Origin of the sequence: Streptomyces sp. NBC_00237 (genome assembly GCF_026342435.1) — a bacterium.
GTDB lineage: Bacteria > Actinomycetota > Actinomycetes > Streptomycetales > Streptomycetaceae > Streptomyces.
This window is the reverse complement of the sequence record NZ_JAPEMT010000001.1, coordinates 515038-570116: the sequence shown is the minus strand read 5'-3', so window position 1 is coordinate 570116 and position 55079 is coordinate 515038. Positions and strand designations below refer to the sequence as shown.

Below are 55079 nucleotides of genomic sequence, written 5' to 3'. Positions count from 1 at the left end.
TTCGCCAGCAGGGAGCCGACGCCCATCGCGAAGACCATCGTGGAGAGGACCACGGACGCCTGGGTGACCGAGTCACCGATCAAGTACGAGGCGAGCGCGACCAGTTCGAGTTCGTACACCAGACCGCAGGCGGCGCACAGAAACACCACACCCAGCACCAGGAAGCGGGCCGCCCGAGGGCTCACCGGCAGCGAGCGCCCCGTGCCCCGCCCACGCACCCGCCCACGCGTACGTGTTCGGCTGCGCGCGCGCAGCCGAACGCCCCGCCCCGAGCCGCGCGGCGACGGCAGCGAGAGACCGTCACCAGGCCCGGCGGGGTCCGGCCCGACAGCAGCACGGACAGCGGATTCACGCCCGACGGAGCCCGACCCGGCCGGGTCGGGTCCGGCGGATTCTGGTCCGGCTGAGGCGGAGGCCGGTTGGATCATGTTGGGCAACGCTACGTCACCACTCGCTCGCGAACCGTCACCCACAAGGGTGTATCTGGGGCGCGCCAGGCATACAACCCGGCACAGCGCCCCACCCCCTCAGACCGCTGCGGGCACCCGCATCCCCACCCGCGTCCGTGTCACCACCAACTGCCCTTCCTGCGGGTACGCGTGCCAGGTCCGCCAGCTCACCTGGCCGTTGCCCTCGCGCTGCGCGAGCAGTGCGGTGAACGCGTACGGACTGCCGGGGAACGTTCCGGCGAGCCCGTTCGGATGGTCGGCGACCAGCGCGAGCAGTTCCTGCGCGCGACCGGCGAACGCGGCTTCGGACAGCCTCTCCACCCGGGCCGCGAACTCGTAGTCCCAGTTGCCGACCTGCTTGGAGACGCCCAGCGGGAGCGGGGTCCTGCTGCCGGGGATGCAGGCGACGGTTTCCGAGCAGTAGCCGTCACTTTCGGAGAGAAGTACCTGGTGGGAGGCGCCGAGGAGACGCAGCTGAAGGGTGGCGCCGTCCAGTTCGAGATCGAGTACGGCGAGGGCGGGCAGCGGCTCCCGGCCGAGCGCCCACGCCAGATCGGAGGCACACGTGTCGGTGTAGTCGGTCGTGAGGGTCGTCAGCATGTGGTGGCTCCGCAAACACACAGTGGGGGGTGGGCCAGGGGCACGCCGGAGATGTACGGGGTGGAGCTGGAGAACCGCCCGCTCGGGGAATTTCCATCAGCGAGGGAATCATGAAGTGTGCGGCGCACCTAGCGTTTTTACCCAATCTGGCGGGGTTTCCATCCCCTCGGGGGCCACACGGTTCAACTGTTCAACAAATGGGCGCCCGGCAGGAGTTGAGAGGAGGACACATGTACGAGTCCTCCCCGGCTCCCGCCGGGCGCCCTTCCCCATCAGGCCCGGAGGATCAGCTGCCCCGTGTCAGCCGTTCCCCGGACGTTCACGCGGGCGGTTCACCACGAGGGGCTCAGCGGCCCCCCGCAGCCCGGCCGGGCAGCCTCAGCCGCCCCCGCAGCCCGGCCGGGCAGGCTCAGCTGCCCCCGCCGCACCCACCGCCGCCGCCTCCGCCGCCGCCCCCGCACGACGAAGAGCCGCCGCACGACGAGCCGCCCCCGCAGGAGTACCCGCTGCCGCCACTCGCCCAGGACCCGGTCCTGCGCCGCTTCGTCCTGCGCTGCGCCGTCCTGTACCTGTTCGGGTCCGGCGTGCTCCTGACCTTCGCGAAGATCGCGACGAGCACCACCACCATCACACCCAGCGCGATGAACAGACCGGTCACGGCCCTCACCGTCCTTCCGTTCCCCCGGAGCGGAAGGGATTCCTTCCGCACGTGCGGAGGGGATTCCCGAACGCCGCCACGCCCAAAGCACACTTGAGCAAGTCCAGAGGTTCCGCGCAGGATGGCCGCCATGACCACCTCCGCAGGCTCCCCCGGCGCACCCCGCCCCCTCCTCAACCGCCGTCTCGCCGAGTTCGGGACGACGATCTTCGCCGAGATGTCGGCGCTGGCCGTGCGCACCGGGTCGATCAACCTCGGCCAGGGCTTCCCCGACGAGGACGGCCCCGAGGAGGTCCGCGAGGCCGCGGTGCGGGCGCTGCGCGACGGTCGCGGCAACCAGTACCCGCCGGGCCCCGGCGTCCCCGAGCTGCGCACCGCCGTCGCGGAACACCAGCGGCGCCGCTACGGACTCGCGTACGACCCCGACACCGAGGTACTGGTCACGGCGGGCGCCACCGAGGCGATCGCCGCCTCTCTCCTCGCCCTCGTCGAACCCGGCGACGAGGTCGTCGCCCTGGAGCCGTACTACGACAGCTACGCGGCCTGCATCGCCATGGCCGGCGGGCGCCGCGTCCCCGTACAGCTCCGGCCGCAGGACGGCACGTACCGTCTCGACCTCGACGAACTCCGCGACGCGATCACCCCGCGCACCCGGCTCCTGCTCCTCAACACCCCCCACAATCCCACCGGCACCGTCCTCACCCGCGAGGAACTGGCCGAGATCGCGCGGATCGCCGTCGAGCGCGACCTGCTGGTGATCACGGACGAGGTGTACGAGCACCTCGTGTACGACGTCGAGCACCTCCCGCTCGCCACCTTCCCCGGCATGCAGGAGCGGACGGTGACGATCTCGTCGAGCGGCAAGACGTTCTCGTTCACCGGGTGGAAGGTCGGGTGGGTGACGGCCTCGCCGGAGCTGGTGGGGGCGGTCAGGTCGGCGAAGCAGTTCCTGACGTACGTCTCGGCGGGCCCCTTCCAGTACGCGGTCGCCGAGGCCCTCGCCCTGCCGGACGCGTACTTCGACGACCTGCGCGGCCAGCTCCGCGCCAAGCGGGACCTGTTGAGCACGGGCCTCAGGGAGGCGGGCTTCGAGGTCTACCGGCCGTCCGGGACGTACTTCGTGACGACCGACATCAGGCCCCTCGGCGGGAGCGGCGACGGATTCGCCTTCTGCCGGGAACTGCCCGAGCGGTGCGGGGTCGTGGCGATCCCCAACGCGGTGTTCTACGACGACCGCGCGGCCGGGGCGCCCTTCGTGCGCTTCGCCTTCTGCAAGAAGACCGAGGTGTTGCAGGAAGCAGTGGGGCGGCTGAAGGGCCTGTAGCCCCTCAACCGCCCCGCTCGGACCGCCCGTTCAGGCCCGTGCCCACCCCCGTAGGGCACCGGCCCCCAGCAGTCCGTCCAGTACGGCAGCCAGGTCCCGCGCGCTGCCCTCCCCCGTGAAGGCGAGGGTGGCGTACGGGCCCTCGCAGTCCCCCAGTTCCGCCGTCCAGGGGGCGGGGAGCTGGGCGATCAGGCGCACCGCGGCCATTTCCGGGGCCGCTCCCGCCGGGGCGTCGGTGGTCGTTCCGATGCGCACCTCGTAGACGGAGGGGACGGAGGGGACGGAGGGGACGGAGCGGGGTGAGCCGGTGGCGGGGGTCGCGGTCATGCGGGGTTCTCCAGTACGTGAAGCAGGTGCGTCGGGCGGAAGCAGGGCCTAGGCGGCGGCGCCCACCGGCACCGCCGACGCGTCCAGGAACGGGAGGGCCGGGCCCCCGCCCTCGCCCAGTGCCGCCAGCACCGCCAGGACTCCCGCCGCACCCGTCGCCAGGTCGCTGGAGAGCCGCAGCGCGTGTTCGCCGAGGAAGGTCAGCTGCCCGTCGTGCGGTACGGCGTGCCAGCCGAGCCCGTCGAGCTGGGCGCGCAGCGTACGAGCGGCGTCCCCCGATGCGTCGTTCGAGTCGTCGTACGTGTCGAGCAGGGCGGCCATCGCGCCCGCACGGCCGGTGAAGAGGCCGATGCCGGAGTGGTAGTCCGTGGCGAGGTCGGCGCGCATCGCCTCGTACACGGCGGTGAGCTGCGGGTCCTGGCGGTGGGCCAGGAGTTCGCGCAGGACCACGATCTGGCCCGCGCTGCCGCACGCGATGTGCGGGCCGCGCCACGGGGCCTGTTCGAGGACCTCGGGGCCGCCGGGCAGCCGGCCCGACTGGATCAGGTCGTGGCGGAGCATCTCGGCCGCCGCGTCGACCAGGGCCTCGGTGCGGGAGTCGGCCGCGTCGTGCATGCGCAGCAGGAAGAGCGCCTGGCCAGCGCCGCCGTAGAGCAGGCCGGGCAGGTGACGCTTGTCCTTGCGTTCGGCGGGCTCCGCGCCGCTGGGCACGTCGGCCGCGCCGAGCTGGATGCGCTGGGCGAGGGACCCGGCGAGGATGCCCGCCTCGGCGGTGCGGCCGAGAGCGAGGAGAGCGAGGCCGAGGCCCGCCGTACCGGAGTTGAGGCTGTCGCCCGCCTCGTCGCGGGGCAGGGCGACGGCCCGGTCGAGGAGTTCCTCGGCCTGCGCGGTGCGGCCCAGGAGGTGCAGGACGCAGGCGATGCCGGAGAGACCGTCGTAGAGGCCGGGGCGCGGCTGGTCGACCGTACGGGCCGCTTCGACGAGCCAGTCGACGTGCGCGGCGGGCACGTCGGCGCCCGCGCGGTGCAGGGCCCAGAGGACTCCGGCCACGCCGTGCGCGACGGACAGACCGCCGCCGGGGTGCGAGAACTGCTCGATGTCGCCGGGGTAGAGGCGGTCCTCGCGCTCGGGGGTCGCGGTGGCGAGGATGCCGTTCGCGACGCGGGCGGCGAGGGCGGACACCTCGGCGTGGTCGACCGGGGAGCCGTCGGCGGGGACGGTGGCGCGCGGCCAGACGGGTGCGACCGGCTCCGCGTCGTCCAGGCCGAGTTCGGTACGTACGCGAGCGGCGAAGTCCGCCGGGACGGGGAAGCGCTCCCGCACCAGCTCGATCAGCTGCTCCGCCTTGGCCGGGTCCCACGGCATGAGCGTGGTGAGGGGGAGGAAGACGCTCAGCCGCAGGCAGCCCAGGGCGTAGCGGTCGACGGCCGTGCCGGTGGTGCCCGCCGGGGCGCAGTAGCCGGGGGCGCCCATCGCCTGGCCGCTGTGGCCGTCGACGGGGCGCGTGGTCTCCAGGTCGATGAAGGCGACGGTGCCGTCGGGGCGGATGAGGACGTTGTTGGGGTGCAGGTCGCCGAAGACGAGGCCGCGGTCGTGCATGGTGGCGACGGCGGCCTCGATGCGGTCGAGGATGTCGAGCGCCCACTTCGTGTACGCGGCGGCGTCGAGGGTCTCGGACTGGTCGGTCGCCGAGTGCACGACCGGGTTGAGGCGGACCATCTCGCCGCCGAGCTGCTTGCCGTCGACGTACTCGCGGGTGAGGAACCAGTGCTGGCTGCCCTTGCGGTAGTCGAGGACCTTGGGGAAGGCGTCGAGCCCTTCCAGGGCGATCATCGCGTCGTGCTCGCGCTGGAGGCGGGTGACGGCGTCGTCGCCCGACTGGTCGAGTCCTGCGTGCGGGCGGCCCTCCTTGACCAGGACTTCGGCCTGGTCGCGGGTGTCGACGGCGCGGTAGACGCCGCCGCCGTTGGAGAAGTGCAGCGCCTGGGTGATCTTGAACGGGAAGGCGCCGAGGCCGCCGCCGCTGTTGCGCTCGGCGAGCGCTTCGGCGACGACGGGCGGCAGCTCCACCCAGGCCGGCGGCTTGAAGGAGGGGCCGCGCACGTCCGGGACCAGGCGGCCTTCGGGGTCCTCGATGCAGTGCACGGTCTCGCCGCTCGGCTGCCGGGACAGGCGGGCCGCGAAGCCGCCGTAGCGGACGTACAGCGGGCCTTCCTTCCAGCGCAGGTCGCTGAGGATGTACGGACCGTCACGGCCCTCCAGGAGGGCCCCCAACTCCCGCAGTACGACCGCGAGATGCTCGTCGTCCTTCGGGTACATGGTGATGAACTTGCCGCTGCTGCCCCGGTCGCCGTACTTGCTGTTGCGCAGCATCAGCATGGTCGGGCTGGTGAGGAACTTGAACATCATCGGGTTCGCGAAGCAGTAGTCGCGGACGATGTCGAGGACCTCGTCGGCCGAGTCGAGCGTCGCCGAGACGTGGACCTTCCAGCCCTGGAGCGGGATCTCGGGCTTCGGCGGCCCGATGCAGGTCCACTCGCCGAGGGCGGTGCGGGTCCACCCCTCGGGCAGTTCGGCGCCCGCGAGGGGGTAGTCCTCGCCGGAGGCCGGGCCCGAGGTGGGCTTGTCGAAGTAGACGGTTCCGGGCGGGCAGTAGGCGATGTGTCGCAGGCTCATGACGGTCTCTCAGACTCTCCAGTGGTGATGGTCAGGGTGTTCACGTCGCTTGGTGCGCGCGCTAGTTCGGAAGCAGCGGGCTCAGATAGGTGACCGCGAGCCACTTCCACAGCGGGTGCGTCCCGGCCTTCACCTCGGCGACTCCGGAGCGCTCTGCGGGTACGGCGTCCAGGGCGAGCGGGTAGGCGCGCACCGGCAGCAGGTCGGAGCCGCCGGAGACGGGGATCAGCGCGGCCAGCGGCGCGTTCCGCGCGGTGGACTCGGACGAGGTGAGGCGGCCGGTGCCGATCGGCGGGCGGGACAGGAGCCCGTTGCGGCGGAGCTGGACGTCGGCGCCCTCGGCGATGAGCGACGTACTGGTGCCTTCGGGGACGACGACGCTGGCCGTCTTCCCGTCCGCGCTGACCGTGTACCCGGCGGCGAAGCTCGCGGGCAGCTTGATCGCGGTGGCGGCGAACCCGAGCAGTCCGGCGGCCAGCACGCAGACGGCGACGATGCGGGCCACGGGGGCCCCGGCGAGGCGCGCACTCGTGCACAGCTTCCAGAAGCCCTTGGCCAGGCGCCACACCAGGTAGCCGACGCCGCCCAGGAAGAGGAGGGATCCGGTGACGCCGAGCCGCTGGAGCATGCCGGACCACAGGGTGAGCGCGGTGCCGACGAGGTAGAGGGGGAAGAGCAGGCAGGCGAAGCCGTACGGCACGGACCAGGGCTTGTGGCTCAGCTCGCGGACGTACGTACCGCCGAAGAGGAAGCGGGACAGGGCGCACAGTGCGTCGGTCATCGCCTTCTCCCGCAGGTGGGAGATGTCGAGGTGGCTCATCAGGGCGATGTAGCCGTCCAGCTTGACCAGCGGCAGGAGGTTGATCGCGCAGGTCAGGTAGATGGCGAGGGCGGTCACCAGGAGGGGGCCGCGCCAGGTGCTGTCCTGGCCGACGAGGAGTGCGGCGACTCCGGCGCCGCCCGCCGCGACGGCCTGTACGAAGATCCCGGCGAGGGCGATCTGTACGCGCTGCTGGGGCTTGCCGAGCCGCCAGCCGTCGGAGACGTCGCAGAAGAAGGCGGGCGACATGTAGAAGAGCATGAAGCCCATGCGGGTGGGCCGTCCGCCGTGGTGGGTGAGGACCGCGCCGTGGGCGAACTCGTGCACGGCCGTCGTACCGAGGATGCCGAGCACGACCGCCAGATAGGCGTACGGGTTCATCGGCCGGGACACGGCGGCCGTCAGGTCCGGCGAGCAGATCGCCAGGGCGAGGAGTCCGCCGAGGGCGAGCACGGTGGCGGCGACGGAGACGGCCTTGTGGGAGAGCAGCCGGGTCAGCGGCTGCATCCTCAGCAGGATCTTGTCGGGCTTGAGGACCGTGAACTGGATGGTCAGCGGCGGTACGAGCTTCACCCGCCGGGTCTTGCGGGGCGGCGTCCCGTCGTCGAGGAGCTTCTTGTCGGCGAGCGAGCGGACCGCGTGGTCGACGTCGCCGGGGGTCCAGGGCGAGCCGAGCGTGTCGGCGATGGCCTGGTGGTCGCGGGTGCCGTCGAGGGCCTGGAGCAGCTTCGCGAGGTCCGGGCCGACCCGGAAGTGCTGGCTCTCGCCGCGCTGGACGACCCAGGGCAGGTCGGGCTCGGTGGGCGGGTGGACGGAGACGTGACCGGCCGTGCGCGGGTGCTCCAGGTCGGGGGCGGGGGTCGTGGGCGGCTTGGTAAGGGTGAGTGCGGGCATGGGAGCACCTCGGGGCCGGGTGGGTAGGAGGGGAGGTCAGACGATGTCGCGGGTGCGGACCAGGCGCTGTGCGGCGTAGTACGCGGCGGCCAGCCAGGCGGCGATGACGGCGAACGCGAGCGGCACGGACAGCAGGTCCGGCTTGACGTCGCGGTAGACGGAGCTCATCGCGATGGTCAGGAGGTACTTGGCGAACTCGGGGGCCAGCGCCTGGAGGCCGGTGTCGACGACCAGGGTGAGCGTGATGATCAGGGCGACGGACGCCACCTGGTTCCGTACGATCCAGCCGATCAGCGCACCCCAGGGGGCGGCGAGCACGGAGCAGGCGAGGCAGCCGAGCAGGATCAGCCAGGTCTCGCCGGTGAAGGCGGGGGCGTCTCCGTAGGCGGAACCGGCGACGGCACAGCTCAGTGCGCCGAGCGCGAGGGCGAGGAGGCCGAAGGCGGCACCCGCGAGGGTGGCCACGGCGGTCTTGGCGGCGAGCAGACGGCTCCTGGACCCGGCGAGCAGGACGGACCGTCCGACGGTCCCGGTCCCGTACTCGCGGGAGACGAGGATCGCCCCGAACAGGGACGAGAAGAGGAACATCATCATCCAGGCGCGGGCGATGTTGTTCGTGACCTCTTCGGACGACCCTCCGGCGACGATGGCCTTGTGCCCCTCGGAGGCGAATCCGAAGGTCGACAGGAGGCAGAGGAAGGTCCCGGCGAGCGGCAGGATCCACCACTGGCGGCCGGTGAGGGCCTTGCGGACCTCACCGAGGATGACGTTACGCATGGACGAGGGTCCTCTCGGCGGCTGCTCCGCTGTGGTGCATCGTGTCGTCGACCAGCCCGAAGAACCTTTCCTCCAGGCGGTGTTCGCCGTCGTTGGTGAGGTCGGCGAGGGTGCCCGCGTAGCGCAGGGAGCGCTGTACGACCACCACGTCGTCGACGGTCTGCTCGACCTCGGCCAGCTGATGGCTCGACACGAGGACGGTGCGGCCTTCGGCGGCCAGGGCGCGCAGGGTGTCGCGCAGCCAGCGGATGCCGTCGGGGTCGAGGCCGTTGGCGGGCTCGTCGAGGATCAGGACCTCGGGGTCGGCGAGGAGCGCGGTCGCCAGGGCGAGGCGCTGCTTCATTCCGGTGGAGCAGCCCGCGACGGGCTTGGACTCGGCGCCGTCGAGGCCGGTGAGACCGATGACCTCGTCCACGCGGCCCTTGCTGAGCCCCAAGTATCCGACCCAAATGAGGAGTTCACCGCGAACGGTGGCTCCGGTGACGGGTCCCAGGGCGTCCATGGCGACACCGACGCGGTGCGCCGCGCGGGGAAGGTCGCCGTACGTGTGGCCGAGGAGGGTGGCGCGCCCGGTGGTGGGGCGGGCCAGGCCGAGCAGCATGCGCAGGGTGGTGGTCTTGCCCGCGCCGTTGCGGCCCAGGAGACCGGTGACGCGGCCCGCGCGGACGTCGACGCTGAGGTCGTCCACTGCGGTGAAGTCCTTGAATTTCTTGCTGAGGTTTTCCAGGCGGATCGCCGGGGTGGTGCTCATCACGGCTCCTTGTGACGTGGGGGCCCGGGGCCGGGGCCCGGCCGGAGGGTGCGCGCACGGCGCGGGGGTCCTGCGCGGAATGCCGCCGCAGTACGGGCGGGACCTGGGGCCTGTCCGACGGACAGGCACGGGTGCGCGGTGTTCGCGGATGCTCCGGCCGGGGGCCCTGGCTCACGCGGTGCCGGTGTGGTGCGGGTGGCCGGACGGTGTGGTCCGGGCACCGGGGGCGGGCTAGGTGATGATGATTCCGGCGGAGACGAGCGCCGAGACGCTGGCTCCGGCGGAGATGCCGCCGATGGTGCCCCAGCCCGGCGCTTCGAGGGTCTCCAGCTCCTGGAGGCCCAGCTCCAGGTCCTGGCCGTTGTCGGCCGTGGGGATGGCCGCGGTCTCGATCTTCTTGTCGCTCATGGTGTGCTACTTCCTTCGTACGAGAGGGAGTTGAGGGGATGTGAACGGGATCAGGTGGCGACGATCGCGGCGGACGCGATGGCTGCCGCGCTGACCGCCGTACCGGCCTGGAAACCGCTCCAGAAGCCCGGGGCCTCAAGGGCTTCCAGCTCCTGGAGGTTGAGCTCCAGGGGGGCCGTCGGGTCGGCGTTGACCTGCGAGGTCTCGTTCTTGCTCTGCTGCTCGCTCATCGCGAACTCGCTTTCTGCGATGCGGATCGGCGCAGGTGGGCGCGGATCGGCGGGGGTCGGTGCGGATCGGTGCTGTGGTCGCTCAGGTGGCGACGACGGCGCTCACCGAAACGGCGGCCGACACGCTGGCTGCGGCGGAGAAACCGGTCCAGAAGCCCGGGGCCTCAAGGGCCTCCAGCTCCTGAAGGCCGAGCTCCAGGGAAGCGGTCGGGTCGGTGTTGACCCGCGCGTTCTCGTTGTTGTTCTGCTCGCTCATGCTGAACTCCTTTACAGGGAAGGGGATTTGGGGTGGGTGCGGATCACGTGATGATGGTCGCGGAGACCACGGCGGCGGACGCGGCGGACGCGACACCGGCCGAGAAACCACCGATGGTCGCCCAACCCGGCGCCTCCAGCGTCTCCAGCTCCTGAAGCCCCAGCTCCAGGTCCTGCTCAGGGGCGGCAGCGGTCTCGACGGCGTTGTTCTTCAGCTCAGACATGGTTCAGATCTCCTACGAGGTGCGAGGTGTGAGATGTGGTGTACGTGAGACGCTGTGGAACTCAGGTGGCGATGGCGGCGGACGCGATGGCCGCACCGCTGATCGCCGTACCCGCCGAGAAACCGGTCCAGAAACCCGGAGCCTCAAGGGCCTCCAGCTCCTGAAGACCCAGCTCCAGCGAAGCCGTCGGATCGGCGTTGACCTGCGAGGTCTCGTTCTTGTTCTGCTGCTCGCTCATGTTGAACTCCTTTACAGGGAAGGGGGTTTGGGGTGGGTGCGGATCACGTGATGATGGTCGCGGAGACCACGGCGGCGGACGCGGCGGACGCGACACCGGCCGAGAAGCCACCGATGGTCGCCCAACCCGGCGCCTCCAGCGTCTCCAGCTCCTGAAGCCCCAGCTCCAGGTCCTGCTCGGGAGCGGCAGCGGTCTCGACGGCGTTGTTCTTCAGTTCAGACATGGTTCAGATCTCCTACGGAAGTGATGGATGCGGTACGTGTACGGGGGTGGAACTCAGGTGGCGATGGCGGCCGACGCGATGGCCGCACCGCTGATCGCCGTACCCGCCGAGAAACCGGTCCAGAAACCCGGAGCCTCAAGGGCCTCCAGCTCCTGAAGACCCAGCTCCAGCGAAGCCGTCGGATCGGCGTTGACCTGCGAGGTCTCGTTCTTGCTCTGCTGCTCGCCCATGGCGAACTCCTTTACGGATGAAGGTTGTTGGAAGACGGAGAAGATGGAGAAGATGGAGAGGGTGTTGCTCCGTGCCGCTGTTTACGCGGCGCGGAAGTCTGTGGTGGGGGCCCCGCCCGCAAGCGCGTGGTCCCCCGTGGCGGCGTTGCCGCACACCGTGTCCAGCAGTCGCTGCACGTCGGCGGTGAGCAGTCCGCCCAGCATCGGGAGCCCCGCCCCCCACGCCCTGGTGGTGCGTCGGGCGATGAGCGCGACGCGCTCCGGGCCCGCCGTGACGGTGCGGCCGATGCCCCAGTCGTCGATGAGTACGGCGATGCCGAGCGCCGGGTCCTCGGGGAGGGCGGCGGGTGCCGCCTCCCTGATCCGGCCCCAGATCCTGCGGAGCCGGGCTGCCGATCCGTACCGCTCGTCACCGTCGAGCACGGCCCGCCACAGGGACGGCAGCAGAGCGGCGACAGCGGTCATCTTGCGGACGTTGAGCGCGGTGGACAGCTCGTTGGCGACGATCCATCCCGCCGTGGTGAAGGGCGAGCGGCCCAGCCTCATCCACGTCGAGTGCGTCAGCCCACTGAGCCGGGCGATGTCCAACCGCAGTTCGGGGCCGGCCCGACGGCCCGTCCTGCGCAGTCCGCCGAACTGGTAGCCCAGTAGGGCGAGTTGACCGGCAGCAGCTTCACAGAAGGCGTCCTCGACGGGCCGTTCCTTGTGGTCCCCCGCATAGGGGGTGACCGTGCGGAACAGCGCCTCCAGGATCCCTTCAGCGAGCAGTTCCCCCGGCAGGGTCTCGGTCGCCGCGCCGTCGAGGAGTGCGGCGTCGGGTGTCAGCGCCTCCGCCGACACCAGCCGCTTGCCCTGCTCGTGCGGCATACAGGCCACCCGGCTCAGCTCGGAGCCAGGGCCGACGGTGGTCGGCACCGCCAACAGGGGCCTCGTACGCCGGACTTCGGGCCCGAGGGCGAGCAGTCCGCACCGCGAACGGGTCCGCAGAGCGGTCGCGGCCGCTTCGCTGTCCCCGGCGACGACCGCCAGTTTGGCGCGGTCGATGCAGGTCCCGCCGCCGACGGCGACGAAGAGATCGGCACGTTCCGTACGCCGACTCAGTTCGAGGATCTCGTCGGCGTCCCCCGCCCCGTCCGGGACGAGCCGCCGCACGACGTGCCCGGCGCGCTCCAGGCCGTCCTCGACGAGGGTGGTGATGGTGGCGTCGGTGAGCGCGGGGTCGACGAGGAGGGTGGTGCGGCCCAGTGGTGCGTACGAGAGCCAGTCACCGAGCCCTTCCGGGCCGAGCAGTAGCCGGGTCCGCCCCGACCAGGGCAGGTTCACCCCCGTGCCCCTGCCGCCGCAAGCGCCTCGGCTCCTGCCGCCGCGTGTGCCTCGACCCCTGCCAGTACACACTCCACCAGCTCGTCCAGCTCGGCATCCGTGCAGGTCAGCGGCGGAAGAAGCTGCACCCCGTGAACACCGGGGTGCACGATCGCACCGGCGTCGCGGATCGCCGCGACGAGCGGCATGACCTCGCTCTGCGGGAGTGGCTGTCCGTCGGTGCCGGTCACCCGCACGGAGCGGAAGAGCCCGAGCCCGGTGGCGTCGCCGATCAGCGGATGCGTCTCGACCAGGTGCCGCAGCGCGGCCTCCAGCCGTCCCGCCTGCCGCCGTCCCTTGGCGACGGCGTCCAGGCGGCGCATTTCGTCGATCGTCGCGAGGATGGCGGCGCAGGTGGCGGGGGTCCCGGCCTGGGTCTCGCCGTGGGTGAGCATGGCGTCGTACGTCTCGAAGGTGTCGGCGATGCCACGCGAGACGATGATCGCGGAGGCGGCGCAGGTGCCGTTGGTGAGCCCCTTGGAAGTGACCAGGAGGTCGGGCCTGGCGCTCCACGTCTGCGAGGCGAACATGGTCCCGGTCCGCCCGAAGCCGGTAGCGACCTCGTCGGCGACGAGCAGGAATCCGTACTCGTCCCGGAGCCTCAGCAGCTCGTCGACGTACTCCGTCTCCAGCGGTACGGCACCGCTGCCGAGCACGGGCTCGACGACGACGGCCGCGATCTGGTCACCGGCTCGCTCCATCAACTCCCGTATTCCTACCGGGTCGTTCGGATGCACGTGCCGCACGAGCCGCCCGTCGACCCCGTACATCCGCTGCCCGAGGTTCTCCCCGGTCAGGGCGAAGGAGCCGTACGTCAGTCCGTGGTAGCTGCCCCGCAGACCCACGACGATCTTCCGCTCGTGCTCACCCCGGAGGGCGTGGTAGTGCCGGGCCGTCTTCATGACGACGTCGTTGGCGGAGCCGCCGGAGGTGGAGAAGAGCACCCGCCCGTAGTGGTCGGAGCCCGCGAGGTCGACGAGGGCTTCGGCGGCGCGCCGGGCGTAGTCGTGCTCGAAGCGGAAGATCGAGAGATACGAGGCGTCGCGCAGGGCGGCGGAGACGGCGTCGGCGATGGCGGTGTTGCCGTGCCCGAGGTTGGCGTTCCACAACCCGCTGTCGCCGTCGAGGAGTTCACGTCCGTCGGAGAAGCGGATGCGCATGCCGTGGGCGGAGGTGGCGCAGAGTTCGTCGCGGCCGTGCTGGGACGGCGGGACGAGGCAGGTCCAGAGAGCCTGGTACGTCATGCGGTCACCTCGGCGGTGGTCCCGGCGGCGGAATCGGTGGTGGTCTCGGCGGCGAACTCGGCGGTGAACTCGGCCTCGATGAGTACGTCGTGGTGACGACCGCCGCCCCCGTCGATCGGAGTGACGGAACGGATCACGTACCCGGCGGCTTCGAGCTCGGCGACGAGCTGCCGCTGCGGCAGTACGCCGATGGTCGTGGTGCAGACGGTGACGGGGCTGGCGTCGTCCGCCACCTCCCCCGGAAGCACGGTGACGGTGCGGGAGCTGTCCCCCACGGTCCACTGCTCGAACATGCGGTACGTACGCCCGCTGTGCCCGGTGACGACGATCTCGGACTCGTCCGACCCGTCCTCGGCGGCATCGACGTCCACGGTCGTCAGGAAGAACCGCCCACCCGGGGCGAGGTGTTCCCGCACACACCGGTACAGACCGGGCCGGTCCTCGGCGGGCAGCAGCGAGATCGTCGTCGTCCCGAGCAGCACCACCCCGAACCCGTGCTCGCGCCCCTCGATCCGGAAGTCGCTCATGTCGGCCTCGACGGAGTGGGCCCGCTCCAGGATCTCCGCCGGAGCACGACCGAGCCTCGTCCGGAGCAACCCCAGCATGTCGGGGGAGAGTTCGAGGGCGGTGACATCACGTCCGGCGGCGAGCAGCGGAAAGGTGAGCCGCCCGGACCCGGCGGCCAGATCGAGCACTGGCCCCTCGAACGGCCTTACCGCAGCCAGGATTTCACGAATCTCGTGCGTGGTCGTCCCGGCGATGTCGTGATAGACGGGGGTGCCGTCGGCGTCGTACAGATCACAGATCCTGGCGCGTTCGCCGAGGGCCGCGATCTCGTCTCCGGCACGGCCGGTGACGGCGGTGCCCGCGCGGGCGGGGCTGAGCAGGGTACTCATCGGGCAGTCTCCTTGGTGTCCGGAGCGAGTGGTGCGAGTGGTGCGTGTGCTGCGTGTGACGTTGTGGGACTGGGTGGCGCGGGGGTCAGCGGCATGCCGACACCCGCGAAGTAGGTGTCCACGGCGTGGACGGTCTGTGGTTCGGCGTACCGGGACGCGGTGTCGCGGTCACCGGTGACGATCAGGGCTTCGGCGGCACGGGCCGCGTCGTCGGAGAGTGCGATCTCGCGGCCGGCCCGGGGTTCGTGGACGGTGGCCTTCATCCCCTCCCCCCAGAGGAGAAGCGGAGCATCGACCCCGTCGACCGCTTCCGGCAGCCCCGCCACGAGCCGCCCGCCGAACCCGGATACACGGGGCCGATGCGCACCACGGGCACGGGCGGCCCGTACGGCACCGATCGCGGCCAAGTACCGTGCCATTCGCGGCGGTTGGCCACCCCCTTGCCGTACGGTACGAGCTTCCCGCCATGCGGCATCCAGCTCCTCGGGCGTGAAACTCAGGTCGCCGAGAACGGGCCCGCCGGGGGTGTGCGAGACGACACCGTCGGCGTCGACGTACAGCCGAAGCCGGGGCCCGTCCCCGAGGTCGGCCGCACCGAGCTCGACAAGGTCGGCGAGCTGGACAGCAGGGTGAGTCAGAAAGTCCGGGAACACGCCTTTTTCCAGGGCGAGTTGAGCATCAGCCAGGAAGGCGTCCCGATCGGCGTCGTCACCGATCCGGACGAGGGTGGGCCCGAGGAGGGCGGTCCCGGCGGTGGCCCGGTAGCCATCCACACGGAGGTAGAAGTCGGGATGAAGCCCGACGTCCTCACCGAGGCGATCGAACCTGCCGTCGTACGTGAGAAGGGTGACGCCCTGGTGTCCGAGGACCGCACCGGGCTGGCCGCCGGGAACGAGGACGGTACTGCCGGGTCCGAGGAGGGCCGAGCCGAGGAGGTCGGGAAGCGACCCGGAATCGGCAAGGACGACGAGGGGCGACCGGATTCCGGCGCGGGACCGCCCCTGGGGCCGACCGGTCCCCCATTCCATGGCATAAAGGCGAATATCGGGCAACGTTTGGGCAGGCGGAAACAGGGACACGGGAACCTCCTCAAGGTGTGCCCCATCAGGGGCGGGGGGCTGCGAAGCATGCCCCTAGGGGCGCGAGGCTGTATCGATGTGCGGCTCCGCCGCGCGAGCGCGACCAGCCGCGACGCTCCTGCACATACGCGGGACAGCCGCGCGGCGAGCGCTCTAGGTGAAGGGGCGGGGCAGGGGCCTCATCCCGCCGAAGGCGGGCCGGGGTCCGGGGGCGGAGCCCCCGGCAGTAACCCCACCCGTCACGACCCCGGGCACGGTGACCGGCAAGAGCGAGGCCAAGGACCAGGCGAGGACAAGGGCGAGGACAAGGCCAAGGGCGAGGCCAAGGTCAAGGCGAGGACAAGAGAGCGAGGGGCACCCCCCTCAAGCCCTCCCCACCAACCGCAGAACCTTCTTCAACTCCTGCGACGCCGCCACAGCCCCCTCCACCGAGGCCACCCCCGTCACATTCAGCACGATCTCATCGACCCCCGCCGCCCGATAAGCCGCGAGCCTGTCGACAATCTCCTCCCCCGTCCCGTACAGAAACGCATCCCCCTTCACCAGGGCCAACGCATCCCCTTCAGGCGACCCGGCATCAAACGCCCCCTCCCCGATCGGCACATGCCCCTTCCGCAACATGTCCCGATAGTGGGGCAGCGACAAATGCGCCCCGTTCGAAGCCAGCGCCAGCTTCGCCGGATCCCGCCCGTCCCCCGCCAACGCGAGCGGAACGATGGCGGCGACCCGAGGAACCCCCCGCCCCGCCTTCTCCGCACCCGCCTTCAGCGCGGGCACCACGAGCTCAGCCAGGTACCGAGCAGGCGTGAGCCACGTAATGGCGACATCGGCAAGCTCCCCCGCCACCTTCGCCATCCCGGGCCGCAGAACACCCAGCCCCAGCTCAACCACCGGCCCAGGCAGCGCGGCCAACCGCGCCGCCTGATGCCAGTACTCCCCCTCCACCACCTCGGGAGTTCCCGTCAACGCCCCCCGCACCGCAGTCAGGTACTCCCTGGCCGCCGTCAGCGGACTGCGATACGGCTCGCCCCGCAAGGCCCACTGCATGTCCCGCGACCCGGGCCCGAACCCGGCGACCACGGACTCGCCCGTCATCAGCGACAACGACTTCGCCTGGAGGGCCGCCTCGTACGGATGCTTCATCGGCATCAACGTCACCCCGAGCCCCGTCGGCACCCGGAACCCGGCACCCGCCGCGTGCGCGAAACCCTGGTAGGGCTCGGTGGTCATCCCCTGCCCCTGCCAGAGCCGGTGCGCCCCGGTCCAGTGCACCAACCCGGCGAACGGCAGAAGCTGCTCAGGCCGACGAGGCACAAAGGGAACAAGAACCGAATACTCAGTCATCACAACTCCTCCATCCACCACGAATCGATACGGACCCAACGGGGCGGCGAGCCCCGAACCCCGCCGCCTACTTGGCCGGCGGAACCGGAACCACCCAGTCGTTGACCTTCGCGACGGCCTTGGCGGCGGGCGCGTTGACGACCCACTCGTTCGTCTTGCTGTAAGCAGCGGCGGCAACCGCCGTCCCGGATGCCGAGACCTCTTCTGAGACAGAAGCGGAACTCACCACACCGGCCCGCAGCTCACCCGCACCCACCCCGGCGGCCTGCGCGCTCCCCGCACCGGCGACCGTGACGACCACTCCTGCGAGCAGTGCGACACCAGCGACACGACGACCGAACGCGGCACGAACGACGTTGACCCGACCAGCAGTTGAGCGCTTCATTTTCGTTTCCCCCTACTCATCCGCGGCTTCCCCGCGGGCTGTTCTCGTGAGGACAACTCTGCCGCCCACACACCCTCCACAGGGTGCGAAATCAGTGCAGCATCTTGCACCCCGCGTTGCCTCTTGCTGCATGTCTCTCCCACGTCCCCGCAGGTGAACGCTGGCGCAAGGGGTGTACAGCGAGGTACTTCTATGAGCGGAACAAGAACGGACCACCGAGTTCCGCATGCTGTCGTACCGCTGTCGTACCGCTGTCGTACCGCTGTCGCACCGCTGTCGCACATTCCTGGGGGAAGTTATGTCGCGCCCGAGTCTGGAGTTCCTGGGGATAACCCCGGACGACGAGAGCACCTACCGCCACCTCCTCCGCGCGGCCGACGACGCCCCCTCCGAAGCGGGCCACCGCCTCGTCGAGCTCGGCCTGGCCACCACCACCCCGGACGGCGACCTGCGCCCCGTGCCCCCCGCCAAAGTGGTGGAGCGCCTCGTGGAGCGCCGTATCGCCCGTACCCAGGACGAACTGGAGGACGAGGTCTCCCGCTCCGGGATCGTCGACTCCCTCCTCGCCGAACGCGCCCCGGCCCCGACCGGTCTCGCCCCCTCAGGACCGGGCGGCGGCTCCTCCGTGCAGCGCCTCGAAAGCATCGACGACATCCGCGCGGCCATCGACGAGCTGACCTTCTTCACCCGTACCGAGAACCTCACCACGCAGCCCGGCGGCGTCCTGCGCCCCCAGAACATCGCCAACTCCCGCACCAACGACATGCGCGTCCTGCGCCGGGGCGTGTCCATGCGCACCCTGATGGGCTCGGCCGCCCTCACCGACCCGCCGACCCTCGCCTACCTCCGCGAGCTCGTCGGCAAGGGAGCGGAGGTGCGCATCTCCCACCACCCCCTGGAACGCATGATCATCTGCGATCGGGCGGCGGCCCTCACCCCCCTCGACCCCGCCGACCCGGGCAAGGGCGCGCTCCTCATCCGTGAAACCGGCCTGGTCTCCGCCCTCGTCTCCCTCTACGAGCGCATGTGGGAGCAGGCCCAGGAACTCCCCGCCCCGACCGGCGAGGACGCCCCCGAGGCCCACCGCCCCACCGGCGTCGAGCTCAAGGTCCTCGAATCCCTGTACTCCGCCGACAAGGACGAGACCGGCGCCCGCGACCTGGGCATCTCGGTCCGTACGTACCGCAAGCACGTCGCGTCCCTCATGCACCGCCTGGAAGCCACCAACCGCTTCCAGATCGCCCTCCTGTCCCGCGAACGCGGCTGGCTGTAGACCGCCCCCGGGTCCCGGAACGCACGAAAGCCCCCCGCACCCGACGACCGGGTGCAGGGGGCTTCGCCGTACCTCGTCCTGCTGCTTGCCTCGTCCTGCTGCTTGCCTCGCCCTCCTACTGCTTGCCCCGCTTGATCGCCGCGCCCGCGAACCCGGCGCTGACCACGAGCCCGAGGCCCGCCACCGCGATCACGACGGTACGGAGCGTGCCCTCGAAGACGTTCACCCCCACGGCCAGGAGGATGAGGAGGAGGGCGATGGACAGCAGGGGCCTGCTGACTGCCTGGTTGTTCCCTGCGGTGGACATGGCGCTCTCCCCGGATATGGCGTGCGTTCGGTCGGTGTGCGGGTCACACGCGCCGCAGCAGGAGGCGTGTGACCAGCGGTTATTCCGTTCTTCCCAGCTTCGCACCGGCATCGGCCCCACCCCGCCGCTCAGCCGCTCAGCATCCTGCACACGGCCTCGCAGCATGCTGCGAGGCGCACCCCGCCCCCTTCCCGACGAAGGCCCGACCGAGTCCCGGCGGAGTCCGGACCGAGTCGCGACGAAGGCCAAAAACCCACCCCGAGGACGTTACTGACACCCCGTACGATTCCCGTACACCCGGTCGGCCGCCCCCGGTAGCGGACCGTGCCGGGGCCGATCAAGGTCGGGTTGACCGGGCCGCCGGTCACCCCGCGACCGACCCCGCCGCCGCCCGGAGGTAGCCCGTGTCCGTCGACACCTCCGTCGACACCGTCGTCCCCGCCCAGTCCACCGCCTCGGCCACACCCACGGCGGCCCCCCGCACCCCTGCCGAGCGCCTCCGCGCCGCGTTCCTGCGCGCGGCCCCCGCACTCGGCGTCTTCGTGGCGGCCCGCCTGACCGGCATGCTGCTGATGGCGGTGTGGGCGTGGCACGTCGACAAGTCGCCGCTCCGGCTGCTCGGCCAGTCCTGGGACTCCCTCTGGTACACGCGGATCGCCGCCCACGGCTACGGCCACGTCAAGGTCTTCGCGGGCGGCGCGGTTGTCCAGGACGACCTGGCCTTCTTCCCGCTCTACCCGGGCCTCATCCGGGCGGTCACGACCGTCCTCCCCCTCACCCCCGGCGGCGCGGGCCTGCTCGTCTCCTGGACGGCCGCGCTCGCCGCCGCCTGGGGCGTCTTCGCCGTCGTGGACCGCTCCTACGGCCGCCGCGCCGCCACCCTCACGGTCGCCCTCTGGGCCCTGCTCCCGCACTCGATCGTGCTCTCCATGGCGTACACGGAACCCCTCCTCGTCGCCTTCTCCGCCTGGTCGCTGTACGCGGTCCTGACCCGCCGCTGGCTGCTCGCGGGGTCGCTCGCCGCCCTCGCCGGTCTCTCCCGCCCGAACGCGGTCGCCCTGATCGCCGCCGTCGTCCTCACCGCCGCGTACGAACTCGCCAAGGGGCGGCAGCGCGGCTGGCGGATCTGGACCGGGGCGGCCGTCGCGCCGGCCGGCTGGGCCGCGTACGTACTCCACGTCGGCATCCAGAAGGGCGACCCGCTCGGCGGGTACTTCGCCGTCCAGGCGGGCTGGTCCTCCCGCTTCGACTTCGGCTCGGGCACGCTGAAGTTCATCAAGCACCTGGTCAGCGCCCCCGAACGATTCAGCTTCCCGATCGCCCTCGTCATCGTCGCGGCCGGTGTCCTGCTCTGCGCCCTCATGGCGTTCGGCATGGACCGCCGCCCCCCGCTCGCCCTGCTGCTCTACACGGGCGTGCTCGTCCTCATCACGGTCGGCGGCGCGGGCTTCTTCGAGTCCAAGCCGCGCTTCCTGCTCCCCGCCTTCCCGCTGCTGCTCCCGCTGGCCTGCGCCATGACGAAAGCCCGGCCGAGGGCCTCGGTCCTGGTGACCGTGGCCCTGGCCGGGCTCTCGATGGCGTACGGGACGTACCTGGTGACGGTCGCCCCGATGCCGCTGTGACGGGAGAGGCGCTTACGCCTCGTCGCCACCCTTGTTCTTGTCGCCCTCGTCGCCCTCTTCGGCGGAGTCGACGTCCTTCTCCAGACCGAGCTGCTCGACGACCCACTTGTCGAACTCGATGGAGGCACGGACCCAGCTGACCGTGGACGAGACGAAGTGCTCCAGCGAGACACCCGTCCCGATCAGCATCTGCGCCTCGCCGATCAGACGGACGGAACCGTCGTCGTGCGTGTGGCTGTAGACCTTCGGCCACAGGGTGCGGCGGTTCCAGTCGTCGAGGAGCTCCAGCAGCTGGAGCTTGTCCTCGATGCTGTGCGGGCGGTCGTAGAACGTCCGGACCGAGAAGACCTGCTGGTCGTCCTCGCCGCGGAACATGAAGTACGTGCGGAACTCTTCCCACGGCGCGGCGAGGTCACCCTCGTCGTCGACGACGTACTTCAGCTCCATCTGGTCCAGGAGCTGCTTGACCAGGTCCTGGTCGGGGACGACGGGGCCCGCCGGTCCCTCGGGCTGCGGTTCGGGCTGTGCCCCGAAATTCGGAATCGAGGACGGGTCGATGCTCACCGTGTATTTCCCTTCGTACGGTTCCGGTCATCCTCTCCCATCCCGGGAGGGTGAACGCAAGCCCCGCAGGGTGCGATCCGCTGCGGGCTTACAGATCGCCTCGAATCGCACCCCTTGGGACTGCCTCGTACCCCTTACAGCTTCTTCTCCGTGGAAACCTTGCCGCTGTCGCCCGCTGCCCGGCCCGTCACCGGACCCACCAGCAGGTCGTCCCCGACCCGCTCCACCCGCACCGTGTCCCCGTCCTTGACCTCTCCGGCCAGGATCTCCTTGGCCAGGCGGTCGCCGATGGCGGTCTGGATGAGGCGGCGCAGCGGCCGGGCGCCGTACGCCGGGTCGTTGCCCTCCTCGGCCAGCCAGGCCAGGGCCTCGGGCGTGACGTCGAGGGTGAGCTGCCGGTCGGCGAGGCGCTTGGCGAGGCGGGCCACCTGGAGCTCGGCGATGTGCGCCAGCTCGTCCTTGCTGAGGGCGGAGAAGACGACGAGATCGTCGAGCCGGTTCAGGAACTCCGGCTTGAAGGACGACCGCACGACGTCCAGGACCTGCTGCTTCTTGACGTCCTCGGCGGTCGTCGGATCCATCAGGTACTGGCTGCCGAGGTTCGACGTCAGGATCAGGATGGCGTTGCGGAAGTCCACCGTCCGCCCCTGTCCGTCCGTGAGACGGCCGTCGTCGAGCACCTGGAGCAGGACGTCGAAGACCTCCGGATGCGCCTTCTCGACCTCGTCGAGGAGCACGACGCTGTACGGACGCCGCCGCACGGCCTCGGTGAGCTGGCCGCCCTCCTCGTAGCCGACGTAGCCGGGCGGAGCCCCGACCAGCCGGGCCACGCTGTGCTTCTCGCCGTACTCGCTCATGTCGATGCGGACCATGGCGCGCTCGTCGTCGAAGAGGAAGTCCGCGAGGGCCTTGGCCAGCTCGGTCTTGCCGACGCCGGTCGGACCGAGGAAGAGGAACGATCCGGTGGGCCGGTCGGGGTCGGCGATCCCGGCGCGCGTACGCCGGACCGCGTCCGACACCGCCTGCACGGCCTCGCTCTGCCCGATGAGCCGCTTGCCGAGCTCCTGCTCCATGCGCAGCAGCTTCTGCGTCTCGCCTTCGAGGAGGCGTCCGGCGGGGATGCCGGTCCACGACCCCACCACGTCGGCGATGTCGTCGGGCCCGACCTCTTCCTTCACCATCGTGTCGACCTCGCGGACCTCCGCCTCGGCCTCGGCGGCCTCCTCCAGCTCCCGCTCCAGGCCGGGAATCTCCCCGTACAGCAGCTTGGAGGCGGTGTCGAAGTCGCCGTCCCGCTGGGCGCGCTCGGCGGTGCCGCGCAGCTCGTCCAGCTTCTCCTTCAGCTCACCGACCCGGTTGAGTCCCTGCTTCTCCTTCTCCCAGCGGGCGTTGAGCCCCCGCAGCTCCTCCTCCTTGTCGGCGAGGTCGCGGCGCAGCTTCTCCAGTCGCTGTACGGAACCGGCGTCGGTCTCGTTCTTCAGCGCCAGCTCCTCCATCTTGAGCCGGTCCACGGACCGCTGGAGTTCGTCGATCTCGACGGGCGAGGAGTCGATCTCCATCCGCAACCGCGAGGCGGCTTCGTCAACGAGGTCGATGGCCTTGTCGGGCAGGAAGCGCGAGGTGATGTACCGGTCGGACAGCGTCGCGGCGGCCACCAGCGAGGAGTCCGCGATCTGCACCTTGTGGTGCGCCTCGTACCGCCCCTTGAGCCCGCGCAGGATCGCGATGGTGTCCTCGACGGACGGCTCGGCCACCAGCACCTGCTGGAAGCGCCGCTCCAGGGCGGGGTCCTTCTCGATCCGCTCCCGGTACTCGTCCAGGGTCGTCGCCCCGACCATCCTCAGCTCACCACGCGCCAGCATGGGCTTGAGCATGTTCCCGGCGTCCATGGCGGAGTCCCCACCGGCCCCCGCCCCCACGACGGTGTGCAGCTCGTCGATGAAGGTGATGATCTGCCCGTCGCTCTCCTTGATCTCGGAGAGGACGGTCTTCAGCCGCTCCTCGAACTCGCCCCGGTACTTCGCCCCGGCGACCATGGCCCCCAGGTCCAGCGAGACCAGCTTCTTGTTCTTGAGCGACTCAGGCACGTCCCCCTTGACGATGCGCTGCGCCAGCCCCTCCACCACGGCCGTCTTGCCGACCCCCGGCTCACCGATCAGCACGGGGTTGTTCTTGGTCCGGCGCGACAGCACCTGCACCACGCGGCGGATCTCCTGGTCACGGCCGATGACCGGGTCCAGCTTCCCCTCGCGCGCGGCGGCCGTGAAGTCGGTGCCGAACTTCTCCAGGGCCTTGTACTGGCCCTCCGGGTCCGCAGTGGTCACCCGGCGTCCTCCCCTGCTCTTCTCGAAGGCGTCGAGCAGCTTGTCCGCACTCGCCCCCTGCTTCTTCAGTACGTCCGCGGCCTGCCCGCCCTTGGCTGCGAGGCCGATCAGCAGGTGCTCCGTCGACAGGAACTCGTCCCCCAGCTCCTTCGCCCGCTGTGCCGCGTCGGCGACGACGGCCAGCATGTCGCGGTTGGGCTGCGGGGGCGAGACGGTGGACCCGGTGACGCTGGGCAGGGCGGCGAGGAGCCGCTCGGCCCCGGCCCGTACCGCGGCCTGGTCCGCCTCGACGGCGACCAGCAGGTCCGTCACGTTCTCGTTGTCCTGACCCTCCAGCAGAGCCAGCAGCAAGTGCGCGGGGGTCAGATCGGGGTGGCCGTCGGTGACGGCCCGGTTGGTGGCCGCGTTGATCGCGTCCCGGCTCCTGTTGGTCAGCTCGGCTTCCACGTCTCTTCTCTCCTCCTACGCACCGTTGGCCTGCTCTGTCATCAGCCCTACAGCCCTACGAGCTCTATGACTCATACAACCTGTACAAAGTTGAGTCTATTCCACTCAGCTTTGCGGATCCCGCCAGTACAGGCAGTACAGGGCACCCACCGGGGCTAACCTGCGCTGCATGGCCATCGACGTACGCAACCCGAGCCCGGAGTACCGCGCCTTCTGGAGCGAGTACCACCTCTGCACCCTGACTACCCTCCGCCCGGACGGCACGCCACACGTGGTGCCGGTGGGGGTGACGTACGACCACGAACAGGGCCTCGCCCGCGTCATCACGCGCGGCGGCAGCCGCAAGGTCGCGAACGTCCTCGCGGCGGGAGAAGCGGGCGCCCGGGTGGCGGTCTGCCAGCTGGAGCGCGGGAAGTGGGCGACGCTGGAGGGCGTGGCCAGGGTCCGCACGGAACCGGACCTGATCGCCGACGCGGTCGAGCGGTACGCGGAGCGCTACGGCCGCACCCCGGCGCCGAACCCGGAGCGGGTGCTGATCGAGATCACGCTGAACCGGGCCATGGGCAACGCCTGAGCACCCTTTGCGCGGGTTGTACGGGCACAGCACAGCGACGCCCTCGTGTTCAGGTTCACGAGGACGTCGCTGTGTGGGGGAAGCGCCTGGGCGATCTACTACGACGGGGGAATCGCGTCAGGCGCTGCGGGGGGTGGCTGTTGCGGTCCGCGGAGCGGACCGGGCGGCTGTCGCACGCGAGACGGAGCGGGGGGAGGTGCCGGCGGCACCCTCCGTCTCGTAGAGCAGGTGGTGATCGGTCTTTTCGAGGTTCACGAAGATGTTCCCGTACCGGACCTCGCACCGGATCGGCTGCGGCGCACCGCGCGGACGGCGCAGGCATCGGTAGGCACGGACTTCCTCGTCCCTCTCGCGGACGACCAGGATCGGATCGCCGAAGAGGGTCACCATCAGCGAGTCGCCGGGCTCGGGGAGCGCGGAGACGAGGTCGATGAGGTGCCAGCCGCTGCGGATGACTCGGGCCATTTCACGTCTGAACGACGGGTCGTCCGAAGGCATGGTCAGACGACCTTGCCCGCTGGGGCCGAGTTCCAGGCGATGTCGCCCGCGCCGAACCAGGCGATGTCCGACGGCTGGGCTTCCGCGTCCCATGCGATGTCCGACGGCTGAGCGGCCTGGACGCCCGGCTTGCTCGGCGCCTTGAACCAGGCGATGTCGCCAGGAAGCGCCACTGCGGCCCCCGCCCCGTCCTTCCCTGTGGACCAGGCGATATCCAGTGGCGCGATCGCGCCGAGAATCACCCCGGCGGAGAAGGCCACCGCAAGACCTGAACGAAGCATTCGCTTATACATAGTCGGCTTTGTCCTCACTTCCATGGGTTCCTCACCCCCGCCGTTTAAGACGATGGCCTATTGAGCCACGTCAACGCCACAGGAGCGGTGCATCATGTTCTTGCACGTTCAGGACCCTGGGGGACGGACCTATGACCACAAATGCGGCCAACTCAACACATCCCCACCCGATAACCGAGATGTGTGATGACGCCAAGCAGCTGTACGCGAGCGCCTTGCGCTCCGGACGGATCTCGCGGGCGGAAGTCGCTCCTGCCCCGTGCCTCATGGAACTTGCTCTATTGCACCCCGACCCGGACGACGCACTCTGGCTCCGGCCGGTTCCGCCCGCTTCCGCTCTGGCCAAAAGGCTCCTGACGATCGAGAACGACATCCAGGTGAACCGTCGCCTGAGCGTCGCCCTCACGGACACGTTCGAGCCATTCATGACCATCAGCGCGCAGAGCCCGCCGCCGACCTACGCCATCACGGTGCTGGAGGGTGAGCCCCGGATCAACGCGGCCCTCGATCTGGCCCTGGCCGACACCAAGTTCGAAGTACTGACGATCCAGCCCGGTGGCGGACGCAGTGAGGATGCCCTGAACGCGGCTGTGTCACGCGGCCGCGCGCTCAACGGACGCGGCGGTTCCATTCGCACCCTCTACCAGCACACCGTACGCCACAGCCAAGGCACCCTGGCCTACGCGGAGATGATGGCCGGGGACAAGGTGGAGATACGCACCCTGGAAGAACTCCCGGACCGGCTCCTCGTCTTCGACCGCACGGTCGCCTTCATCCCGGCCCAGGACGACCGGCAGATCGCACTGGAACTCCGCCACCCCGGCCTCGTGGCATATCTGGCCAATGTCTTCGAGCACTTCTGGCGCCGGGCGACCCCTCTCATAGAGCCTGTCGCCTACGACCCCACGCCCGAAGGCATTTCGGGCGTCCAGCGCTCCATCGCCAAACTCCTCGTGGAGGGATACGTCGACGAAGCCATCGCCCGCCGTCTCGGCATGAACGTCCGCACCTGCCGCGCCCACATCGCCAAACTCGCCGCCGCCCTCGGCAGTGGAAGCCGCGCCCAACTCGGTTACCTGATAGCGCAGTCCAACATCCTCGACGCTTAGCCGTACCCGCATCCTTCGCAGAACGGAACAGCCTTGGTCCCGGACCCGCCCCCCGCGATCACCGTCCTGGAAGGGCTCGACCGGATCAACGCGGCCCTCGACCTGGCGTCCGCAGCCTGCCGCACGGAGGTCCTGACGGTCCAGCCGGGCGGCGCACGCTCGGAACGCGTCCTGACCCAGGGCCTGGACCGAGCGCGCTTGTTCTCCGACCGGGGCGTCCTGATGCGGACGCTCTACCAGCACACCGTCCGGCACAGCTACGGCGTGTACGCCTATGCCGACCATCTGCCCGGCATCCGGATCGAGGTGCGCACCCTGGAAGAGCTCTTTCCGCGCATGATGGCCTTCGACCGCACGGTGGCCGTCCTCGCCGTCACCCCAGATGCCCACACGGCCCTGGAGGTTCGGCACCCCGAGGTCGTCAACTACCTGGTCGACCTCTTCGAGCACTTCTGGCGAAGAGCCGTCCCCCTGGACCAGCCGCTCACAGCCGAGTCCTCGGACATCCGCCGCTCCATCGCCCGCCTCCTCATCGAAGGCTTGGTCGACGAGGCCATCGCCCGCCGCCTCGGCCTCAACATCCGCACCTGCCGCGCCCACATCGCCAAACTCGCCGCCACCCTCGGCGGCACCAGCAACCGCGCCCAGCTCGGCTACCTCATCGCCAAGTCGGGCATCCTCGACAACTAGGGCCTGTCCGGCGGATCTTGTCGCGGTCACGTGCCCTGGCACGCACATCTGCGGCGTTGTCGTCGGTCGCCGACGCTCCGCGTCGTCTCCCTCCTCCGCCTTGCAGCTGCACGCTTCCCCAAGCTCTCGGCTTCGCTCGACCAGGGGAGACCCCATCGACCCCGCTCAGCCGCACCGAGAAACCGCAGGTCCCTCCATACGACCTGATCCGCCGGACAGGCCCTAGCCCGTGCACCGCCCCCGACCTGCAAAAACCTCCTCGCCGCGCGCAACCCCGGCCACCCCCTCCACGGTCTTCCAGGACGAGCCGCACGACCGCCCGCCCGCCCCGCCCGGAGGCCCCGCCATGACCGACCGCACCCCCGTCGACCTCGTCAAGGCGCCCGGCCCCGAGGCACCCGCCGCCGACGCGCCCACGGCCTCCCGCCCGCCGCTCGACGACCCCCTCTTCGGCCCCGTCACGGTCGCGATCGCCCCGCACGCCCACATCACCGTCTCCGGCCCGGCGATCCCCCGTACCGATCTCGTACGCTCCGGAGGACTCGACGGCGCCGACCCGCACAGCGCCATCGGCACCCGCTCCGCCGCCGCCCTCACCCTGACCGTCGCCAACGCCCCGGCCGCCGTCCGCCCCGGCAAGGGCCGCTTCCGCCGCTCCACGTACAAGGTGGACGCCACCCACGACGGCATCCACTACCGCCTCGTCCCCACCTCCATCGGCACCAGCACCTTCCTCCGCGACGGCAAGCCCCTCGGCGAGTTCACCGCCGACGGCGACGAGACGGTCCTCGTGGAGTGGCGCGAAGACGCCGACCCGCAGCCCGTCGACGCCTCCGTCGGCTACACCCTCGCAGCGGCGTACGGCACGGGCGGCCAGCCGATGTGGATGACCCTGATCGACGTCGTCACGGACTTCATCCCCTGAGAGCCGTCGCGGAAGAGGAAGGGGCCCGGACGCCTCCCCTCAGCGGAGAGACCTCAGCGGAGAGAGTCGAGCCAGTCCAGGAGACGGGCGCCCTGGCGGGTCATGAGGTCCGGGTCGCGCAAGGCGTTGGCCAGCAGCGACATGCCCTGATAGGCGGAGACGAGAGTGACGGCGAGGTCGTCCGGGTCGGGCAGGCCCAGAGCGCGGAACTGGTGTGAGGTCCACTCCAGCAGGCGACGGATCACCGTACCGGCCTCCGCGTCGAGCGTCCCGTCGGCGCGTTTGTCGAGTTCGACGGCCAGGGTGCCGGTGGGGCAGCCATAGCGGGCGGCGATGTCGCGTTGGCCGACCCATGCCTCGATCAGGGCCTTGAGGCGGTCGCGCGGGTCGGGCAACCGGTCCAGACGACCGGTGAGCTCGTCGAGGTGGGCGCTGTGCTCGGAGAGGGCGGCCAGAACCAGGTCGTCCTTGGTCTTGAAGTAGTAGTAGACGTTCCCCACGGGAACCTCGGCCGCGCGCGCGATGTCGGCGAGCGTGGTGCGCTCGATGCCCTGCTCGTGCAGGATCCGGGCCGCCTCGGTGGTGAGTCGTCGGCGCTTGTCCGCCGCCCGCGCCTTGGGCTTCGCTGAGTCAGTCACCCAACTAACTATAGACAACCCCCGGTACGGCCGTGCTACGGTCAAGCCACTTAGTCAGTCAACTCACTAACTAACGGAGTCACCGTGATCGTGATAACAGGCGCAACCGGCAACATCGGACGGACCTTGGTGCCCCTGCTGGCCGAGGCGGGCAGGGACGTCGTGGCCGTCTCGCGACGCCCCGAGCCCGAAGGGCTCCCCGCCGGGGCCCGGCACGCTCGGGCCGACGTCGGGAACAGCGCGAGCATGCGGCCCGTCCTCGACGGTGCCGACGCCTTGTTCCTCATGCTGGGCGGCGAGCTCAACGGTTACGGCGAAAGCCCGGACGCCCTTCTCGACGTGGCCCTGGACGCCGGGGTCAAGCGGATAGTCCTGCTCTCCTCCCAGCTCAACTCCACCCGCCCCGAGGCGCCCTCCCACACCCGGCTGCGCGCATTCGAGGCCGCCGTGCGCGCGTCCGGAGCGGACTTCACGATCCTGCGCCCGGGCGGTTTCGCCTCCAACGCCTTCGCCTGGGCCGAGTCGGTGCGCACCGGACGCACGGTCTTCGCCCCGTTCGGCGACGTGGCCCTGCCGGTCGTCGACCCGGCCGACATCGCCGCCGTGGCCGCAGCGGCACTGCGCGAAGACGGGCACGCGGGCCGTACGTACGAACTGACGGGGCCCGAGGCCGTCAGTCCACGCCAGCAGGCCGCAGCGATCTCCCGGGGGCTCGGCGAGGAAATCGCCTTCGTGGAACTGTCCCGCGAGGAGGCCCACGCACACCTGGCGCAGTTCATGCCCGAAGAGGTCATCGACGGCACCCTGGACGTCCTCGGCGTCCCCCTGCCGTCCGAGCAGACGATCAGCCCCGACGTGGAGAACGTCCTCCGCCGCCCGGCCAACCCCTTCAGCGAGTGGGCCACGCGCAACCTGCGCGCCTTCCGGTGACCCCTGCCGCGAGCGGAGACAAGGGCAACCTCCGCTCCGACGGCGGCTATTGAGCCGCGATCGCCTTCACCAGCCGCCACACCCCGCTCGCCGGGTTCTTCTCGTGCTCCTTGCCCACCGGGGCCAGGGCCCGCGCCCTGCGAGCGGCCTCGGGCCAGGTGGCGGCGAAGTGCCGGAAGTCGGCGCGGGTCTTGTCGTAGCGCGGCAGGTGCTTGGCCAGATGCGGTACGAGATGGGCGTACGAGCCCGTGAACGCGCAGTGGTCCGCGAAGTGCAGCAGCAGCCACAGTTCGAAGCACGGGTTGGACACGGCCACTTCGATGCCGCGCCGCTCCGCATCGGCCACCGCGTCCGGCACGTCGCCGAACTCGTCCACGTCGAAGACGCACCACGCCTCGTCGAAGTCCTCGCGCGAGCGGTCACGCAACTCCGCCGTGTACGTGACGAGTTGGGACGGGGCGCACGGCCGTTCCACCAGTTTCAGCGACACCGCCGGATTGGCTATGTGCGCCTTGAAACCCTTCAGGTACGCGCTCTCGGTGACCCGTGCCCCGCAGACCACCAGCAGCCGCTTCCTCGGATCGCGTCCACCCTGCCTGCGCTTCAGGTCGGTCTCGAACGCCGGTCCGCGCCGACCGCTAGCCTTCGGCGTTCTCGCCACGCCCGCCGTCCTCCCTGGCAGCGACCGCCTCGGCGAACCGCTCGTCGGTCAGATACGGGACGGCACCGTAACTCCCGCCCAGGTAGCGGCGTTCCCGGTTCTCCTCCTGGCGGGGCTTGAAGTCGGAGAGCGGGAAGAGCGTCGTCTCGCCGAACTCGCCCTTCTCCACGAACCACACCTGGTCCCGCCCGAGGACGTCCTCCCCGCCACTGCGGCCCAGCAGGCTGGCGTCGTGGGTGGTGAGGAGGAGCTGGGCCCCCCGGGGGTTGCTGGCCGGGTTCTGGAAGAGGCGGATGAGGTGGGCGGTGAGGCGGGGGTGAAGGCTGGCGTCGACCTCGTCGACGACCAGCAGGCCACCGCCCTCCAGGGTGCTGAGCACCGGGCCCGCGTAGTCCAGGAGGACCTGGGTCCCTTCGGACTGGTCACGCAGGTACAGCTTCACCGGGCCGTGCCGACCGCGCTGTTCGATCCACACCTGGGCGGCCCCGCTCGTGTACTTGGCGGCCGTCGACGCCCGGGGCGCCTCACCCGTCACCGGACGGGTGATCCGGTACCAGTCCGGGGACAGGCCCTCGTCGGCCTCGCCCCACTCCACTCCGGCGTTCTCGATGCCCAGATCGGCCGCCCTCAGCAGAGCCACCACGGCGCGGCTGTGCCGGGGGTCGTCCAGCAGCCGCAGCGTGGACGGGGAAACCCCGTACCGCCGCCTGGAGCCCCCGGACCGGAACAGCACCGCCTGCTGGAACCACCGGTACACCGGCTGCACCACCGCCTGTTCGGAACGGGCGGCGACCGACAGGAACAGCACGTTCGGTGCGGTGATGCTCTTGATCAGATCCAGCTCGCGGCGGGCGGCACCGTCTCCGTAGGAGATCTCGCCCTCGCTCCGGTGGAACACCTTCGCCCTGCGCCCCTTCGGATAGCTGTACAGCCACTCGTCGAGCACGCGCTCCGCGTCCACGCTGAAGCCGTAGGTGTGGCGCACGCCGTCCAGCACCAGGTCCACCACGAACCAGGAGGGGTCCCCGGAAGCCTCCGCCTCCAGCGCGAAGGGGTGGCGGTCCACTCCCCCGTCCGGCTCCGCGTCCCGGTGCGAGGACACCACCATCCGCGCCATGAACCGCAGCGCGTCCACCACGTTCGACTTCCCCGACGCGTTGGCCCCGAAGAGGGCCGCCACCGGGACCGCGTCCCACTCCGTCCCCTCCGGGCGGTCGGCCTCGTACACCGGGCTCAGGCCGAGCGACTGTTCCTCCCGGAGCGAGCGATGATTGGCCACCCTGAAGTTGAGAAGCACCCCGACCACCCCCTTTCAGGGATTAGTTTCCCTTTCGAACGGGAATTCCACACGATTCGGTACGTAGCCTCACAGTAGGGGCCGCCCCCTCACCCTGCCAGCTCGAACCACACGCCCTTCCCGAACCGCCCGCCCCGGTCCGCCGTCACCCCCCACGCGTCCGCCGTCCCGGCCACCAGCACCAGGCCGCGCCCCCCAGCAGTCGTCACCGCCTCCCTCGCGGGGCGCGGGCACGACCGGGTCCTCGTCGTAGACGCTCACCCGCAGCACAGGCAGCACCGGCCTCGCATGCGGCCAAGGACTCTTTGGCCTTGCTCCAACACCTGCTCCACACCCTCTAGGAGACAGAGAATGCCCACTCTCCACTGGCAGAAGTCCTCGTTCAGCGGGGGCGCCGAAGGCAACTGCGTGAACGTCGCCACATCCCCCGACGGCACCCTCCGGCTCCGCGAGAGCGACGACCCCGCGACCGTGCTCAGCGCGACCGCCGGGCAGCTCGCCGCCCTGCTCAAGCACCTCTCCGCCGGAGACGACTCGCGCTGACGACACAGCGAAGGGGCCCGGGAGCAACTGCTCCCGGGCCCCTTCGACAAGCGGTCAAGCGGTCAGTCCGAAGACGCCCGCTTGGGGCGCCAGACCACCAGCGCACTCGCCTGGTGCACGTCCTGGTACGGGACCAGATCGCGGCGGTACGAGGCGTGGACCTGGGCCTCGCGCTGCTGGAGGGCGACCGCCGCGCCGTCCACCGCCGCCGAGAGTTCGGCGATGCGGGACTGGAGGGCGGCGACCTGGTTCTCCAGCTCGATGATGCGCTTGATGCCCGCCAGGTTGATGCCCTCGTCCTGCGACAACGCCTGCACCGTGCGCAGGAGTTCGATGTCGCGGGCCGAGTAGCGCCGGCCGCGCCCGGCCGTGCGGTCCGGGGAGACCAGGCCGAGGCGGTCGTACTGGCGAAGGGTCTGCGGGTGCAGGCCGGAGAGCTGAGCGGCGACCGAGATGACGTACACAGGTGACTCGTCGGTCAGCTCGTAGGGATTCCGTCGTCGGCCGTCCATCGCTCTCCTACGCTCCCTTCGCGTCCTGGAACAGTTCGGCACGCGGGTCGTGACCCGACGTGGCCTCACGGTAGCTCTCCAGGGCTTCCCTGGCCTTGTCGTTCAGTTCGGTCGGTACGTCGACCTCGACGGTGACGAGGAGGTCGCCCCGGGTGCCGTCCTTGCGGACCGCGCCCTTGCCACGGGCCCGCATGGTGCGCCCGTTGGGCGTCCCGGCGGGCAGTTTCAGGGTGACCGGGGGGCCGCCCAGGGTGGGTACGTCCACATTGCCGCCGAGCGCCGCCTCCGTGAAGGAGACCGGCACGGTGACGGTGAGGTTGTCGCCCTTGCGGCCGAAGACCGGGTGGGCGTCGACGTGGACGACGACGTACAGGTCACCGGCCGGACCGCCGCGTTCGCCCGCCGTGCCCTTGCCGCGGAGGCGGATGCGCTGGCCGTCGGTGACACCGGCGGGGATGCGCACCTGCATCGTGCGGGAGGACTTGGCCCGGCCCGAGCCCTTGCAGATGTCGCAGGGGGTCTCGGCGATCAGGCCGCGGCCCTTGCAGTCGACGCAGGGGTCGGTGAGGGAGAAGCCTCCGCCGCCGCCCCGCGAGACCTGGCCCGTGCCGACGCAGGTCGGGCACACCCGAGGGGTGCCGTTCTTGTCGCCGGTGCCGGAGCAGGCTTTACAAGGGGCCTGGGAAGACATCCTCAACGGCACCGTCGCGCCGTCGACCGCTTCGGTGAAGCTGAGCGTGACCTCGGACTCGATGTCCTGGCCGCGCCGGGGCTGCGTACGGGTGCCCGTACCGCCCCGGTTGAAGAGGCCGCCGAACACGTCCCCTATGCCGCCGCCGAAGCCGCCCGTCTGGGTGCCTCCGGCCTGGCCGCCGCCGAAGAGGTCGCCCAGGTCGAAGTTGAACGAGCCGCCGCCCGCCGCTCCGGGACCGGGACGGAAGCCGCCGTTCCCGAAGAGCGCGCGGGCCTCGTCGTACTCCTTGCGCTTCTTGGCGTCGGCGAGGACGTCGTTCGCCTCGGAGATCTCCTTGAAGCGCTCTTCCGCCTCGGCGTTGCCCTTGTTGGCGTCCGGGTGGAACTCGCGGGCGAGCTTCCGGTACGCCTTCTTGATCTCGGCCTCGGTGGCGTCCTTGGGGACGCCGAGAACCTTGTAGTAGTCCTTCTCGACGAAGTCCTTCGTGCTCATTTCCTCGACGTCCCTCCTTCCGGACTCCCAAGTGCGGTGTTACCCCTTCTCGGGGTCACCGCTCTCCTTGTCATCGGAGTCTTCCGACTTGTCGGCCGACGCACCCGGCTGGGGCTCGGCCACCGCGACCCGTGCGGGTCGGATCGTACGCTCGCCGATCCGGTAGCCCGGCTGAAGGATCGCCACGCAGGTCGTCTCGGTGACGTCCGGCGCGTACGAGTGCATCAGGGCCTCGTGGATCGTCGGGTCGAAGGGCTCGCCCTCCTTGCCGAACTGCTGGAGGCCCATCTTCGCGGCCACCGTTTCGAGCGATTCGGCCACCGACTTGAAGCCGCCGACCAGCTCGCCGTGTTCCCGTGCCCGGCCGATGTCGTCCAGGGTGGGGAGCAGTTCGGTCACCAGGTTCGCGGCCGCGATCTCCTTGACGGTGACCCGGTCGCGCTCCACGCGGCGACGGTAGTTCTGGTACTCGGCCTGGAGTCGCTGGAGGTCGGCCGTGCGCTCGTTGAGCGCCATCTTGGCCTGGTCCAGCTGGGCCGTCAGTGCGACGTCCTTCGCGGCACTCGCGTCCCCGGCCGGGGCCGCCGCGCCCTCCTCAGAGGATTCGGCGGCCTTCGGCTCGGCGTCGTCCGTGCCGGGAGAGACGTCGGGCTTCTCGTCGAAGCCCGGAGTCTCCTCCGTCATCAGGCAGCGCCGCCCTTCTTGTCCTTCTCGTCGTCCACGATCTCGGCGTCGACGACGTCGTCGTCGGCGGCCTGACCGGCACCCGGAGCCGCACCCTCGGCGCCCGGGGCGCCCTGGGCGGCGGAGGCGTCGGCGTACATGGCCTGGCCCAGCTTCTGGGAGACGGCCGCGACCTTCTCCGTCGCCGTGCGGATCTCGGCTGTGTTGTCACCTTCGGCGGACTCGCCCTTGAGCTTCTCCTTCAGCTCGGTGACGGAGGTCTCGACCTCGGTCTTGACGTCGGCCGGGACCTTGTCCTCGTTGTCCTTCAGGAACTTCTCCGTCTGGTACACGAGCTGCTCGGCCTGGTTGCGCGTCTCGGCGGCCTCGCGGCGCTTGTGGTCCTCGTCCGCGTACTGCTCGGCCTCTTCGCGCATCCGGTTGACCTCGTCCTTCGGCAGCGAGGAGCCACCGGTGACGGTCATCTTCTGCTCCTTGCCGGTGCCGAGGTCCTTCGCGGCCACGTGCATGATGCCGTTGGCGTCGATGTCGAAGGCGACCTCGATCTGCGGCACGCCGCGCGGGGCGGGCGGCAGACCGGTCAGCTCGAACATGCCGAGCTTCTTGTTGTACGCCGCGATCTCGCGCTCGCCCTGGTAGACCTGGATCTGCACGGACGGCTGGTTGTCCTCGGCCGTCGTGAAGATCTCGGAGCGCTTGGTCGGGATGGTCGTGTTGCGCTCGATGAGCTTCGTCATGATGCCGCCCTTGGTCTCAATGCCCAGGGACAGCGGGGTGACGTCGAGGAGCAGTACGTCCTTGACCTCGCCCTTCAGGACGCCCGCCTGGAGCGAGGCGCCGATGGCGACGACCTCGTCCGGGTTGACGCCCTTGTTGGCGTCACGGCCGCCGGTGAGCTCCTTGACGAGCTCGGCCACGGCCGGCATGCGGGTCGAGCCGCCGACGAGGACGACGTGGTCGATCTCGGAGAGGGCGATGCCCGCGTCCTTGATGACGTTGTTGAACGGGTTCTTGCAGCGCTCCAGCAGGTCGCTGGTCAGCTGCTGGAACTGCGAGCGCGTGAGCTTCTCGTCCAGGTGCAGCGGGCCCTCGGCCGACGCCGTGATGTAGGGCAGGTTGATCGACGTCTCGGTGGAGGACGACAGCTCGATCTTCGCCTTCTCCGCGGCCTCGCGGAGACGCTGGAGAGCCATCTTGTCCTTGGCCAGGTCCACGCCGTGGTTGCCCTGGAACTGCTTCACCAGGTAGTCGACGACGCGCTGGTCCCAGTCGTCACCACCGAGGTGGTTGTCACCGTTGGTGGCCTTCACCTCGACGACGCCGTCGCCGATCTCCAGGAGGGACACGTCGAAGGTGCCGCCACCGAGGTCGAAGACGAGGATCGTCTGGTCGTCCTTGTCGAGGCCGTACGCCAGCGCTGCGGCGGTGGGCTCGTTGACGATGCGCAGGACGTTGAGGCCCGCGATCTCACCGGCCTCCTTCGTCGCCTGACGCTCGGAGTCGTTGAAGTACGCCGGGACGGTGATGACCGCGTCGGCCACCTTCTCGCCCAGGTACGACTCGGCGTCGCGCTTCAGCTTCTGCAGGATGAAGGCGCTCATCTGCTGCGGGTTGAAGGACTTGCCGTCGATCTCGATCTTCCAGTCAGTGCCCATGTGGCGCTTGACCGAACGGATCGTCCTGTCGACGTTGGTGACCGCCTGGCGCTTCGCGACCTCGCCGACGAGCACCTCGCCGTTCTTGGCGAAGGCGACGACGGACGGCGTGGTCCTGGCGCCTTCGGCGTTGGTGATGACGGTGGGCTCGCCGCCTTCCAGAACGCTGACGACGGAATTAGTCGTGCCCAGGTCGATGCCGACCGCACGTGCCATTTCGGATTCCTCCAGTTACGTACATGAGTGGAACTGACTCAAGGATGCATCACTCGTACGCCGGAGTCAACAGACCTGAGTCGACCCGACTCAACTCTTATGCGGTCCTTATCCGCAACCATCCTTCGAGAGTGAGCCGGGCCGCGTTTCAGCTGGTCAGCGAGGTGGGCTCGGGGCCCGTGCCTCGGACGGGGCGCTGAGTGAGCAGTGCGGCCAGTGCGGCGATGTGGACGTCCAGGAGGGCTCCGCAGGCGCTCAGCGCCTCGGGCCCCCGACCCCACGGATCGCTCACCGCGTCCTGTTCAGCATCCACCGGGACCGCCTCCCCCCGCATCCCGGCGGCATGCGCCACGACCTCGCCGGGCTCCCCCGACGCCCCTTCGGCCAGCCGCAGGAACTCCCGCAGCGTGAAGATCCGCCGCAGCGCCACCGGCCGCAGCCGCACCGCCGCCTCCCGGTGCTCGCGCTCCATCCCCAGGACGAGCGACGCCTCCGCCACCAGCGCTGCCGTCAGCCGCCGCGAGGCGAAGTCCCGCCCGTCACCGCCCCGGCGCTCCAGTACGGCCCGGGTGGCGGGGTCCATCGGATACGGGCCGGGGGGCCGGGTGCCCGCGCTGAACACCCGTACCCCTCGCCCCGCGTGCCGGGCCAGCAGCCGTTCCGCCAGCACCGACCTGTGCACGTTGCCGGTGCAGACGAAGAGCACGGTGAACGGTGCGGTCGGGGCCTCCATCAGACGGCACAGGACCAGGTCAGCCCCGAGCCCTCCGGCAGCAGGGCCCGCTGGTCGGGACGGACGACGGAGAGCAGGTTGTCGAAGTGCGGGTGGCGGCCCCGCACCCCGGCCAGCGCCGCGAGCACGGACGCGTCCGCGAGCCGCAGCACCCCGCACACCTTGTCCACGACGTACACCGTCCTGCCTCCCTCGCGCAGCGCCCGCAGGATGTCCGCCGGGTCGTCGCCGCACGCCCTGACCCGCTCGGGGACGTACTCGATCAGTACGGCGGGACGGTCCTCGCGCAGCGTGCGGGTGGCCCCGCGCAACACCTGGACCTCGTACCCCTCGGCGTCGATCTTGAGGAAGTCGGGCCGTCGGCCGAAGGGGTACGCGTCGAGGGCGACCTGCCGGACGACGGCGGTCCGCCCGCCCTCGGCATCGGGGGCGGCGCTGTGGCCGCCGCTGTTGACCGAGGAGAGATGCAGCGTGAGGGTGCCGGGGTCGGGGCCGACGGCCGCCTCCTCGACGTGCACGCGGTCCGCGCAGCCGTTGAGGGCGAGGTTGCGGCGCAGGGCGGCGACGTTGGCCGGGACCGGCTCGAAGGCGGTGATCCGGCCGTCGGCGGGGAGTGCCGCCGCGCCGAGGCAGGAGTAGAGGCCGATGCTCGCACCGACGTCGACGACGCCGCGCGCACCCTTCAACAGGCTGGTGTAGAGGTCGAGTTCGAGCGCTTCGTGGCGGCCGGAGAGCAGGGCGGGGGCCACGCAGCGGTCACCGTCGGCGGTGGTGAAGCGCAGCCCCCGGTACGGGATGGCCGTGCTGCGGCCCGCGAAGGCGGACCTGTGCAGGGCCGCCGACACGGCGGAGGTGGCGCGCGAGCCGCCGAACGGCGTCCCGGCGAGGGTGCGCCGCCCCGCCCGGATCAGTACGCACAGGGCGCGTTGGCGTGCGGTCGGCGGGGCGTCAACCGGCTTGACTGGTAGGCCAGTTGGGCGTGGCTTGGCGGGAGCGCTCACCGGACCTCCTCCGTGCGCTCGCTCTTCACGCCTGCGGCGCCGGGTACGGAGACCGCCGCCCCCGCCCGTCTCGGCCTGATCCCCAGCCAGCTCGCCGCCGTCCCGGACCACGGCTCGCGCGCCGCCTGTCCGTGGCTCGCGTAACTCCCGTACGAGGCAGCGGAACCGTAGGAGCCGTACGACCCGTATCCGCCGGGACCGCGCTGCTCGGGCGTCATGCTGAGCACCGTCCCGATCAGCCGTCCGCCGACGCCGCGCAGCGTCTGAGCCGCGCCGAGGGCCTGGTCGCGGCCGGTCTTCCTGGCCCGCACCACCAGCACCACGCCGTCCATCTGCGGGACGAGCCCGACGGTGTCGGCGACCGGGAGCACCGGGGCGGTGTCCACGACGACGGAGTCGAAGCGCTGCCTGAGTTCCTTCAGTACGGCCGACATCTGGCCGGAGGCGAGGAGTTCGGCCGGGTTGGGCGGGACGGGGCCCGAGGTGAGGACCCGCAGTCCGCCGGGCCCGCTCTGGAGCACGTCGTCGAGGGTGGCCTGCCCGATGAGGACGCTGGTCAGCCCGGCCTCGGCGACGAGTCCCAGGCCCCCGGCGATCTGCGGGCGGCGCAGGTCGGCGTCGACCAGGCAGACCGTACGGCCCTCCAGGGCGAGGGCGGCGGCCAGGTTCGCGGCGGTGGACGTCTTGCCCTCGCCGGGCAGCGCGCTGCTGACCGCGATCAGGGTGGGAGCCCCGTCGACGCCCGCGAACTGGAGGTTGGTGCGCAGCTGGCGGTACGCCTCGGCGCGCCGCGAGTACCCCTCCTGCTCCAGGACCAGCGTCCGGCTCTTCTCCCCCTTGGTCAGCGGGATCGAGCCGAAGACGGGGGCGTCGACGACCTCGGCGAGCTCGTTGGTGCCGGAGACGCTGCTGTCGAGGACCTCGCGCAGCAGCGCCAGACCGAGGCCCAGGAGCAGTCCGCCGAAGGTTCCGGCGGCCAGGTTGAGCAGCGGCCGGGGCTTGTCGGGGACGGCGGGCACCGCCGAGGACTGCGAGACGGAGAGCTTGACGGGGATGGCCCCGCCGCCCACCGGGGTCTCCAGTTCGCCGACGGCGCTCACCAGGTGGCGGGCGACGGCGTTGGCGATGTCGGCGGCCCGGTCGGGCCGGGGGTCCTCGGTGCTGATGTTGATCAGTACGGTGCCGAGCGGCGAGGTGGCCTTCACCTTGGTGGCGAGTTCGTCGGGCCGCTGCGCCAGGTCCAGTTCGGCGATGACCTGTTCCATGACGGGACGGCTGGTCACCAGGTCCGCGTACGACTGGACGCGGTCCTGTCCGAACGAGGAGACCTGGGCGAGCTGCTGGGTGTCCGCGACCGCGCGGGCGGACACGAAGATCTGGCTGTGGCCCTGGTAGACGGGCGTGCTCAGCGAGGTGACGAGCACGCCGGTGAGGACTCCGCCCACCACACAGCCGACGACGAACCTCCACCGCTTGAAAAGGGCTTCTGCATAAGCTCTGGCGTTCATCCGGCCTCCGGTACGGTCATGGCGGAGCGTAATAGGACAATTACGGAGTGCCGGTATGAAACGCCCGACCACCGTCGCCTCGCACCTGTGCACCGCGACCCTGTGGGCCGTTCTGCTCAGTCCCGCCTTCTTCGCCACCGTCGTCTGGGCCCGCGTCTTCGGCGCCACCGGCACACCCAGCGCCACCTGGGGCGAGACCCGTTCCGAGATCGTCATCGAACCGTGGCGGCTGTACGCGGGTTCCGGCTACGCCGCCGTCGTCCTCGCGCTGCTGCTCGCGACGCTCGTGGTGTCCTTCGCCGCGACCCGCCCGACAGGCCCCCGGCCCGGCACGGCCCTACTGGTGTGCGCGCTGCTGATGTACGCGGGCCCGGTGCTCTCCGGGGTGCTCGGCGAGCACGGCGGCGCGGGCGACTGGCGGCTGTGGCTGGCCCCGCTGCTGCTGACCGCCTTCCACCTGGCCCCGCGCACGGACCTGGCGACGCTGGTACGACTGCTGCGGGCCGCGCTGCGCGTGTTCACGTACGGCAGCCTGCTGGCCCTCGCCCTCGCGCCCACCTGGGCGGTGGTGGCGAGCAAGGTCGTCAACTTCCGGCTCGACCTGGTGCTGCCGGGCGGGCGGCTGGCCGGGCTGACCAACCACCCCAACGCGCTCGGCGCGGTCGTCGTGGCGGCACTGCTCCTGGAGTGCCAGAGCGTGGCCCGCACCCGGCTGTGGCCGCTGCACGCGGCGGTGGCGGGCACCACCCTGCTGTTCGCGCAGTCCCGTACGGCATGGCTGGCGGCGCTGGTGGGGCTGCTGTTTCTGCGCAAGGCAAGTGAGATGGGTGAGGCGGGCAGGTCGGTCGGGGCGGGCGTCGACCGCTCCCGCGTGCATCCGGTGATCACCCGTGGCATCCCCGTCGGACTGGCCCTGTGCGCCGCCCTGTTCGTGCCGTCGGTGCTGAAGGAGTTCGAGGACGTGGCCTCCTCCGACGAGGTGAGCACCCTGCACGGCCGCCATCTGCCGTGGGAGGCGGCCCTCGGGGCCTTCCGGGAGAGCCCCTGGCTGGGCTGGGGGCCCGGCCTCTTCTCCGACCCGCTCTCCCCGGTGCACCGCGCCTTCGACCACGCGCACAACCAGCTCCTCCACACCCTGGGGACGGCGGGGCTGCTCGGCGCGGCCGGGCTGCTGCTGTTCGTGGCCGCCGCCGGGTGGGCCTCGGCGCGCACCTCCCGCGTGTCCGGCGGTCTCGGCTGGGCGCTGACGGCGGCGACGCTGATGGTGTGCGTGCCCGAGGCACCGCTGCGCGGCAACGGCTTCACCCCGTACCTGGTGCTGACCCTGGTCCTGTTCGGCGTGCTGTCGACCGCCGCCGCCGAGCGTGCGGCAGGCGGGTCGGCAGGGACCGTCGGACCGGCAGCGCCGCCCCCGTCGGCAGTCCGTGTGCCGAGGCCAGCCGCAGCGCCGGAATCCAGCGCGCCAGCGGCAGACAGCACCCGGTAGCGAGCGCTCCGGCCGCCAACCCGCCCAGGAGTACGGGGAGTTGGTCCAGGTCACCGGCCCCGCCCCCCGCCCCGGCCCACCGTGCCGCCGCACACCCCGTCCGGGACGCCGCCGCGATGCCCGCCCCCACCAGCGCGTGCACCCCGTAGATCCGCAGCACCGGCACCCCGCCGGGCAGCCTCCGCCACCGCCGCAGCTGGCGGCCGTGCCCGACGGCGGTGGCCCCGGCCAGCACCAGCGCCAGCACCCGCCCGTCCGCCCCCACGGACGCACCGGCCGCCCCCACGGCCATCACGGCGAACACCGCCGCCTGCGCCCGGGAGACACCCCGCGCGTCCCCCCGCACCCGGTCCGCCTGATAGCCGACCGTGCACAACGCCTGGAGCGCCAGCCCCGGCACGAACCACACCAGCAGCCCCGCCGCCTCCTCCCACCCGGGCCCCAGCAGGAGCAGCAGCGCGACCGGACCCGCCCCCGCCGTCACCCCCAGACATACGGCGAGCAGCCCGGACGCGGCGGTCAGGGCCTCCCGCAGCGCCCCGGCCAGCCGCTCCGGGGCGTCGACCAGCCGTGTGAAAGCGGGACTTGAGGTCCGTACGAGAGCCTGGGTGAGCGTCTGCGAGACCATCGACACGAAGTACACGGCCCGCGAGAAGTGCCCGGCACCGCCCGCCCCGAGCAGCAGCGCGGCACTCCACAGCGGGATGTTGTACGTCACCGACTGGAGCAGCGAGAACGCGGCGCAGGACCGGAAGTTCCGCCACAACTCCCCTCCCGGCCAGCGCACTTCGGCACTCCGCAGCTCCCCGCGCAGCAGCACAAGACCGCCCGCGCACGGCACCACCGCCGCCAGGACGGGCGCGACGGCGATCCCCTGCGGACTCCAGCCGGACACCAGCAGCACCAGCGCGCACCCCAACCCGGCCGCCTGGCCAGCGAGTTCGAGCAGCGCGGCGGTGCGGAAGCGCAGCGTGCCGCGCAGGGCGGCGGTGCAGACGGCGGCGACGGGCGCGAGGAGGTTCTGAAGGACGAGGATGCGGACGAAGTCCACCAGGTGCGGGGTCCCGCCGAAGACCGCGCCCCACACCGGGGCGACGGCCTCGAAGGCCAGGCAGGACAGGGTGCCGGTACCGGCCGCCACGGCGAGCGCGGTCGCCAGGAAGTCACGGCCGAGGTCGCGCGAGGTCAGGACGTACTGGGTCAGGCCGCTGGTGAGGGAGGCGCTGGTGTGGACGATCGCCAACGCCGTCGCGTACGCACCGAAATGACCGGCCGCCAGATGACGGCCGGTCCAGGCGCTGTAGCCGAGCTGGAGCAGCAGCACCGCCACCAGAGACCCTGTCTCCCAGCCGAAACCGCCCGCCAGGGTCCGGGCCCCGGGGGCGGCTTCCTTCTCCGCGTGCGTCGCCGCTCTCACTCGTACTCGTCGTGGACCGGTTCGTACTCCGGCTCGGGGTTCTCCTCGGACGGCTCCTCGCGGGCCTTCGCCAGCGCGGCGAGCACCGGCTGGTCCTTCTTCACGGCGTCGAACACCCGCCGCGCCTCGGGCTGTTCGAGGTCGAGCCGGTACCAGTGGTCCGGGGCCTGGTGGTGCGGGAGGGTGGTGAAGGTGAGTGCGCCCTGCGGGAGTTCGCGCAGGCTGTCGGCGACCTCGTACAGCTCGCTCAGCGAGTCGAGTCCGGAGTCGGCGGTGAGGGAGGCGGTCGCCGCGTCGAGGACCGGGTAGAGCCGGGCGGGGTTGGTGAGGGTGCCGTTGCCTCGGATCTTGGCGACGAGGCGGTTCACGAAGTCCTGCTGGCGGCTGATCCGGTTGAGGTCGCTGCCGTCCCCGACGTACTGACGGGCGCGTACGTAACTGAGTGCGGTCTCGCCCCTCAGCAGGTGCTTGCCCGGGGAGAGGTCGAGGCCGACGTTGGGGTCGTGCTCGGCCTTCTTGACGTCGACCTCGACGCCGCCCACCGCGTTGACGATCTTCGTGAAGCCCTTGAAGTCGACGATCAGGTGGTGGTCGATCCGGATGCCGGTCAGCTTCTCCAGCGTACGGATCGTGCAGGCGGCCCCGCCGAACTGGAAGGCCCAGTTGAACTGGGCGTTCTGCGCCCGGCTGCGGCTGCCGTCCTCGCGCAGGCAGCTCGGCATGTCGACCCGCAGGTCGCGCGGCACGCTCAGCACCTCGGCACGCTTCCGGTCGGCGGCCAGGTGCAGCAGCATCACGGTGTCGGAGCGCTCGCTCCCGGCCTCCTTCCGGTAGTCGGAGCCGAGCAGCAGGATGTTCTGCGCCTGGCCGGGGTGACGGTCCGGGCGGTCCGCGCCGTGCTCGGCGAGCGCTGCCGCCGTCGCGTCGTCCGTACGGATGTTGCCGTCGATCCTGCGGTACGCGAGCCAGCCCGCGACGGCGGTCAGCCCGACGAGGACGGCGAGGCCCGCGCACATCAGCTTGAGCGTGCGGCGGGCCCGGAAGCGGGCTGCGAAGCGGGCTGGGAAGCTTGCTTGGAAACTTGCTTGGAAACGGGCCCACAGCGTCTTCAGGTGCTGCTGCATCCGCGTCACCCCTTCTCAGGCCCCCAGCAGCAGGGCGGGGGCCTTGCTCGTCGCGAACCAGTCGATCGTGCGGCGCAGTCCCTCCTCGACGGGCACGGCGGGCTCCCAGCCGAGCGCGGTGCGGGCGAGCGTGACGTCGGGGCGGCGGCGGCGCGGGTCGTCGACGGGCAGGGGGACGTAGGAGATACCGGACGTCGAACCGGTCAACTCGGCGATCCAGCGGGCGAGTTCGAGCATGGACAGCTCATAGGGATTGCCCAGGTTGACCGGGCCCGAGACCCCGGAGCGGACCATCTTCAGGACCCCGTCGACCAGGTCGTCGACGAAACACAGCGAGCGGGTCTGGGTGCCGTCGCCGGAGACCGTCATGGGCTCGCCGTCGAGGGCCTGGCGGATCAGGTTCGGTACGACGCGGCCGTCGCCGGGACGCATCCGGGGGCCGAAGGTGTTGAAGATCCGTACGATCCCGGCGTCCGTGCCGTGCACCTTGCGGTACGCCATCACGGTGGCCTCGGCGAAACGCTTCGCCTCGTCGTAGCAGGAGCGCGGGCCGACCGGGTTGACGTTGCCCCAGTACGTCTCGGGCTGCGGGTGCACCTCGGGGTCGCCGTAGCTCTCGGAGGTCGACGCGAGCACGAACCGGGCGCCCTTGGCCGTCGCGAGGTCGAGGGCGTGGCGGGTGCCCTCGGAGCCGACGCGCAGGGTCTCCAGCGGGTGGCTGAGGTAGTCGACGGGTGACGCGGGCGAGGCGAAATGGAGTACGGCGTCCACCGGTCCGTCCACCGCGATGCCCTCGCTGACGTCGCAGCGCACCGACGTGAACCCCTGACGTGCCGACAGATGGGCGATGTTCCGCGGCTTCCCGGTGAGGAAGTTGTCGAGGCAGACGACCTCCTCGTATCCCTCGTCGAGCAGTCGTCCACACAGGTGGGAGCCGATGAATCCGGCTCCCCCAGTCACCACGGCACGCATGCCGACCAACACCTCTCCGCACCTCTTCGACCCGGCCGGGTGACACGAGCGTGGCGTCAACCGCACCGGCTGTAGTTCATCGTGCGAGAGTCATTGCCACAAAACCGACTATTCGCTTTAAGTCGGTCAAAGATCCCACGAAAGGATGCGGCGATGCGGGCACCGTCCGCGAAACGCGCTCTCGACCTGACCGGCAGCCTCCTCCTTCTGCTCCTCCTCGCCCCCGTCCTGGCCGTCTGCGCGGCGGCCGTGGCGCTCACCTCGCCCGGCGGCGCGTTCTTCCGGCAGGCCAGGGCGGGGCGCCTGGGTGAACCCTTCGAGATGCTGAAGTTCCGTACGATGCGCGCCTCGGCCACCGCCGAACGGGCCGCGCTCGCCGCCCGCAACGACAGCGACGGCCACCTCTTCAAGATGCTCGACGACCCGCGCGTCACGCCGGTCGGGCGGGTCCTGCGCCGCTTCTCGCTCGACGAACTCCCGCAGCTCGTCAACGTCGTACGCGGCGAGATGTCGCTGGTGGGGCCGCGACCGCTCCCCGTGGAGGACTCCGGCTACCAGGGTCTGGCCCTGGGCCGCCTCAAGGCCCTGCCCGGCATGACGGGCCTCTGGCAGGTCAGCGGTCGCTCGGACCTCCCCTGGGACGAGATGGTCCTCCTCGACCTCGACTACGTCGACCGCCACTGCCTCGCCCTGGACCTCACGATCCTCGCCCGCACGGTGCCCGCCGTCCTGACCGCCCGAGGAGCCCGCTGACCTCCCTCGCCCCCCACCCTCTCCCTTCCACCTAGCCTCCTTGGGCTCCGCCCCTCTACCTCCGCCCAGCCCTCCTGGGCGGCGGGCCCAGCCCCTTCTGCTTCCGCCCAGCCCCCTTGGGCTCCGCCCCTCTACCTCCGCCTAGCCCTCCTGGGCGGCGGGCCCAGCCCCTTCTGCTTCCGCCCAGCCCCCTTGGGCGGCGGGGCCGCCCCCCGGGGGCGGGACGGGCGGGCAAGGGGGCGGCCCCCCTCGCTCCGGGCCCGCCCCGGTGCCGCCCGCTGTTACCTCGCCCGATGGGTGCGCCGCACCAGGGTGCGCCTGCGGCGGGCTGCCCCAGACCCTTCCCCAAGCTCTCAACTTCGTTCGAGCAGGGGAGACCCCATCCTTCACCTAAACTCGCGAGGCTTGGGGTGGGGATGTGCGGGTGCGTGGGGGCTGGGCGCGCAGTTCCCCGCGCCCCTAAAGGGGCACGTCCCGCCCGGCCCCAGCGGGAAGGGAGCGCGCGCAGACCTTCAGGGGCAGGCCAGGAGCCCCTCCACACCCCCCGCGAACCGCCCCGCCATCCCCGCCACCGTGTAGTGCGCCGCATCAGCCCGGCATGCCTTCTGGAGACGGGACAACTCCCACCGGTCGAGGAGGAGTTGGACCACCCGGTCCGCGTACTCCACCTCCCCGCCCCGAGCCAGCACCGCATTGCGCCCGTCCTCCAAGTACCCGAACTCCGGCCCGTGCAGGGCCTCCCGCCTGGCCACCACCGGAATCCCCAGCGCGAAGGAGTCCACGGCCACCAGCCCCACCAGCCCCGGCACCAGCAGCACCTCACTCACCGCCCCGAGCAGCGCCTTGTGCGCGTCGCCCGTGGTGCGGCCCACGGAGACCACCGCCCGCCCCGCCCGCTGGGCCGCCTCCACCATCGCCCGGTCCACGCCGTCGCCCGCCACCAGCACCCGGAATCCGGGCAGCACCCTGGCCACCCGGTCGGCTGCGGCCAGCAGCAGGTCGATCCGTTTGGACGCGTCCAGCGCCCCGACGTACAGCGCGGTCCGCCCCCGCACCAGCCCGTGCGCGGACCGGAAGGCGGCCAGGTCGGCGTCGGTGATCCGCCGCCGGGCCTCGATCAGCGCCGCCGTGTCCACCGTGTTGCGCACGACGGTCACCCGCCGCCCGGGGAACCCGCCCGCCGTCACCTCCCGCTTCCCGCCCTCGGTGTACGCGAAGAACCACCGGGCCCGCCGGGTCAGCGCCCGCTTGGCCGCCCGCAGCGCCGGATGCTGCGGCACGTCGTACGTACCGCCGTGTCCCCAGAGCGCCACGGAGGGCCCACGCCGGGCGGGTCCGCGCAGCAGGTGCGGCAGGCTCTCCAGGTTGTGCAGCGCCTGCTCCAGTACGAGCACGTCGCTGCGGAGCGCCAGATCGCCGAGGTCCCGCCAGATGACGGTGCGACCGCCCATCCTCCAGGTGCGCTGCGGAAGTTCGCGCCCGCCGGGCACGGCGACGGAGTCGCCCCGCCCGGCCAGCCACGGCGCGGGACGGCCGTGCGCGACCGTCAGGTCGATGCCGCGTCCGTCCAGCTCGTCCGCCAGCCGCTCCAGGAAGGGCAGCCGGTACCCGGTCACGTACGGCTGGACGATGCCGACCCGGGGGCGGCCCCTGCCGTTCAGGCGCTCACCCATGCGGACGCCACCCCCCTCTCCGGCGAAGCCTTCATGGCCCGCTCGTACAGCGCGGTCGTCCGGGCCGCCCACACCGGCTCCGCGTACCGCTCGGCGAACACCCGGGCGCAGTGCGCGCGCAGGGCGGGGAAGCGGGCGGCGGCGTCCCGCAGGGCGGGGCCGGCCGGCGCGGACCAGTCGGTGACCGCGCCCGTGCCCTCGGCCCGTACCGCTTCGGCCACCGACGACCCGTCGAAGGCGAGCACCGGCAGCCCGGCGGCGAGGGCCTCCGCGTACACCAGAGGCGCGTTCTCCAGGCAGCGGCTGGGGAAGACGAGGCCCTTCCAGGACGGCATCGCGCGCCGCAGTCCGTCGCGGTCCAGCGCTCCGAGGAAGCGCACCGACGCACCCGAAGCGGCAGCCGCCGCCCGGCAGTCGGCGGCCAGCTCGCCGTCGCCGACCACGTCGAGGGGGTCGTCCCCGGGCCACTGGCGCAGCAGCTCCAGAATTCCCTTCTCCGCGCCCAGCCGACCGACGAACACCCACCGCCCTTTCCCAGCAGTTGAGTTGACCCGTGGAGCGTCGGTGACGAAGTTCGGTACGAGCGCCAGCCGGTCGCCCGGCACGCCCGCCTTCGCGTACGTACGACGGCTCAGCTCGGACAGCACCACGAGCACGTCCGCCCGCGCGAGCAGCGGATCGCCCGCCGCCCCGTTCCGCCCTGCCCAGGCCAGCGGCAGCGTCGCCGCCCGCGACCCCCGGTAGCAGCCCTCGCGCAGCCCGGCCCAGCGATCGCCGTCCACGCACCGGGTGCAGGCCGCGCCCGCCCGGTAGAGGGTCCCTGCGGCGCACAGCGGCCGGTAGTTGTGGAGGGTGGCGACGAGGGGCCCGCGCCAGTCCCGTACCCACGAACGCCCGTAGTTCGGGAAGAGGTTGTGGACGTGGACGACGTCGGGTGCGAAGGCCGCCAGCTCCCGGGCCGGGCTCGCGCCGCGTCCGGTGGTCACCCGGGCGGCGGCCCTCAACGGGTAGACTCCGCCCGCGAGTTCGTCCGTACGGGCGGCGATCAGCGCGACCTCGTGCCCGGCGGCACGCAGCGCCCGCTCCTGGTCCCGTACCGCCTCGTTCTCGCCGCTGGGCGCGCCGGAGGCGTAGAAGCTGTGCACCAGCGCGATCCGCAGAGCACCGCTCACCGGCCCTCCTCCCCGACCAGCCGGGGCGGCCGCAGCGCGGTCCTGGCCAGATAGGCGGGGTTGTTGCGCAGATAGCGCCGCCACAGCCGCCTCGGCTCCTTCGCCAGCCGGTACGCCCACTCCAGTCCCCTCTCCCGCATCCACTCCGGGGCCTGCGGCATCCGCCCGGTGTGGAAGTCGAAGGCGGCCCCCACTCCCAGCAGCGCCGACGCGTCGAGCCGGTCGCGGTGTTCGGCCATCCACCGCTCCTGCTTGGGCGTGGAGAGCCCGACCCAGACCAGGTCGGCCCCCGAGTCGTTGATCCGCCGCACGGCCTCGGCGTCCTCCTCGGCCGTCAGCGCCCGGAACGGCGGCGACCAGGCCCCGGCGACCTTCAGCCCGGGAAACCTCTCCGCCATCCGCTGCCCGAGCAGTTCCGGCACGCCCTCCGCGCCGCCGTAGAAGTACGAGGACCAGCCGTGCTCCGCCGCCCGCCGAAGCACCGCGAGCATGAGGTCGGGCCCGTACACGCGCGCCGTGTCCGGCGCTCCGGCCCGCCGCGCCGCCCACACCATGGGCATGCCGTCGGGGACGGTGAGGCCGGAGCGGTTGTGGACGCCGCGCAGCCAGGGGTCCCGTACGGACTCCATCACTCCGTGCACCCCGGTCACGCACACGTACGACCGTTCCCCCGGCGTCTCCACCCACCGGCCGATCTCGTCCACAGCCTGTGCGGGACGGACGGCGCTGATCCGGGTGCCCAGCACGTCGACGCGGAGCCCTCCGCTCGCCACCGCGCTCATGAGGTGAAGTGCGGGCGGCCGTCGAGCTGGGCGCTGACCTGGTCGTACACCCAGCGGTACGTCCGCTCCAGACCTGCGGTCAGCAAAGTCTCCGGCTCCCAGCCGAGCTCCTTGACGATGCGGCGGTTGTCGCTGTTGCGCCCGCGCACGCCGAGCGGGCCGGGGATGTGCCGGTGCTTCAGCCGCACTCCGGCGACGGACTCGACGATCGCGAAGAGCTGGTTGATGCTGACGAGCCGGTCGGAGCCGATGTTGAGCGGCTCGACGACCTGGCTGCGGGCGAGCCGCAGGGTGCCCTCGACACAGTCGTCGATGTAGGTGAAGGAGCGGGTCTGCTCGCCGTCCCCCCAGATCTCGACCTCGTCGGTCCCGGTGAGCACGGCGAGCGCGACCTTGCGGCAGGCGGCGGCGGGGGCCTTCTCGCGACCGCCGGTCCAGGTTCCGTACGGGCCGTAGACGTTGTGGTACCTGCCCGTACGGGTCGCGAGCCCGAAGTCCTCGCGGAAGTGGCGGGCCATGCGCTCGCTGAAGAGCTTCTCCCAGCCGTACCCGTCCTCGGGCGTCGCGGGATACGCGTCCTCCTCGCGGAGCGCGGTGACGTCGGCCTCGGTCTGCTTGCCCGCCGCGTACACGCAGGCCGAGGAGGAGTAGAAGTAACGGCCCGCGCCCGCGTCCCTGGCGGCCATCAGCATGTGCGTGCTGGAGAGGACGGAGAGCATGCAGTCGGCCTTGTGGCTCTCGATGAACCCCATGCCGCCCATGTCGGCGGCGAGGTGGAACACCTCGGCGCCCGCCGCGCCCGCCATCGCGTCCGTGCAGCCGTCGAGCAGGGCGACGTCCCGGACGAGGTTCTCTGCCTCGGCGTGCGCCTGGTACCAGGCGTCCAGCGGCTTGCGGTCGACGGCGCGGACGCGGAGGCCCTCGGCAAGGAGCCGCCGGGTCAGATGCCCGCCGATGAAGCCACCGGCGCCGGTCACCACGGCGTCGACCGCGCCCGTACTGCTCACGCATGCGTTCATTGGCTTCTATCCCCTTTTCGGTCGTTATCACCGAAAGGTGTGCCATGAAGCGATGCCCGGCCCGGCCCGGCACGCCGCACCATTTGCCCTATTTACGGCATTTGATGTTTCCAGGCCCCTCGTCCGATGCCTCAGGCGGTACGCAGCCACAGCGAGGCCGGGAAGTGCCCGCCGCCCACGCCGAGACCGCCCCGGTCGCGCTGCGGGCGGTACTCGGGGAAGACCTCGCGGAGGCCGTCGGTGCGCTCGTAGTGGAGGTGGGAGAGGCAGGCGAGGATGGCGACGCGGTCATTGCCGGTGAGGAAGGCGCGGACGAGCGAGGTCTCGGCCCAGTGGAAGGGGGAGTCGAGGAGGTCGCGCTGGTGGTCGTACGGGAGGTAGATGTCGTGGAGGTGGACGAGCACGCCGGGGGCGAGGCGCGGCAGCACCTCCAGCACCAGGAAGTTCGTGTCCGCGCCCGGCCCCACGACATGGCTGGAGTCGATGAAGAGCACGTCGCCCGCGCCGAGCGACGTGAAGACGTCGAGGTCGACCGCCTGCACCGGGCTGCGGTACAGGGACACGCGCGGGTCGTCGGCCAGCCAGGCCCTGGGGTACGGCTCGACGCAGACGACGTCGCCGCCCTCGCCCTCTCCGGCGTTGAGCTCCAGGGCGCGCAGGGCGATCCGGGTCGATACGCCGCTGCCCACCTCCAGGTAGCGGCGGGGCTTGGCGGAGCGGAGGATTCCGTGCAGGGCCTGCGCCTCGACGTACCCGTACCCGGGCCCGGAGGCGGCGGACCCCCGGTAGAGGGCGTTGCCCGCGTACTCGTCGCCGTACGGCAGACAGGTCCGCCGCAGCCACTCGACCTGGGCGTCGAGATCGACCCGCAGCCCGGGCAGCTCGGAGGGTCCGGCCCAGTGGGCACGTGCCTGCTCCAGGCCGCGGAGGTCGGGGGCGGAGGAGTAGTAGTGCCGGGGCGAGACGAGGAGGCCCGCCCGGGAGAACAGCCGATTGGCACCGGTGGCGACACGCCGCTTGAGGGAGGTCATGCGCGCACCGTAGGCACCCCGTCACCCTGGGGTGCGGGCCGACTCGCCGTACGCGGGGGCCGACCGGGGGCCCTCTGTGCGACGCCTCTCACTGAGGGTTGCCTGAGCGACACAGATCACCGGGCGCCTGGATACTGTGCGACGGCATAAGTGGGTAATCTCAGCTCGACTGGATAAGTTACCGCTTAGTAATCAGCACAGTGTCATCACGTCTGAGGCCCGGGGCACTTCCCGGGAGCCTCCCGGGACCCCCGGGAGCCCCACAGACACCCCCCGTTACCCACCCTCGCAGGCCCGAGGAGCCCCCAAATGCAACTCGCCGCGATCATCGTGTCGCTGGTCCTCATGGCAGTCGGCGTCGCGCTGTTCGGCCGTGCGATCTTCCAGATCTATTGCTTCGTACGGCTCGGACAGCCCGTGCCCGCCGGCACCCGTACCGACTACCCGTGGCAGCGCGCGGTCACCGTGGCCAAGGAGTTCCTCGGCCACACGCGCATGAACAAGTGGGGCGTCGTCGGCGTCGCGCACTGGTTCGTGGCGGTGGGCTTCTTCTCGCTGCTGCTGACGATCGTCAACGCCGTCGGCCAGCTCTTCCAGGCCGACTGGATGCTCCCGATCGTCGGCGAGTGGGCTCCGTACAACATGTTCGTGGAGTTCATCGGCACGATGACGATCCTCGGCATCGCGGTGCTGATCGTGATCCGCCAGCTGAGCAAGGCGAACAAGCCGGGCCGCAAGTCCCGCTTCGCGGGCTCCAACGCGGGTCAGGCGTACTTCGTCGAGTCCGTCATCCTCATCGTCGGCATCTGCATCTTCACGCTGCACGCCCTCGAAGGCGCCCAGCACCACGTGAACGCGTACGAGGCGTCGTTCTTCATCTCGTACCCCTTCGTCGCGTGGTTCCGCGGCATGGACCTCTCCACGCTCCAGAACCTCACGTACTTCTTCGCGGGTCTGAAGATCGCCACGTCCTTCATCTGGATGATCACGGTCGCGCTCAAGACCGACATGGGTGTCGCCTGGCACCGCTTCCTGGCCTTCCCGAACATCTTCTTCAAGCGCAGGGCCGACGGCGACGTCGCGCTCGGCGCGCTGCTGCCGATGACCACCGGCGGCAAGGAGATCGACTGGGAGGACCCGGCCGAGGACGCCGTCTTCGGTGTCAGCCAGGTCGAGCAGTTCAGCTGGAAGGGCATCCTCGACTTCTCCACGTGCACCGAGTGCGGTCGCTGCCAGTCGCAGTGCCCCGCCTGGAACACGGGCAAGCCGCTCTCCCCGAAGCTCCTGATCATGTCGCTGCGCGACCACGCGCACGCCAAGGCCCCGTACCTGCTGGCCGGTGGCGGCAAGGACATGGAGGGCGAGGAGAAGGCGTCCGCCGAGGCCCTGAAGGACGTACCGGCAGCCGCCCTCGCCGAGGCCGAGCGCCCCCTCATCGGCACCGCCGAGGAGAACGGCGTCATCGACCCCGACGTCCTGTGGTCCTGCACCACCTGCGGCGCCTGCGTCGAGCAGTGCCCGGTGGACATCGAGCACATCGACCACATCGTCGACATGCGCCGCTACCAGGTGATGATCGAGTCCGCGTTCCCGTCCGAGGCGGGCACGATGCTCAAGAACCTGGAGAAGAAGGGCAACCCCTGGGGCCTGGCGAAGAAGCAGCGCCTGGAGTGGCTCAAGGAGCTCGACTTCGAGGTGCCGGTCGTCGGCAAGGACATCGAGGACCTCACCGAGGTCGAGTACCTGTACTGGGTCGGCTGCGCGGGCTCCCTCGAAGACCGCGCCAAGAAGACCACCAAGGCTTTCGCGGAGCTGCTCCACATGGCGGGCGTCAAGTTCGCGATCATGGGCGGCGACGAGAAGTGCACGGGCGACTCGGCCCGCCGCCTCGGCAACGAGCCGCTCTTCCAGCAGCTCGGCCAGGAAAACGTCATGGCCCTCAACATGGCCTTCGGCGAGGAGTACGACGACGACGGCAAGGTGACGGAGGAGTCCAAGAAGCCCCGCACCGCCAAGAAGATCGTCGCGACCTGCCCGCACTGCCTGAACACGATCGGCAACGAGTACCCGCAGATCGGCGGCGACTACGAGGTCGTCCACCACACCCAGCTGCTCCAGCTCCTCATCGACGAGGGCAAGCTGATCCCGGTGACCCCGGTCGAGGGCCTCATCACGTACCACGACCCCTGCTACCTGGGCCGCCACAACAAGATCTACACCCCGCCGCGCGAGATCATGTCCGCCGTCCCGGGCCTGCGCCAGCAGGAGATGCACCGCCACAAGGAGCGCGGCTTCTGCTGCGGCGCCGGTGGTGCGCGGATGTGGATGGAGGAGCGGATCGGCAAGCGCATCAACACGGAGCGCGTGGACGAGGCCCTCTCCCTCAACCCGGACATCGTCTCGACCGCCTGCCCGTTCTGCCTCGTCATGCTGACGGACTCGGTCAACGGCAAGAAGGCTGAAGCTGAAAGTGGCTCCGCCACGGGCGTCAAGCCCAAGGAGTCCCTGACCGTCGTGGACGTGGCGCAGCTGCTCCTCGACTCGGTCAAGACGCCGGTCGACCCGGCGGCTTCGGAGGAGTCCGAGGACGCGCCGGAGCCGGAGCCGGCGAAGTAGCCCGCCCGCACGGTACGCACGCGTGAGCGGCCGGTTCTGCCTCGGGGCGGAACCGGCCGCTCCTGCGTGTGCCGGGCGGCCGGCCCTCCTGACGGCTGCGCCGCCTCACCGCGAAGCCGAGACCCGCGGCGCCGACGCCGGCCAGACCGCCACGTCCCCCTACCTCCCCCACCTCTCAACGAAACCTCACCCCACCCACCGCACCCCACTACGCTCCGTACCCGCCCGCCCGCCTCCTGCCCCTCCGGTCAACCCCCCGGGGTACCCCTAGGGGATGTCACAGCTCGGCGGCAAAGACCCCCTTATCCGCCACTGCCCGTCCCCGCCCGTATCCGGAGCGGGTACGTTCGTTCGCGTGGCTGGATTCAGGATCGGACGCGGCCGGGACAACCGCACGCAGCAGGAACCGCAGCGGCAGCAACCGCAGCAGCAGCCGTACGGGGGGCAACAGGCACCGCCTCACCCCCAGTACGGCCGTCAGCAGTGGCCGCCGCAGTCCCCGGGCAACGGCAACGGGGCCCCACAGGGCAACGGCGGATACGGATACGGAGGCGGCGGCTCCGACGAGCCGGAGTACTTCGGCGACCCCCACCCCCAGCACAACCAGGGCGGTTACGACCCCCGGTACGGCCAGGCCCCGCCCCAGACCCCGTACGACCCGTACGCCCAGGGCGCTCACGACCCGTACGCCAACAACCCGGGCCACACGCAGGCGTTCAGCGTCAACGAGGACCCGTACGGCGACGGCAACACCTACCGCGCGGGCAACTCCCCCGCCCCGCCGCCCGGCCCCCGCCTCCCCTGGAAGCAGCTGCTCTCGGGCATCGTGCTGCGCCCCGGGGACACCTTCTGGCAGATGCGCGACCACCAGGTCTGGTCCCCCGCCGTCATCGTCACGTTCCTCTACGGCATGCTCGCTGTCTTCGGCTTCGACAAGGCGCGCGAGGACACGATCAACGCGACCTTCGCGAGCGCCATCCCGTACGTCCTGATCACCGCGGTCGCGATGACGCTCTGCGGCCTGATCCTGGGCGCGGTGACGCACACGGTGGCGCGTCAGCTCGGCGGCGACGGCTCCTGGCAGCCCACGGTCGGCCTCTCCATGCTGATCATGTCCATCACGGACGCCCCCCGCCTCCTCCTGGCCCTCTTCCTGGGCGGCGACAACAACCTCGTCCAGATCGTCGGCTGGGCCACCTGGCTCGCCGCGGGCGCCCTCTTCACTTCGATGGTCAGCAAGTCCCACGACCTCCCCTGGCCGAAGGCGCTGGGCGCTTCGGCCATCCAGCTGATCGCGCTCCTCTCGCTCATCAAGCTGGGCACGCTGTAACGCACACGACTACGCACCCGCACACGCCAGAGGGCCCGGAGCTTTGAGCTCCGGGCCCTCTCACGTTTCCCCCCGTGCCATGACACTCACGCGTCGAGAATCTGCCCGTCCCGCCGCACG

At 70.9% G+C, this 55079-nt stretch carries 57 protein-coding genes and 1 pseudogene (2 of these 58 only partly in view); 13 read left to right on the top strand and 45 right to left on the bottom strand.

Annotation, left to right across the window (positions count from 1 at the left end):
* The 3 genes from OG897_RS02330 to OG897_RS02320 form a co-directional block, all read right to left on the bottom strand.
* Window positions 1–191 carry the start of a spermidine synthase gene (locus OG897_RS02330; protein WP_323188044.1) on the bottom strand. It extends 1504 nt beyond the left edge of the window, so 191 of the gene's 1695 nt are visible here — the first part of the coding sequence; it begins with the start codon at window positions 189–191; its stop codon lies off the left edge, out of view.
* A gap of 336 nt (window positions 192–527) precedes the next feature.
* Window positions 528–1049: a DUF2617 family protein gene (locus tag OG897_RS02325; RefSeq protein WP_266652366.1), complete on the bottom strand. Its 522-nt coding sequence runs from the start codon at window positions 1047–1049 to the stop codon at window positions 528–530.
* Window positions 1050–1458: 409 nt separating this feature from the next.
* Window positions 1459–1707, bottom strand: a complete 249-nt coding sequence (locus tag OG897_RS02320) for a hypothetical protein (RefSeq protein WP_266652364.1) — start codon at window positions 1705–1707, stop codon at window positions 1459–1461.
* A gap of 121 nt (window positions 1708–1828) precedes the next feature.
* Between OG897_RS02320 and OG897_RS02315 the strand changes: the two genes are divergently transcribed.
* Window positions 1829–3031 (top strand): pyridoxal phosphate-dependent aminotransferase, encoded by a 1203-nt coding sequence (locus OG897_RS02315; RefSeq protein WP_266652362.1) that lies wholly within the window; start codon window positions 1829–1831, stop codon window positions 3029–3031.
* A gap of 30 nt (window positions 3032–3061) precedes the next feature.
* On the opposite strand, the gene OG897_RS02310 is transcribed toward OG897_RS02315, so the two are convergent.
* From OG897_RS02310 to OG897_RS02225, 18 genes are all read right to left on the bottom strand, one after another.
* Window positions 3062–3358, bottom strand: a complete 297-nt coding sequence (locus tag OG897_RS02310; RefSeq protein ID WP_266652360.1) for a hypothetical protein — start codon at window positions 3356–3358, stop codon at window positions 3062–3064.
* A 48-nt stretch (window positions 3359–3406) separates the two neighbouring features.
* Complete coding sequence (lanKC, locus tag OG897_RS02305) at window positions 3407–6034, bottom strand: class III lanthionine synthetase LanKC (RefSeq protein ID WP_266652358.1); 2628 nt, start codon at window positions 6032–6034, stop codon at window positions 3407–3409.
* A gap of 61 nt (window positions 6035–6095) precedes the next feature.
* On the bottom strand, window positions 6096–7748 hold the full coding sequence (gene mpaP, locus OG897_RS02300) for a daptide biosynthesis intramembrane metalloprotease (RefSeq protein WP_266652356.1): 1653 nt from the start codon (window positions 7746–7748) through the stop codon (window positions 6096–6098).
* A gap of 36 nt (window positions 7749–7784) precedes the next feature.
* A complete protein-coding gene (locus OG897_RS02295; protein WP_266652354.1) occupies window positions 7785–8525 on the bottom strand; it encodes an ABC transporter permease in 741 nt (246 codons plus the stop codon).
* Window positions 8518–9276: an ATP-binding cassette domain-containing protein gene (locus OG897_RS02290; RefSeq protein WP_266652352.1), complete on the bottom strand. Its 759-nt coding sequence runs from the start codon at window positions 9274–9276 to the stop codon at window positions 8518–8520. Before OG897_RS02290 ends, OG897_RS02295 begins: the two co-directional genes overlap by 8 nt.
* Window positions 9277–9507: 231 nt before the next feature.
* A complete protein-coding gene (locus OG897_RS02285; protein ID WP_266652350.1) occupies window positions 9508–9684 on the bottom strand; it encodes a daptide-type RiPP in 177 nt (58 codons plus the stop codon).
* Between the two features lie 50 nt (window positions 9685–9734).
* On the bottom strand, window positions 9735–9914 hold the full coding sequence (locus tag OG897_RS02280) for a daptide-type RiPP (protein ID WP_266652348.1): 180 nt from the start codon (window positions 9912–9914) through the stop codon (window positions 9735–9737).
* Between the two features lie 82 nt (window positions 9915–9996).
* Window positions 9997–10170: a daptide-type RiPP gene (locus OG897_RS02275; protein ID WP_266652346.1), complete on the bottom strand. Its 174-nt coding sequence runs from the start codon at window positions 10168–10170 to the stop codon at window positions 9997–9999.
* Between the two features lie 43 nt (window positions 10171–10213).
* Window positions 10214–10393 (bottom strand): daptide-type RiPP, encoded by a 180-nt coding sequence (locus OG897_RS02270; protein WP_266652342.1) that lies wholly within the window; start codon window positions 10391–10393, stop codon window positions 10214–10216.
* Window positions 10394–10454: 61 nt separating this feature from the next.
* Window positions 10455–10631, bottom strand: coding sequence for a daptide-type RiPP (locus OG897_RS02265; protein WP_266652344.1), 177 nt, complete (start codon window positions 10629–10631; stop codon window positions 10455–10457).
* Between the two features lie 43 nt (window positions 10632–10674).
* Window positions 10675–10854, bottom strand: coding sequence for a daptide-type RiPP (locus OG897_RS02260; RefSeq protein WP_266652342.1), 180 nt, complete (start codon window positions 10852–10854; stop codon window positions 10675–10677).
* Between the two features lie 53 nt (window positions 10855–10907).
* Window positions 10908–11084 carry a daptide-type RiPP gene (locus OG897_RS02255; RefSeq protein WP_266652340.1) on the bottom strand — a complete coding sequence of 59 codons (177 nt, stop codon included), beginning with the start codon at window positions 11082–11084 and terminating at the stop codon, window positions 10908–10910.
* A gap of 81 nt (window positions 11085–11165) precedes the next feature.
* On the bottom strand, window positions 11166–12407 hold the full coding sequence (gene mpaC / locus OG897_RS02250; RefSeq protein ID WP_266652338.1) for a daptide-type RiPP biosynthesis dehydogenase: 1242 nt from the start codon (window positions 12405–12407) through the stop codon (window positions 11166–11168).
* Window positions 12404–13690 carry a daptide-type RiPP biosynthesis aminotransferase gene (gene mpaD, locus OG897_RS02245; protein WP_266652336.1) on the bottom strand — a complete coding sequence of 429 codons (1287 nt, stop codon included), beginning with the start codon at window positions 13688–13690 and terminating at the stop codon, window positions 12404–12406. Before mpaD ends, mpaC begins: the two co-directional genes overlap by 4 nt.
* Window positions 13687–14586, bottom strand: a complete 900-nt coding sequence (gene mpaM / locus OG897_RS02240; RefSeq protein ID WP_266652334.1) for a daptide-type RiPP biosynthesis methyltransferase — start codon at window positions 14584–14586, stop codon at window positions 13687–13689. The genes mpaD and mpaM overlap by 4 nt, the downstream gene beginning before the upstream one ends.
* A complete protein-coding gene (mpaB, locus tag OG897_RS02235; protein WP_266652332.1) occupies window positions 14583–15614 on the bottom strand; it encodes a daptide biosynthesis RiPP recognition protein in 1032 nt (343 codons plus the stop codon). Before mpaB ends, mpaM begins: the two co-directional genes overlap by 4 nt.
* 414 nt (window positions 15615–16028) lie before the next feature.
* Entirely contained in the window at window positions 16029–17009 is a 981-nt protein-coding gene (locus tag OG897_RS02230; protein WP_266652330.1) for an LLM class flavin-dependent oxidoreductase, read from the bottom strand.
* Window positions 17010–17076: 67 nt separating this feature from the next.
* Window positions 17077–17394, bottom strand: a complete 318-nt coding sequence (locus OG897_RS02225; RefSeq protein ID WP_266652328.1) for a hypothetical protein — start codon at window positions 17392–17394, stop codon at window positions 17077–17079.
* 298 nt (window positions 17395–17692) lie between these two features.
* On the opposite strand from OG897_RS02225, the gene OG897_RS02220 reads away from it, so the two are divergent.
* Window positions 17693–18667 (top strand): helix-turn-helix transcriptional regulator, encoded by a 975-nt coding sequence (locus tag OG897_RS02220; RefSeq protein ID WP_266652326.1) that lies wholly within the window; start codon window positions 17693–17695, stop codon window positions 18665–18667.
* A gap of 115 nt (window positions 18668–18782) precedes the next feature.
* Here OG897_RS02220 and OG897_RS02215 read toward each other — a convergent pair whose 3' ends face one another.
* Window positions 18783–18974 carry a hypothetical protein gene (locus tag OG897_RS02215; protein WP_266652324.1) on the bottom strand — a complete coding sequence of 64 codons (192 nt, stop codon included), beginning with the start codon at window positions 18972–18974 and terminating at the stop codon, window positions 18783–18785.
* Between the two features lie 404 nt (window positions 18975–19378).
* Here OG897_RS02215 and OG897_RS02210 point away from each other — a divergent pair, with 404 nt between their 5' ends.
* Window positions 19379–20596 (top strand): glycosyltransferase family 39 protein, encoded by a 1218-nt coding sequence (locus tag OG897_RS02210; protein ID WP_323187967.1) that lies wholly within the window; start codon window positions 19379–19381, stop codon window positions 20594–20596.
* Window positions 20597–20608: 12 nt separating this feature from the next.
* On the opposite strand, the gene OG897_RS02205 is transcribed toward OG897_RS02210, so the two are convergent.
* Together OG897_RS02205 and clpB are read right to left on the bottom strand one after the other, a co-directional pair.
* Window positions 20609–21160 (bottom strand): YbjN domain-containing protein, encoded by a 552-nt coding sequence (locus OG897_RS02205; RefSeq protein WP_266652322.1) that lies wholly within the window; start codon window positions 21158–21160, stop codon window positions 20609–20611.
* A 134-nt stretch (window positions 21161–21294) separates the two neighbouring features.
* Complete coding sequence (clpB, locus tag OG897_RS02200; RefSeq protein ID WP_266652320.1) at window positions 21295–23931, bottom strand: ATP-dependent chaperone ClpB; 2637 nt, start codon at window positions 23929–23931, stop codon at window positions 21295–21297.
* A 169-nt stretch (window positions 23932–24100) separates the two neighbouring features.
* On the opposite strand from clpB, the gene OG897_RS02195 reads away from it, so the two are divergent.
* The gene (locus OG897_RS02195) at window positions 24101–24505 is read left to right on the top strand and encodes a pyridoxamine 5'-phosphate oxidase family protein (RefSeq protein ID WP_266652318.1); all 405 of its coding nucleotides are present in this window, start codon (window positions 24101–24103) and stop codon (window positions 24503–24505) included.
* Window positions 24506–24622: 117 nt separating this feature from the next.
* Here OG897_RS02195 and OG897_RS02190 read toward each other — a convergent pair whose 3' ends face one another.
* Window positions 24623–25009 carry a hypothetical protein gene (locus OG897_RS02190; RefSeq protein WP_266656498.1) on the bottom strand — a complete coding sequence of 129 codons (387 nt, stop codon included), beginning with the start codon at window positions 25007–25009 and terminating at the stop codon, window positions 24623–24625.
* Window positions 25006–25284, bottom strand: coding sequence for a 5'-nucleotidase (locus OG897_RS02185; protein ID WP_266652316.1), 279 nt, complete (start codon window positions 25282–25284; stop codon window positions 25006–25008). The genes OG897_RS02190 and OG897_RS02185 overlap by 4 nt, the downstream gene beginning before the upstream one ends.
* Before the next feature lie 143 nt (window positions 25285–25427).
* Here OG897_RS02185 and OG897_RS02180 point away from each other — a divergent pair, with 143 nt between their 5' ends.
* From OG897_RS02180 to OG897_RS02170, 3 genes are all read left to right on the top strand, one after another.
* Window positions 25428–26405, top strand: coding sequence for a helix-turn-helix transcriptional regulator (locus OG897_RS02180; protein WP_266652314.1), 978 nt, complete (start codon window positions 25428–25430; stop codon window positions 26403–26405).
* Between the two features lie 33 nt (window positions 26406–26438).
* Window positions 26439–27095 (top strand): helix-turn-helix transcriptional regulator, encoded by a 657-nt coding sequence (locus tag OG897_RS02175; RefSeq protein WP_323187966.1) that lies wholly within the window; start codon window positions 26439–26441, stop codon window positions 27093–27095.
* A gap of 346 nt (window positions 27096–27441) precedes the next feature.
* Complete coding sequence (locus tag OG897_RS02170; protein ID WP_266652312.1) at window positions 27442–28020, top strand: hypothetical protein; 579 nt, start codon at window positions 27442–27444, stop codon at window positions 28018–28020.
* Window positions 28021–28073: 53 nt separating this feature from the next.
* Here OG897_RS02170 and OG897_RS02165 read toward each other — a convergent pair whose 3' ends face one another.
* Window positions 28074–28658, bottom strand: coding sequence for a TetR/AcrR family transcriptional regulator (locus OG897_RS02165; RefSeq protein ID WP_266652310.1), 585 nt, complete (start codon window positions 28656–28658; stop codon window positions 28074–28076).
* 84 nt (window positions 28659–28742) lie between these two features.
* Between OG897_RS02165 and OG897_RS02160 the strand changes: the two genes are divergently transcribed.
* Window positions 28743–29588 carry an SDR family oxidoreductase gene (locus OG897_RS02160; protein WP_266652308.1) on the top strand — a complete coding sequence of 282 codons (846 nt, stop codon included), beginning with the start codon at window positions 28743–28745 and terminating at the stop codon, window positions 29586–29588.
* Window positions 29589–29634: 46 nt separating this feature from the next.
* Here OG897_RS02160 and OG897_RS02155 read toward each other — a convergent pair whose 3' ends face one another.
* Both OG897_RS02155 and OG897_RS02150 read right to left on the bottom strand, forming a co-directional pair.
* Window positions 29635–30249 carry an RloB family protein gene (locus OG897_RS02155; protein ID WP_266652306.1) on the bottom strand — a complete coding sequence of 205 codons (615 nt, stop codon included), beginning with the start codon at window positions 30247–30249 and terminating at the stop codon, window positions 29635–29637.
* Entirely contained in the window at window positions 30227–31546 is a 1320-nt protein-coding gene (locus OG897_RS02150) for an ATP/GTP-binding protein (protein WP_266652304.1), read from the bottom strand. Before OG897_RS02150 ends, OG897_RS02155 begins: the two co-directional genes overlap by 23 nt.
* 351 nt (window positions 31547–31897) lie before the next feature.
* Here OG897_RS02150 and OG897_RS02140 point away from each other — a divergent pair, with 351 nt between their 5' ends.
* Window positions 31898–32089: a DUF397 domain-containing protein gene (locus tag OG897_RS02140; RefSeq protein ID WP_266652302.1), complete on the top strand. Its 192-nt coding sequence runs from the start codon at window positions 31898–31900 to the stop codon at window positions 32087–32089.
* A gap of 62 nt (window positions 32090–32151) precedes the next feature.
* Here OG897_RS02140 and OG897_RS02135 read toward each other — a convergent pair whose 3' ends face one another.
* From OG897_RS02135 to OG897_RS02105, 7 genes are all read right to left on the bottom strand, one after another.
* A complete protein-coding gene (locus OG897_RS02135; RefSeq protein WP_266652300.1) occupies window positions 32152–32601 on the bottom strand; it encodes a helix-turn-helix domain-containing protein in 450 nt (149 codons plus the stop codon).
* A 7-nt stretch (window positions 32602–32608) separates the two neighbouring features.
* Window positions 32609–33787: a molecular chaperone DnaJ gene (gene dnaJ / locus OG897_RS02130; protein ID WP_266652298.1), complete on the bottom strand. Its 1179-nt coding sequence runs from the start codon at window positions 33785–33787 to the stop codon at window positions 32609–32611.
* A 39-nt stretch (window positions 33788–33826) separates the two neighbouring features.
* On the bottom strand, window positions 33827–34471 hold the full coding sequence (gene grpE / locus OG897_RS02125; RefSeq protein ID WP_266652296.1) for a nucleotide exchange factor GrpE: 645 nt from the start codon (window positions 34469–34471) through the stop codon (window positions 33827–33829).
* Complete coding sequence (gene dnaK / locus OG897_RS02120) at window positions 34471–36342, bottom strand: molecular chaperone DnaK (RefSeq protein ID WP_266652294.1); 1872 nt, start codon at window positions 36340–36342, stop codon at window positions 34471–34473. The genes grpE and dnaK overlap by 1 nt, the downstream gene beginning before the upstream one ends.
* Before the next feature lie 148 nt (window positions 36343–36490).
* The gene (locus OG897_RS02115) at window positions 36491–37075 is read right to left on the bottom strand and encodes a low molecular weight phosphatase family protein (protein ID WP_266652292.1); all 585 of its coding nucleotides are present in this window, start codon (window positions 37073–37075) and stop codon (window positions 36491–36493) included.
* Window positions 37075–38076, bottom strand: a complete 1002-nt coding sequence (locus tag OG897_RS02110; protein ID WP_266652290.1) for an FkbM family methyltransferase — start codon at window positions 38074–38076, stop codon at window positions 37075–37077. The genes OG897_RS02115 and OG897_RS02110 overlap by 1 nt, the downstream gene beginning before the upstream one ends.
* Window positions 38073–39584, bottom strand: coding sequence for a polysaccharide biosynthesis tyrosine autokinase (locus OG897_RS02105; protein WP_266652289.1), 1512 nt, complete (start codon window positions 39582–39584; stop codon window positions 38073–38075). The genes OG897_RS02110 and OG897_RS02105 overlap by 4 nt, the downstream gene beginning before the upstream one ends.
* Window positions 39585–39639: 55 nt before the next feature.
* On the opposite strand from OG897_RS02105, the pseudogene OG897_RS02100 reads away from it, so the two are divergent.
* A pseudogene (locus OG897_RS02100) lies at window positions 39640–40743 on the top strand (O-antigen ligase family protein); the annotation flags it as partial.
* A 142-nt stretch (window positions 40744–40885) separates the two neighbouring features.
* Here the strand turns inward: OG897_RS02100 and OG897_RS40765 are convergent.
* Genes OG897_RS40765 through OG897_RS02085 form a run of 3 tightly spaced genes read right to left on the bottom strand, consistent with a single transcriptional unit; the run spans window position 40886 to window position 44583 of the window.
* Window positions 40886–42487 carry an oligosaccharide flippase family protein gene (locus tag OG897_RS40765; protein WP_323187964.1) on the bottom strand — a complete coding sequence of 534 codons (1602 nt, stop codon included), beginning with the start codon at window positions 42485–42487 and terminating at the stop codon, window positions 40886–40888.
* Window positions 42484–43611, bottom strand: coding sequence for an LCP family protein (locus tag OG897_RS02090; protein ID WP_266652287.1), 1128 nt, complete (start codon window positions 43609–43611; stop codon window positions 42484–42486). Before OG897_RS02090 ends, OG897_RS40765 begins: the two co-directional genes overlap by 4 nt.
* A 15-nt stretch (window positions 43612–43626) precedes the next feature.
* The gene (locus OG897_RS02085) at window positions 43627–44583 is read right to left on the bottom strand and encodes a UDP-glucuronic acid decarboxylase family protein (RefSeq protein WP_266652285.1); all 957 of its coding nucleotides are present in this window, start codon (window positions 44581–44583) and stop codon (window positions 43627–43629) included.
* Between the two features lie 153 nt (window positions 44584–44736).
* Here OG897_RS02085 and OG897_RS02080 point away from each other — a divergent pair, with 153 nt between their 5' ends.
* A complete protein-coding gene (locus OG897_RS02080; RefSeq protein ID WP_266652283.1) occupies window positions 44737–45336 on the top strand; it encodes a sugar transferase in 600 nt (199 codons plus the stop codon).
* 512 nt (window positions 45337–45848) lie between these two features.
* Here OG897_RS02080 and OG897_RS02075 read toward each other — a convergent pair.
* The 5 genes from OG897_RS02075 to OG897_RS02055 all read right to left on the bottom strand — a co-directional run bounded on the left by OG897_RS02075 (window position 45849) and on the right by OG897_RS02055 (window position 51013).
* Window positions 45849–47009, bottom strand: coding sequence for a glycosyltransferase family 4 protein (locus OG897_RS02075; RefSeq protein WP_266652281.1), 1161 nt, complete (start codon window positions 47007–47009; stop codon window positions 45849–45851).
* Window positions 46994–48181, bottom strand: a complete 1188-nt coding sequence (locus OG897_RS02070) for a glycosyltransferase family 4 protein (protein WP_266652279.1) — start codon at window positions 48179–48181, stop codon at window positions 46994–46996. The genes OG897_RS02075 and OG897_RS02070 overlap by 16 nt, the downstream gene beginning before the upstream one ends.
* On the bottom strand, window positions 48178–48963 hold the full coding sequence (locus OG897_RS02065) for a WecB/TagA/CpsF family glycosyltransferase (RefSeq protein ID WP_266652277.1): 786 nt from the start codon (window positions 48961–48963) through the stop codon (window positions 48178–48180). Before OG897_RS02065 ends, OG897_RS02070 begins: the two co-directional genes overlap by 4 nt.
* Complete coding sequence (locus OG897_RS02060) at window positions 48960–49970, bottom strand: NAD-dependent epimerase/dehydratase family protein (RefSeq protein ID WP_266652275.1); 1011 nt, start codon at window positions 49968–49970, stop codon at window positions 48960–48962. Before OG897_RS02060 ends, OG897_RS02065 begins: the two co-directional genes overlap by 4 nt.
* Window positions 49971–50113: 143 nt before the next feature.
* Entirely contained in the window at window positions 50114–51013 is a 900-nt protein-coding gene (locus OG897_RS02055; RefSeq protein WP_266652273.1) for a class I SAM-dependent methyltransferase, read from the bottom strand.
* Window positions 51014–51322: 309 nt separating this feature from the next.
* On the opposite strand from OG897_RS02055, the gene OG897_RS02050 reads away from it, so the two are divergent.
* Complete coding sequence (locus OG897_RS02050; RefSeq protein WP_266652272.1) at window positions 51323–53629, top strand: (Fe-S)-binding protein; 2307 nt, start codon at window positions 51323–51325, stop codon at window positions 53627–53629.
* Window positions 53630–53984: 355 nt separating this feature from the next.
* Entirely contained in the window at window positions 53985–54959 is a 975-nt protein-coding gene (locus OG897_RS02045) for a Yip1 family protein (RefSeq protein WP_266652270.1), read from the top strand.
* Between the two features lie 86 nt (window positions 54960–55045).
* On the opposite strand, the gene OG897_RS02040 is transcribed toward OG897_RS02045, so the two are convergent.
* Window positions 55046–55079, bottom strand: partial view of a phosphoribosyltransferase gene (locus OG897_RS02040; protein ID WP_266652268.1) — the final stretch only. Its footprint extends 470 nt past the window's final position; the window shows 34 of its 504 coding nt (coding positions 471–504); its start codon lies off the right edge, out of view; the stop codon is at window positions 55046–55048.

Excerpts from the sequence above, each read along its gene's own strand:
- OG897_RS02325 (WP_266652366.1), bottom strand. The coding sequence starts at position 1,049 with ATGCTGACGACCCTCACGACCGACTACACCGACACGTGTGCCTCCGAT.
- OG897_RS02315 (WP_266652362.1), top strand. The coding sequence starts at position 1,829 with ATGGCCGCCATGACCACCTCCGCAGGCTCCCCCGGCGCACCCCGCCCC.
- OG897_RS02310 (WP_266652360.1), bottom strand. The coding sequence starts at position 3,358 with ATGACCGCGACCCCCGCCACCGGCTCACCCCGCTCCGTCCCCTCCGTC.
- lanKC (WP_266652358.1), bottom strand. The coding sequence starts at position 6,034 with ATGAGCCTGCGACACATCGCCTACTGCCCGCCCGGAACCGTCTACTTC.
- mpaP (WP_266652356.1), bottom strand. The coding sequence starts at position 7,748 with ATGCCCGCACTCACCCTTACCAAGCCGCCCACGACCCCCGCCCCCGAC.
- OG897_RS02295 (WP_266652354.1), bottom strand. The coding sequence starts at position 8,525 with ATGCGTAACGTCATCCTCGGTGAGGTCCGCAAGGCCCTCACCGGCCGC.
- OG897_RS02290 (WP_266652352.1), bottom strand. The coding sequence starts at position 9,276 with ATGAGCACCACCCCGGCGATCCGCCTGGAAAACCTCAGCAAGAAATTC.
- OG897_RS02285 (WP_266652350.1), bottom strand. The coding sequence starts at position 9,684 with ATGAGCGACAAGAAGATCGAGACCGCGGCCATCCCCACGGCCGACAAC.
- OG897_RS02280 (WP_266652348.1), bottom strand. The coding sequence starts at position 9,914 with ATGAGCGAGCAGCAGAGCAAGAACGAGACCTCGCAGGTCAACGCCGAC.
- OG897_RS02275 (WP_266652346.1), bottom strand. The coding sequence starts at position 10,170 with ATGAGCGAGCAGAACAACAACGAGAACGCGCGGGTCAACACCGACCCG.
- OG897_RS02270 (WP_266652342.1), bottom strand. The coding sequence starts at position 10,393 with ATGTCTGAGCTGAAGAACAACGCCGTCGAGACCGCTGCCGCCCCTGAG.
- OG897_RS02265 (WP_266652344.1), bottom strand. The coding sequence starts at position 10,631 with ATGAGCGAGCAGCAGAACAAGAACGAGACCTCGCAGGTCAACGCCGAT.
- OG897_RS02260 (WP_266652342.1), bottom strand. The coding sequence starts at position 10,854 with ATGTCTGAACTGAAGAACAACGCCGTCGAGACCGCTGCCGCTCCCGAG.
- OG897_RS02255 (WP_266652340.1), bottom strand. The coding sequence starts at position 11,084 with ATGGGCGAGCAGCAGAGCAAGAACGAGACCTCGCAGGTCAACGCCGAT.
- mpaD (WP_266652336.1), bottom strand. The coding sequence starts at position 13,690 with ATGACGTACCAGGCTCTCTGGACCTGCCTCGTCCCGCCGTCCCAGCAC.
- mpaM (WP_266652334.1), bottom strand. The coding sequence starts at position 14,586 with ATGAGTACCCTGCTCAGCCCCGCCCGCGCGGGCACCGCCGTCACCGGC.
- mpaB (WP_266652332.1), bottom strand. The coding sequence starts at position 15,614 with ATGGAATGGGGGACCGGTCGGCCCCAGGGGCGGTCCCGCGCCGGAATC.
- OG897_RS02230 (WP_266652330.1), bottom strand. The coding sequence starts at position 17,009 with ATGACTGAGTATTCGGTTCTTGTTCCCTTTGTGCCTCGTCGGCCTGAG.
- OG897_RS02225 (WP_266652328.1), bottom strand. The coding sequence starts at position 17,394 with ATGAAGCGCTCAACTGCTGGTCGGGTCAACGTCGTTCGTGCCGCGTTC.
- OG897_RS02220 (WP_266652326.1), top strand. The coding sequence starts at position 17,693 with ATGTCGCGCCCGAGTCTGGAGTTCCTGGGGATAACCCCGGACGACGAG.
- OG897_RS02215 (WP_266652324.1), bottom strand. The coding sequence starts at position 18,974 with ATGTCCACCGCAGGGAACAACCAGGCAGTCAGCAGGCCCCTGCTGTCC.
- OG897_RS02195 (WP_266652318.1), top strand. The coding sequence starts at position 24,101 with ATGGCCATCGACGTACGCAACCCGAGCCCGGAGTACCGCGCCTTCTGG.
- OG897_RS02185 (WP_266652316.1), bottom strand. The coding sequence starts at position 25,284 with ATGCTTCGTTCAGGTCTTGCGGTGGCCTTCTCCGCCGGGGTGATTCTC.
- OG897_RS02180 (WP_266652314.1), top strand. The coding sequence starts at position 25,428 with ATGACCACAAATGCGGCCAACTCAACACATCCCCACCCGATAACCGAG.
- OG897_RS02170 (WP_266652312.1), top strand. The coding sequence starts at position 27,442 with ATGACCGACCGCACCCCCGTCGACCTCGTCAAGGCGCCCGGCCCCGAG.
- OG897_RS02140 (WP_266652302.1), top strand. The coding sequence starts at position 31,898 with ATGCCCACTCTCCACTGGCAGAAGTCCTCGTTCAGCGGGGGCGCCGAA.
- OG897_RS02135 (WP_266652300.1), bottom strand. The coding sequence starts at position 32,601 with ATGGACGGCCGACGACGGAATCCCTACGAGCTGACCGACGAGTCACCT.
- dnaJ (WP_266652298.1), bottom strand. The coding sequence starts at position 33,787 with ATGAGCACGAAGGACTTCGTCGAGAAGGACTACTACAAGGTTCTCGGC.
- grpE (WP_266652296.1), bottom strand. The coding sequence starts at position 34,471 with ATGACGGAGGAGACTCCGGGCTTCGACGAGAAGCCCGACGTCTCTCCC.
- dnaK (WP_266652294.1), bottom strand. The coding sequence starts at position 36,342 with ATGGCACGTGCGGTCGGCATCGACCTGGGCACGACTAATTCCGTCGTC.
- OG897_RS02115 (WP_266652292.1), bottom strand. The coding sequence starts at position 37,075 with ATGGAGGCCCCGACCGCACCGTTCACCGTGCTCTTCGTCTGCACCGGC.
- OG897_RS02105 (WP_266652289.1), bottom strand. The coding sequence starts at position 39,584 with ATGAACGCCAGAGCTTATGCAGAAGCCCTTTTCAAGCGGTGGAGGTTC.
- OG897_RS02090 (WP_266652287.1), bottom strand. The coding sequence starts at position 43,611 with ATGCAGCAGCACCTGAAGACGCTGTGGGCCCGTTTCCAAGCAAGTTTC.
- OG897_RS02085 (WP_266652285.1), bottom strand. The coding sequence starts at position 44,583 with ATGCGTGCCGTGGTGACTGGGGGAGCCGGATTCATCGGCTCCCACCTG.
- OG897_RS02080 (WP_266652283.1), top strand. The coding sequence starts at position 44,737 with ATGCGGGCACCGTCCGCGAAACGCGCTCTCGACCTGACCGGCAGCCTC.
- OG897_RS02075 (WP_266652281.1), bottom strand. The coding sequence starts at position 47,009 with ATGGGTGAGCGCCTGAACGGCAGGGGCCGCCCCCGGGTCGGCATCGTC.
- OG897_RS02065 (WP_266652277.1), bottom strand. The coding sequence starts at position 48,963 with ATGAGCGCGGTGGCGAGCGGAGGGCTCCGCGTCGACGTGCTGGGCACC.
- OG897_RS02055 (WP_266652273.1), bottom strand. The coding sequence starts at position 51,013 with ATGACCTCCCTCAAGCGGCGTGTCGCCACCGGTGCCAATCGGCTGTTC.
- OG897_RS02050 (WP_266652272.1), top strand. The coding sequence starts at position 51,323 with ATGCAACTCGCCGCGATCATCGTGTCGCTGGTCCTCATGGCAGTCGGC.